We start from the raw sequence: 57,671 nt of genomic DNA, 5'->3' as shown, positions 1-57,671 counted from the left end.
ATTCCGCCTCCTTCCGCCGAGGTCGCGTTGCTAATCCTGGGAGAGGACCCGGCTGCCCCGGCACCGTCCAGCCGAGAGTTTGTTAACTCCTGCAGGTCCCTGCCTGTAGTCCTGGCAACTGCGCGCAGCATCATCGAGGCGCAGGGCGTCGCTCGCGACGTGTTCTATGCCGAAGTGCTGGAAATGCCGGATGTGCTTAGCGGTGATGACGGCTACTCGATTCTTCGACGCATCCTGGACCGCCTGTCGGAGGCACCCCGCGCCGCGCTTGAGAAGATTGCCAACACCGGCCTGACGATGCATGACGCAGGATTTCTCACCCATCTTGTCGGGAACCTCCCGAAGCTGGAGCTTCAGAAACTCGCGATCCTGTCTCCTGCCGGCGTTCCGGGGGTTTTGCTAGTACATGAGCTGGTCGCCCGGGCGGCGCTCACGGCCAATGACGGCGGGGGTCTAGCACTAGAGGTGGAGAGCTACGTCGAGAAACTCGGCGGTGAAATGATCCCTTCCACCCTGCGTCAAATCCACTTGGCGCGCAGTGCTCTGGTCGCTGAACATGACCGGCGCGGTTTGCGGGACCCGGATTGGCTACTCTACGCACTGTTGCAGCTCGAGGGCGTCAAGGAGGCTGTATTTGGGATGTGCGCTCGCCGCCAGATCAATGCGGACGACACTCTTGCGGCACTGTTGTGTGGCATCGATGCCCGGGAGCAGTACGCCTATAGTCTGACTTGGCAGGACCGGCCCGCGTATTACGCAGCCTGCGCCGACGAGTACCGGGCGGCACTGGAACGGGCCCACGGAAGAAGCAGGTCTGAGCTCCTACATCACTTGGGAAAAGCGTACCGGCGATGTGGCGCCACAGATCAGGCCCTGGCAACGTTCAACGAGTTACTCGAGGTCGAGCCCGGATGGCACGCGACGCTTGGTCAGATTGCCCATCTCGGCGCGCAGAAGAGCGCCACCGAAGAGGCGAAGCGCGCAGGCGAGGAGGCACTTCGGAAGCTTGTAGATCTAGTCATTGCCAACGATGCGAGCGTGCCGCTGCGCGTCGCGATGGCCGCGTTGGCCAATCTTCGCCGCTATACCGGTGTGGTGGCGGAGCTCAACCAAGACGAGTCGAGGGTCAATGCACTTGGACGGGTCCTCAGTCAGGCCGCTCTCGAAGGACTCGACCAGTTCTACGACGCCTTCTACGCATTTACGTCCAAGTTCGGCTACAACCATCCTGATTTGATGTTTCGCCTGGTGAATGCGTCCGGCGACATGTTCCAGGTTTCGCCTGCCGCCATTGGCAAAGAACACTTGGGAAGCGCGGGTGAAGCGCTGGCAAACGTGGCGGCTAACGCGAAGCGGTCGGGCAACGAGGTTTTAGCGCGGCGGCTTTCAGGATCAAGCCTCGTGTATGCCGAGGCACTACTGGCCCACGGTATCCCAGATAGTTATGCCGCCCGCGGTATCGCCAAGCTCTTCACAATCGCCGGCCAGCCGGCACGAGCCCTTGAAGTCATCGGGATGGTGCCAGTAGACAGGGTGGATCACTGGCTGCGTTATCGCCGGGCCGAGGCCGAGTTGGCGCTGGGCATGCCCCAAGCGCTAGGGTCGGCCCAGAGCGCCCTTGCGGAACTGCAGGCCGATCCCAGTGCGCGGCACGTACTCGCAGCGTACTTCGACCTCGTTGCCCGATGCCTTGTTGCCGCCGGAGACATCCAGGGCGCCATTGAGCAGAGCCAGCGAGCCCTCGCTCACTGTGATGAAGGGCGTTTCGAGCGCGAGCTGACCGCACGCCTTGCCGAACTGGAAGCAGCCGCCACGACCTAACCGCCAGAGCACCGCGCGTGGGACATCCTCGGCCGATGGCGGTCTTATCTTGAGTAGGTAGCGGTTCAATCGAGTTTTTGGAGTGGCTACGTTTCGACCAGTAGCGGTCGCTTGGGAAGCTTCTCTTTGCGTTACAGGGCCGGAGGCTTCAGAGCTGTCCATTGCGCGCCCGATAGACTGCTGGCCGCCTGCAGATGAGGAGGGGCGCCCGGCATCGGTGTTCGATCCCAGGCGATTGTTGCGTACGGCTGCAAGTAACGAGGGACAAGAATGAAGATCAGAAGGCTGAAGATCCGTAACTTTAGGGGGGTAAACCAGCTGGAGTGGAATCTCCCCGACGAGAACATTTTTTGCTTGATAGGAAAGGGCGATTCGACAAAAACGACAGTACTCGAAGCGGTTCGTTGCGCATTCAGCCCGCAATGGAATCACTCCTTCAACGACTCCGACTTCAATCAGTGCAAGACCGACAGCCCTATTGAGATCGAGGTTGTTATCGGCGAGCTGTCGAAAGAGTTCTGCTCCGAGCAAAAGTACGGTGCTCACCTCCGCGGCTGGAACAGAGACCAAGTCGAGTTGAACGACGAGCCAGAAGACGGTGACGAGCCGGTTCTAACCGTTAGCCTAGTTGTCGCAAAAGACTTGGAGCCCAAGTGGAAGGTTGTCACTGACCGGAATCCGGAGGGCGTCGATTTCCGGTCATCGGACCGCGCCAGGGTCGGCGTCGGCCTGATCGGCGCCTACAGCGAAAAACAACTCACTTGGGCGGCAGGGACTGCACTTGCCAAAATTACCGAATCCGACAATCTGAACGAATCCCTCGTCGAAGCAGCGCGGGCCGCACGGAGTTCTCTTGATGGCCATCGGGCGGAGGCGCTGAAGAATTTTGATGCGGCTGCGGCTAAATCGGAATTGGTGGCAAAGGGTCTCGGCGTTCCTGTTGGCCGCGAGTACAAAGCCCATCTCGACCTAAACGCGATCAGCATAAGGATCGGCGGCCTAACGTTGCACGATGGGGACATTCCGGTTCGACAACTCGGACTCGGCTCGAAGCGCATGCTGTTGTGCGGAATCCAGCAGGAAAGTCTTGAAGCCCAACACGTCACCTTGTTTGACGAGGTTGAGTACGGATTGGAACCACATCGGATAGCGAGACTGATCAGGCATATCCGGCAGGACAAGAAAGGCCAATATTTTCTCACGACGCATTCGCCTACGGTGCTGCGCGAACTGACGGTGGGTCAGCTGTACATCCTGCACAAGGAAGTAGGCGAAGTTCGCGTGGTGTCGGCTGCGGGCAAGGATCTGGAGGGACTGAACATTCAGGGCCAGATACGTTCCAGCGCAGAAGCCTTCTTGTCTAGGAAAGTCGTTATATGCGAGGGCGCGACTGAGGTGGGATTCCTGCGTGGAATGGACAATCTTTGGTCAGCCACGGAACGGCTTCCATTCTCCTATTTGGGTGTTGTACTGCTTGATGCGCACGGTGCAAGCAAGATAAAGGGCCTTTCCACGGGGTTCAATGCCCTGCACTACGACGTCATGGTCCTCGCCGATGGCGATGCGCAAGACAGCTTTTCCGACCAGGATGCCTTCGATCTGAACGCGAAGGATGTGGCTGTCTTGATGTGGGCCGACAAGCTGTCGATCGAGCAACGGGCGATGATCGACTTGCCTTGGGCGCAGGTGTTGGCGAGCGCCATTCTGGCCAAGGCGCTTGGATTTCCGGTGCACGACAACGTCAGGTCGAAGTTGGAGGTCAAACTCGACGAGGACATCGGCATGTGGGAGGACTTCGCCGATCTTCGCAGAGCCATCGGCGATGCGGCGAAGTCATCGGGCTGGTTCAAGAACATCGCAGATGGCGAGCGATGGGCGCAGGCTGTCTTCCCGGCTTTCGCTGACGCCACCTTCCAGCAGAAGGAATTCGCTACCAAGCTCGGCCAGTTCCGCGCATGGGTGGACAATGGATGAGGATCTGCCAAGAAAGCTCGCTGACTTCGACAGCAAGGGCTACGTAATCGCGCCCGCCGGTTACGGTAAGACCCACCTGATCGCCAAGGCGGTCCAGGCAGCTTCCAGGCGTCAGTTGGTGCTGACCCATACCTATGCCGGCGTAAACGCGATTAGGAAAAAGCTGCGACTGCTGAGAATCCCATCTTCCCAATATCAAATCGACACAATCGCGAGCTGGGCGCTTCGTACCTGCCTCTACTTTCCAAAGACATCGAAATGGAAGATGGAGCATCCCACGGCAAAGGATTGGGCAAATCTGTACACGACATGTGCGGCCATGCTTGACAGACCGTTCGTGCAGCATGTCATCAAGTGTTCCTATGGCGGGGTCTTCGTCGACGAATATCAGGACTGTTCCGGCGAACAGCATGGATTGGTGGAATCGCTGGCCAGACTAATCCCCTGTCGACTTCTCGGCGATCCTATGCAGGCCATTTTTGGCTTTGGTGAGCAGCCAGTCGATTGGGAAAGGGACGTCTATCCCAACTACAAGTTGCTAGGCGAACTGAAGGAGCCGTGGAGATGGAAACTCGCTGGAGCGGAGGATCTCGGGCAATGGCTGAATCAGGCCAGAGCGCTTCTCGCTGAGAACGAAAGGGTCGCGCTTTCCGGACAACTTCCGAAGGGAGTACGGCGATGCGCGGTCGATCTCAACGACTTTACGAACAAGAAGCGGTTGAATGTGTTCTTCGAGTTTCTCAACACCGGTGATTCGGTGATGGCGATCCATTCGGGTGACGCAAAGTCCAAGAATAAAACTCATAAGCTGGCACAAAGCTTGTCCGGAAGGTTCTCAAGCCTAGAGGAAGTCGAAGGAAAAGATCTACACCGATTCATCAAGAAGGTCGACGGAGCCAGGTCGCCGGGCGAACGGTTGCGGCTCGTGATCGGCTTCATGAAAAGTTGTTGCAACGCCGTGGACGGTGTTCTTGCCGCGCAGACCAAACGGGGGGAAGAGGGTAAGGCAACCAAGACAACCAGGTGTCCAGAAATACTGAAAGTGGCAAACCGCTACTTGGCGACGGAATCCTGTGAGGATATGGCTGCATTGCTTGGCGTGATTCGGGATCATCCGGAGGTGACGACCTATCGTCGCGACCTTTTGAACCGGATGATGGGCGTGCTCCGCACCCACGAAGAGAATCCTGGCCTCACGCTCATGGAGTCCGCCTCTTGGTACCAACGCGAATTTCGCCGTTCCGGCAGGCCGTTACGCCACAACAAGTTGATCGCAACGACCTTGCTGGTTAAGGGACTTGAGTATGACCATGTCATCGTATTGGAAGCAGAGACAATGACGTCAAAGGACCTTTACGTAGCCATGACTCGTCGCGCGAAGTCAGTCACTTTTGTAACGTTAGCTAACGACGCCCCAACCTAGCGCGGCTTTAGCCGTTTCGAAGCGTTGACCAATGTCCGCTTCTTGCCGGAAGCAGCCGCTCCGTTTGGCCTCTGAAAGGCCTGTATGTAAGCGGCGGCCCCAACCATTTGGCCCCGCCGATGCCCAACCTGAGTTCAGTGATTAAGAGCGAAATCACCCGATTGGCCCGCAAGGAGATCAAGATCGCGGTGGAGCCGATTCGTAAGGCGAACTCGGAGCGCCGCCGCCAGATCGTCGAGCTCAAGCGGTAAATCGCGTCCCTATAGCGTGGCTCCGGACCTCACCCAGACAATTGAAGCGCGGCGCCGAGGTTGCTGAGGAGCCGAAGATAAACACGCGCTTCGTACCCAAGGGGTTGAAGTCCTTACGAGGACGACTTGGCCTGTCGGCCTCCGACTTTGGATTACTGGTCGGCGCCAGCGGTCAGTCTGTATACAACTGGGAGGCAGGCAAGAGCGTGCCTCGCGAAGCTCAGCAGGCGGCCCTGGCTGCAGTCCGGGGGCTAGGCAAGCGAGAGGCGGCCAAGCGCTTGGAAGAATTGGCCTGACTGCTGGGTAGCCACACTCGAAGACGTCCGGTCGGGCGTGAGGGGTGCTCTCGACCCAAAAGCCGCCGCTTGTCGCGAATAAGCACCCTCAAGAAAAAGGGAGCACTCTCAGCGACAACTTACTTGAGAGACCGATTGAGCGACGAAGCATTGCAAAACAACTCTAGGCCAGGTCTCAATTCCGTATGCAGAAGCTCGGCGGTTCAATTCTACTCAGCGCATCCGATCTGGTTGGACATCTAAACTGTGGGCACCTGACCGGTCTCGACATCGCCGTTGCCGTTGGCACGCTGAAAAAGCCGAAGACTTGGGCCCCGCTCCTCGAAATCCTCTGGGAGCGTGGTGCGAGGCATGAACAAGGCTTCGCTGAGCACCTGAAATCGCAAGGGTTTACGGTTACGTCGATCAACGGCGTTGGCGTCGATGACGAGGCGGTGACGCGCACGCGGGATGCGATGCGCGCCGGAGATGAAATCATCGTACAGGGCGCGTTTCGCGCCAACGGCTGGGTGGGCCGTACGGATATCCTCCGGCGCGTCAATATCGCGAGCGATCTCGGTTCGTGGTCCTATGAGGTAATAGACACCAAGCTCGCCCGTGAAACGAAGGGCGGGACCGTTTTGCAGCTGTGCCTTTATGCCGCCTTGGTCGCCACTGTCCAAGGCCTCAGGCCGACATATAGCTATGTCGTCGCTCCTTGGTCCGACTACGAGCCACAGCGGTATCGAATGGATGATTACGCGGCTTACTATCGCCGCGTCAAGAATGCCCTTGAGTCCGCCGTGGACCAACACGCCGCCGGCGAGATCTATCCCGAGCCGAAGGAGCATTGCGACATCTGTCGTTGGCACGATCGCTGCGATCAGCGGCGCCGGGCGGACGACCACCTGTCACTGGTGGCTGGCATTACCAAGGTGCATATCGACGAACTCAAGCGGCACGGTATACACACCCTCGGCAGCCTGGCTGCGTTGCCGGTGCCGCTGGTATGGAAGCCCGCGCGCGGGGGGGTGCATTCCTACGAGCGTGTGCGCGAGCAGGCGCGACTTCAGTCCGCGGGCCGCGAGGCCGGTGCCGTGCTTCACGAGCTGTTGCCGGTGAATCCGGGATTGGGATTGGCGAGCCTGCCCGCGCCATCCACCGGAGACATCTTCTTCGATCTGGAGGGCGACCCGTTCGCCGGCGACGGCGGCCTGGAATACTTGTTTGGCTATACCTTCACCGGTGGCGACGGCAACCCCGCGTACACGGCGGATTGGGCATTTTCCCGCGAAGCGGAAAAGCAGGTTTTCGAGCGCTTTATCGACTTCGTCATGCTCCGACTGCAGACCCATCCTGACCTGCACATCTATCATTTCGCGCCCTATGAGCCGGCAGCCTTGAAGCGCCTGATGGGCCGCTATGCGAGCCGGGAAGATGAGGTCGACGCGCTACTGCGCTCCAAGCGCTTGGTCGACCTGTATGGCGTGGTCCGACATGGCCTCCGCGCGAGCGTGGAGAGCTACTCGATCAAGAAACTCGAGCCGTTGTACGGCTTCACTCGGGACACCGCGCTCTCGGTGGCCAACAAGGCGCTCGCCAAGGTGCAGGCCTGTCTTGAGCTCGGTGACCTGGAATTCATCGATGAAACCACCCGCAACATTGTCGCCGGCTACAACCGCGATGACTGCGACTCGACATGGCGGTTACGGGACTGGTTGGAGACACGACGCACTGACCTGATCACCGCCGGTACTCCCGTTCCTCGACCGGAAGCACCCGAGAGCGCCCCGAGCGAAGCGCTAGGTGACTGGCAACTCAAAATTGCTGCGCTCATCGAGCGCCTGACAGCCGATGTTCCCGTGGATGTCGCGATGCGTACAGACGACCAGCAGGCGCGCTGGCTGCTCGCGCACACGCTGGATTGGCACAGGCGGGAACAGAAGGCGCTGTGGTGGGAGTTCTTCCGCCTCTCTGATCTAACTGCCGAGGACTTGCTAGACGAGCGCGCCGGCCTCGCGGGTCTCAACTTTGCTGGAGCCTACGGCGGGACGGCGAAAGCCCCCATCCACCGCTACACCATTCCGCCTCAGGAAACTGAGATGCGTGGCGCCGAAGACCTGCGCAATCTTGGCGGCGCGAACCTCGGGAAAGTTCATGCGATCTCGCTGGATGAACGGTGGGTCGACATCAAGAAGCGTGTGGACAGCGTCGATGTTCATCCGGAGGCAATCTTCTCCCACACCGTGATCGGGACCGGTGTTCTCGCTGATGCTCTCGTTCGGATCGGCGAGTATGTCGCCGAGCACGGAATGCGCGGCAACGGCTCCTTTCTCGCAGCCCGCGATCTGCTGATGCGCCTGCCTCCGCGCATCGGTGGTCAGGCGATCCAGCAGGACGGTGAACTCGCCCTGGATGCCGCGTGCCGGGTCGCGCTTGGTATTGAAGGCGGAATTTTTCCCATCCAAGGTCCGCCTGGCTCCGGCAAGACGTATACCGGTGCCCGCATGATTTGTGCGCTCGTCCAGGCTGGAAAGACCGTGGGCGTATGTGCCAACAGCCACAAAGTCATCCGTCACCTCCTCGATGAAGTCGTGAAGGCTGGCGAAGATCTAGATATCGAGGTGCGATGTATTCAAAAGGCGGCGGAAGTTGAGCCCGATCAGGCGCGCTTGCGGTTTGCAAAAAATGGCGTGGATTTGCTCGATGCGATCGGCAACGGCTCGCAAGTGGCGGGGGGCACCGCTTGGTTGTGGGCGTCGCCCGCCGCGGCGCAGGCCGTCGATGTGCTGTTCGTTGATGAGGCGGCACAAATGGCGCTTGCCAATGTGCTTGCGGTATCACAAGCCGCCACCAGCATTGTGCTGCTCGGCGACCCGCAGCAACTGGATCAACCGACGCAGGGCAGCCACCCCGAAGGAACCGATGTGTCGGCGCTGCATCATGTTCTCGGCGAAGCGCAGACCATTTCCGCTGATCTCGGCCTCTTCCTGGCGGAGACGTGGCGCCTGCACCCCGACATCTGCGCCTATACGTCCGAAGTTTTTTATGCCGGCCGCTTGCATCCGCGCCCCGGACTGGAGATTCAAGCCATTCGCTCTCGCGGCCGTGCCACGGGGACAGGCTTGCGCTACATGACCGTCCCCACCGCAGGTAATCAGAGTTCATCGCCGGAAGAGGCCGATGCCGTCCGGGATCTGGTGAACGAAATTCTCGCAACAGGGACGACCTGGATCGATAGGCATGGGATCGAGCGCCCTATAACGCTTCAGGACATCCTGATCATCGCGCCCTACAACGCGCAAGTATTCGAACTCAAGGATCGGATTTCCGGGGCGCGCATCGGGACCGTTGACAAGTTCCAAGGGCAGGAAGCACCTATCGTCATCTATTCGATGACAACATCAAGCTATGCCGATGCTCCACGCGGGATGGAGTTTCTCTACAGCCTAAACCGGTTGAACGTCGCGACGTCGCGCGCGAAATGCGTCTGCATCCTTGTCGCGTCGCCTTCTGTGTTCGAAGCACAGTGCCGAACGCCTCGACAGATGCAGCTCGCGAATGCCTTCTGCCGCTATCTTGAACTTGCGACGGAGATCTAGCAGATCGGTACCTAGCCGGGCGTGTCGCGAGGCTCGCACGAGGATGTGACATTTCTGCTCCGACCGTTTGCAGCGTTCAAGAACTCCTTTGTACGGTGAGGTGAGGGACCGCTTCTGGCCGAAGGGCGAAGTCATCAACTAGTCATTCCAAATAGCGCGGCTGTTTGGCACTAGGGCTGACCCGCAGCTTATAGCAGTGCTCCTGGTGGAAGTTCGCTCGGCTCATGCACTGCCAGAATGAAGTCTGGTGGGAGCTGCCTGCTGGTATCGATCGCCGCCCGGTACGCTTGGACAAGGTACTTCGACACGGGAAGGCGGACTTCGAAGGCCCGGGCAACAGTGCCCGCCATGTACTCATCGCGAACCAGTTGGACTTGGGCAGCATTCAGGCGTGGGTGCGGGATCAAACGAAGCGTTATCTGCGTGTCCCACGCTTGGTCTTCTCTTGCTTCTGCGAGCAGCGACTGTGCTGGATCATCTACTCGGCTTATCCGACCGAGGTTGAAGTCACGAAACTCCTTGGCTCGGTCGCAGTACGCGCGAACGTGCCAACGCGGTCCGGCTTGGATGAAAGCGTGGGGCCGGATCGTGCGCTCGTGTGCATCTGGATTGGTGAGAGATCGATACTCGATCTGGATCTGCTTGCACTCGCGAATCGCGGCATGGATTCGAGAGAACGGCCCGTGCTGGATCTGCGTGGCGTGCTGTTGGGCCGAGACAAGCTCGACGCCGGCACGTAGTCCCCGTAGGGCTAGGGTGCCGACTAGGGCTTCGTACTCACTGAAATGCCCATTCGTGAGTTGCGGGCGCGCGTATGGCGTTACGACGTAGGCTCGGGCGCCGGTGTCGTACTGGCAGATGTCGGGCACTAGGTCGGCGTAGGCGGCCATGTCGCGACTGAGGACGGTGCCGTGGACGTCGAAGATCTCGGCCAGGCGTGGTCGGGAGACTCGGCCCTCCCACAGCAGCAGAATCTCGACGGCTTTGAGGCGTTCTTGGTGGCCGCGGGGGGTTTTTGCCATGGCACGGGGATGGGCTGGACTTGCGATAGCATAAAAGCACCGGACGTTTTATGCTACCGGTGCCGTGACCGGGGAACCCGAGGCTTCAAATTGGACCAAGAAGCAGTCGCACCGCTGTTCGATCGACTGCCGGACAGCATCTTCCGGCCCTTGGGCGTGGCCAACAGCCGCCACTACTGGGACGTCCTGTCGAGGGTGCTGTCAACTCTCTGGGGCGAGGATGGCCGCGCCCCGGGCGAGGAGGTTTCCAAGACCGTGGTAGTCCGGGTGATCGAGTCGTGCATCGTGGCCGATGATCCTTGGGACGGCGAGCTCCAGACGCCGGTGGGCGGGCTCAGCCACAGCATCTTCAAGACGCTCTCCGACGCCGGTTGGTTCTCGGTACGGCGCCGCGGCCTGGTAGACATGGTCACCGTGAAGCCGCGCATCGGCATGCTGTTCACGATGCTCAACGAGTTCGCGCGGCAGGAACCGGAGTACATCGGCGGCCAGGTGCGATCGATCCTGCTCAATCTGCGTTCGGTTACCGAGGACAGCACCGATCCCAACGCCTGCAGCGCCTACCAGACCGCTGCCAAGCAGGCCCGGCAGTGCATGGCGCACATCGTCAACACCGGATGTCGAGTGCAGGACCTGATGGACAGCCTGGTGGAGTTGGAGTCCGCACGCGACTTCGTCCATGGCTTCTTCACCGACTTCGTCGAGCGCGTGTACATCGCCGACTACAGCGAGCTACGGACCCGCAACCATCCCCTGCAGTACCGCGGCCAGATCATCGAGAAGACTTACGCGCTGCAGGATGACGAGGTCTCGCGAGAGCGACTAGTCAGCTGGTACGTCGAGCACATCGGAAAGGGCGATCGGGAGCGTGGGGAAGCCGCCTACCGGCGCGACACCCACCAGCTGCTGCGCCTGAACAACATTGAGGACCACCTCGCCCGGCTGGACGAGGAGATCAGCATCGCCAACCAGCGGGCGCTGGCGCTAATCGAGTACAAGTTGCGCGCCCCGAAGCATCTGGACAAGCTGATCGGTCGGGCGTGTAACGCATTGGCGGGAATGGTTGAAGATCACCCTGCGCTTCCCGGCGACGCCGGCGGGGTGCACTGGTCGGCACACGCACTGGCCAAGCCTCGCAAGTCGCCCAGGGAGCAGTTGGCCACAGCAGTCGAGGCGATCGAGCTGTCGGATGAGGAGCTGGCGATGGAGTGGCTGCGCCGGCGGATGGTCGAGAACCGCAAGGTCACAGCGGTGCAACTGGCCAACTACATCGCGCGGATGCTTGACGGCAAGCAGCGCGTGGATTCGGACGCGCTCGAGGTCGAGTCGATCAACGACCTGTGCTGCTACCAGCGCCTGCTGTTGATCGCCTCGCGCGACGAAGCGCCTGTGCAGTTACGTAGGCACGACCCCGTCATGCAGATGCTGCGCGGTATCCGGGTGCGATTCGAAGACGAGCGCACGACGAACAACAATCACATGACCCATCGACGCTTTGTCGTCGAACGTGAGGGAGCGTGATGGCCAACTGGGAAAGACTGGCGGCACAGAGCAACGGGCTCTACGAGGAGCAGGATTACCAGCAGGCGGCCTATCGCCTGATGATGGAGCAGGTGATCTACGCCGGCGACCGCGGCGGACGTGTGCCCTATGAACTCGTGACCCGCCACCTGGGGGCTTTCCGCGATGTGTTCGAGCAGTTCGGGATAACGATCACCCATAATCCGCACCACGGCTACGTCGTCGCCATCCCGCGCCACGCCTTCGGTGCCCGCATGCGGCTGGAGGAGACGCGGCTGGCGCTGCTGCTGCGACGGGTCTACGACGACCGGATCAACGCAGTCGACATCGTGGACGGGGAGGCCTTCGTCACCCTGGAGGAGCTGGAGCAGCTCTACAAGGACCTGCTGGGCAGGCAGTTGCCAGATCGCGGTGAGATGCGCGAATTGGTGCGATCGCTGAAGCGCAACGGCATGGCCCGCGAGATCGATGCGGCGGATGACCAGCCGTTCCAGATCGCGATTCGCCCGGCGATCACCGACATCCTGGGCCAGACCGCGCTGCTGCAGCTGGCGGCCTACGGCGTCGACCCCGAAGTTATGGAAGAAGAGGCTGACGATGAAGCAGCTTAAATCGATCGGCTTGGTCCAGTACTTCCTCTACACGCGGCAGGATCTCGATGTGGGCTGGAACACGGCCTTCCTTGGGCCAAATGGCACCGGGAAGACGGCGCTGCTCGATGCGCTGCAGATAGTGTTGCTGGGCGCCGATCGCAACCGGATCCACTTCAACGCCTCGAGCGAAGGCAAGCGCCGGGCCCGCAGCCTTCGCGACTACTGCCTCGGCGTGTATGGGCAACGGCCCAGCGACGTGTGCCGGGACTCGGCCAACACTTACATCAACTTGGTGTTCCGAGATCCCGGTACTGGTCTGGCGGTGACCGCCGGCGCCGCCCTGTCGGCGACCATGGACAGCCAGGATCACACCTTCCACAGCCTCTACATCCTCCCCGGCGTCGCGCTGCGCACCGAGCAGATGATCGAGGTGCAGGGCGGAAAGGAGATGGTGTTGCCCTGGCGGCGGATGCAGCACGAACTGGCCGATCGCTGCAGAGCAGTTGGCACGACGCCGGTGTTCACCATCAACGGCGAGGAGTTCTCCCGCCAGTTGTTCGGCGCGCATCTGGCCGAGCGCGGCGAGTCGCCGAACTATCGGGCGATTCGCACTGCGTTTGCTCGATCGCTCAAGCTCAACCGCGACGTCGACGATCTCAACGAGACCTTGCGTAGCCACCTGATCGAGGCGCGGCCGACCAACGTCACCCAGTTCCGGGCCAGGCTGGATCAGTTCCGGGAGATCCAGCGCACCATCCGGGAACTGGCCGAGCGTCTGGCCGAGGCAGAAGCCGTCGAGAAGCAGTACCGCACAGTCAGGCAGCACTTCGTCAAGGCGGCCAACTACGGATATCTGAAGGCCGTGTACCTGTCGGAACGGCTCGGCGAGCAGGTAGGCGAGGCCAATGACAGCATCGAGGATCTTGAAGGCAGGCAGGCCGCGGCAGATGCGGCGCTGAGCAAGGCAACGGTTGATGCCGCCGAAGCACACAAGCGGTTGGTCACAGCGCAGGTAGCGCTAAACCAGGATTCCGAGTATCTGCGCCAGCTCGGCAGCCGGACGGAGCTGGCCAAGGGCCGTGAGGGACTGGACACGCTTCGGGAGGGGTTCGTAGACGATATGAGTCGGCTGGGCGCCGCCGTGCGGCGTCTGGTGGGCAACAAGGATTTGGCGGCCGTGCAGGGAGAAGGTGCGAACGCACTTGAGCACCTGTCCGCACTCGCCCAGCTCGCGCGGCGGGAAGAGGAGATCCAGCCAGAGGACACTCTGGTACTGGCCAAGGCCATCGGCACGCTGCACAAGGCGGTCGACGGCGTGCGGATGGATTTGGCCCAACAGTCGGTCGAGTCGAACCGAGCGTTGACTTTGGCCAAGGGCGACGTGGCCAGGGCCGGCTCGGGTCGGGCGCCGCTCCGGCGCGAAGTGGCAGGTCTACAGGCGCTGCTCGAGGATGCCGGCATTCGGACCACGCCCGTGTGCGACCTGGTCGAGGTCAAGGGCCCGGAATGGCAGCCTGCGATCGAGGCCTACCTTGGGCGGAACGTCGACGCCTTGCTGGTCCATGACCCGGCGCAGGAGACGGCCGCGATCGATCTCTACCGCCGGAACCGCCGTGAGATCTACGGCGCCAAGCTCGCGCTGGGCACGCGCTGCCGTCCGTGGCAGGCCCCTGGTGGCGGCACATATGCCGCTCAGCTGATCGTCGGCGACGACAAGGGGGCTGTGCGCTTCCTGCAGGGCGAGCTGGGCAAGGTGGCACTGGTGGACAGCAGCGAGCAGTTGCGTGTGGGTCACAAGGCACTCTCGCGAGACGGCATGATCAGTTCCGGCGGTGGCATCGACCGCCGAAGCCTGTCGACAGGAGCGGGCCTGCGCATCGGCGGGGTGAGCAACGATGAGCAGCTGCGCGCAGCCCGCGAGATGCTGAGGAAGGCCGATGAGCACCATGAGGCGGTCAAGCACCGGCTGGAGCTGGTGACAGGCATTGGCCAGACGCTGGCGTCGACTGGCGACAGCGACACCATCCAAAAGCGTCTTCAGTCGACCGTCGGCCAGATCGTAAACCAGCAGGCGGCGATCAACCAGGCGGAGACGATCGTCGAGGCAAGCAGCTCCGGCGGGGTGGTTGCGCTGGAGGCCGCTGCCACGACGGCGGCCAATGCGCATACCGCAAACGACAAGGCCAAGACCGCAGCCTCCAACGAGGTGACGAGGATCGGCTCGGTGTTGGGAGGCATGCGGGAGCAGCTCGAGCGCCTCACGCGCGAGCAAGCCGAAGCTCGCGAGTCGGAGTCCGCCGCACGCCAGAACCCGCTGTGCGATTTAAACGCGGCTGAGGAGCTCCGGCAGGCAGTTGACGCCAGAACCCAGGAGGACGCGGCCGCCGCGATCACCGAGTGCACCAAGCAGCACGAGGACAGCAACCGCCACGGCAACACCGCGAACATCAAGGCGTGGGGCCTCATGACCACGTACCTGGCCAATTACCAGCTCGAGAACCACGAGATCCGCGATCAAGACTGGCAGCAAGCTCAGTCCATGATCCAGGGCGAGATGAAGCGGATGTCCGAATTGGAACTGGTCGAGAAGAAGGATGAGGCCGACCGTGCGTATGCGGCCGCGGTCGACGTCTTCCGGTCGGACGTGGCGCACACATTGCTCAATGGCTTCGACGCGATTGAGGAGCAGATCAAGGGACTCAACCGGATCCTGGACAAGGCGCCCGAGTTCACCAACGGCGAGCGGTACCAGTTCAAGGCCATCAAGGTCGACCAGCACCGGAAGCTCTACGAGTTCCTGCAGCGCGTTCGGGAGATGGGGGAGAGCGAGGCCACGCTGTTTGGCGGCTCCGGTCCCATTCCGGAGGAATTCCGGCTGCTAGTGGAAGGCGACGGCAAGGGATCGCCGCTGCAGCTCGAGAACAGCCCGCTTAACGATCATCGGTTGTTCTTCAGCTACGACGTAGACATCTATGCCGGCGGCGAGTTGAAAGGAAAGCTCAGCAAGCGGTTCGGGCCGGGTTCCGGCGGAGAACATCGCACGCCGCTCTACGTCATCTTCGGTGCCGCGCTGGCCGCTGCCTTCGGCAAGCCGCCTGGCACGCCTGGGTGCGGTGGGTTGATCATGTTGGACGAAGCGTTCGAGAAGATGGACGCCCAAAACGTGCGTGCTACTGCCGAGTACCTCAATGCCCTCGGACTACAGATGATCATTGCCGGCCCGGAATCCGACCAGGCAAAGTTGTCGTCGTTCCTCGACGTGTATTGGGACATGGCGCGGTTCGGATCGAAGCGGATCCAGTTGTTCCGCAACGAAGTAAAGCCGGCTGCCCGGGAGTTGCTGGCCAGCGACATCGTTGCATTGCATCCGGAACTGATGGACGAGGCCTTGGCCGAGGTTACGGAGCCCGCAGGTGGCTGAGGGGCGCCGGCCGGTGCTGTGTGTGTGGGTGGAGGCCGTCCTGCGCGAGCAGTTGCAGCGCGGCGAACGGAAGCGAGTAACCGGATCCACGGCTGCGCCGCAGAAATCAAACCTTACGGCCACCAACTCGATCTATTGGCGACAGGGCTTTGACGAGCGCATGCGCGGCCACGAGCAGATCCAGAGTGCGGTCAGGCGGGGCGCGGTATTGGCGGGGTGGGGCGACCAAGGTGGCGAGGACCGACCGCTGGAGTGGGTGCGCGTGCGCGACGTGGATGTGCTTGCCGACCTGCTTGGCGTGAGCACGAACGTGGATCAGCTGCAGGCTGCCACGGAGGGCCTGACTTCTTGGCTGGAGCGCTACCCGCCTCTGAGCGACGTGCTGCATGCGTGGGCGGCGCTGCGTCGTGCGCGCGCCTTAGGCCCCGACTCTTGGCGCTCATGGCGGGATGCCCTGCACGTGCTCGATGCGTTGGCGACCAAGCCCGGAGAGGATCAGGTCATCCGTGTGCTTAGCGGACACCTGTTCTCGGACACGAAGCGGATCGAGAAACTACTACCGCAGCTCGACGTTCTCTCGGGGGAAGGGCTCGCAAGCCGACCACGTGGGAAGTGGGAAGTGCTCAAGACGCTCGGCTTGGTCAAGCAGCCGTTGCCGCTGATGGTCGCCGGGGTGGGCACCATCCTGATGCAGGATGGGCCCGACTGCACAATCGTGCGGCCTTACGTTGGGGTGGCACCGCGGAACGTGTGTGGCTTGGCTGCTACACCGGCCTGGGTGCTGACGATCGAGAACCTGACGACGTTCCATCTAGTCGCGGAAGCAATGACGGGCAGAACGGATGGACTGGCAGTATTCACCGGTGGCATGCCATCGCCGGCATGGGTCGCTGGTTTCCGTCGCCTAACCGAGAAGCTTTCGCAGTCAGCGACGTTCTACCACTGGGGAGATATCGATGTCGGTGGTTTTCGGATTGCGGCTCGATTGCGGGAGGTTGCAGTGCCGGCAGACGTGTTGCTGCAACCATGGCTCATGGACGCAACAACCCAGGGCGGTGGAAAAGTTGCGTCTGATTCGACACGTGATGCCATGACAGCGGCGGCGCTCCGCGCTGGATGGACAATGCTCCAAGAAATGCCAGCACTGACGTTGGAGCAAGAGCAGATCGATGTGAAGTTGCCCGATCATCACGATCTGGCGAGGCAGGAATATCCGGCGATGGTATCGGCAACAACGCAAGGGAAGTCACCTGATGGCGAGTAATTTCACTTGGATCCCTGTGTTCAAGGCGGTGGCTGATTGGCTGGTCGACTACGAGGGTCGACAGCCAGAACTGGTGGGAATTCTCAAAGAAGTTGGCATTGATGCCGGACTCGACGACAAAGACGAGGCCGGGAATGCGACCTCTTTGCAGGAGATCGATCCGTTCACTTTCTTCTGCATGTTTACGAAGTATGGGGTCGAGAAGCGGAAGCAGCTGTTCGCGAAGCTAATACAGGTGGCCGAACTGAATGTGCCGCCACCATCCGACTTTGATGGCGTCCCGACCGCCAATGCGATGAAGGTGTGGATGTTCCCGTTCAAGGCAAACCGCCAGGACTGGATGATCCCCACACTTTGGAAGCTTTTCGGGCAAAGCAAGGCAGAGCTCGACCCGGATACATTTGCACGCGCGCTACAGGTCCCAGGTACCGGATTCGCGAAGCTGACCGAGGCGTTGTTCTACGTGGACCCTGATCGCTACTTCCCGATCGACGGGCAGACCCGTCCTTGGCTTGAGGAAGCGGGTGTTCCTATTCCAAAAGGGACCCTGTCTGCATACAGGAGCGCCCTCGATGAAGTGCGCAAGCGCTCAAATAAGCCCTTCGCACAGTTGTCCCATGACGCGTGGGAGAAAAACCAGGACGCACCTTTTGACGCTCAGGCAGCAACAGACTACCTGCGCAGCCGCTTCCCCGGCACCTACAGTGGCACTTCGCACGTCGCCGCCTACCGCACGCCGACGGGGCGGCAACTGGCCTTCGATCCAGGCGCAAGTCCCGCCAAGAAATCCACGCTGCAGGTCTTCCTCGATGCGCGTCCACCACAAGTTCCGGACGATCGAGTGGGCGAGTATCCGCCGGAGAAAAGCCGCAACCACCATTTGGGTAGTCATGCGCCGCGTTTGGCCGCCGGCCAGCAGGCCTACACCGTTCGTGTGTCTTCATTGCCGGAGCTGCTCGAACTCTGCGACTGGTACGAGTCCAAGCCTGGCGAGCAGTCCACTCCTTCGTTGAAACCATTGCCTCTCATGACAAATCAGCCGCTCAACCAGATCCTGTACGGCCCGCCAGGCACAGGCAAGACATTCGCCACCATCAACAAAGCGCTGGCCATACTCGTCCCTGATTTCGCCGGGAAGCACGCTGACGACCGTGCCGCACTGAAATCACGGTATGACGAGCTTGTTGCCGAGCACCGCGTTCGCTTCGTCACCTTCCATCAAAGCTTCAGCTACGAAGATTTTGTAGAAGGCCTGCGCGCCGACAGCGAAGGTGGCATCTTGCAGTACCGGGTGGAGCCAGGCGTCTTTCGAAGCATCTGCGATGACGCGCGCGGATCGGCCCAGGTCGCATCCGATATCGGTGTTCGAGAGGATGCGCGTATCTGGAAGATCTCCATCGATGGCACGGTAGTCCCGAGTCAGACGCGCAACTACTGCTTCGCCAATGGCGAGGCAAGAATCGGCTGGAGCGCAGTGGGCGACCTGAAGAGCGAGCACCTGGTCGAGGTACCTGCTTATGCCAGTCTTGGCACCAACGACCGTAGCTCTCTGAGGGATTTCTCGCAGGAGATCGAGCCTGGCGACGTCCTGCTTTGCATTGGTTCGGAAGACCAGTTCCAGGCCGTCGGTGTCGTCCAGGGCGGCTATGAGTACCAGGCGACGCCACCTGCTGGCGTGCGCCCCGATTTCGTCAACGTGTTGCCGATTCGCTGGCTAGCCAAGGACCTCTCGCTGGACATTCGTCCCCTAAATGGCGGGCGCAAGTTTACGGCGAAGACCGTGTATGAGCTGGGGCGCTTTGGCTGGCCAGAACTTGCGGATTACTTGGAGGCTTCGTCCATCAAACTGGACGGCATCGTGCCAGCCCAGAAGTCCAAGGGACTGCCGCACGTGCTCATCATCGACGAGATCAACCGCGGCAACATTTCGCGCGTGTTTGGTGAGCTCATTACCTTGATCGAGCCTTCCAAGCGGAAGGGCACGGACGAAGCGCTGGAAGTCATTCTTCCGTACTCCAAGAAGAAGTTCAGCGTTCCGAACAACGTCTACCTCGTCGGCACCATGAACACCGCCGACAGGTCCCTGGCTGGCCTGGACATCGCCTTGCGCCGTCGTTTTAAGTTTGAGGAAATGCCGCCACGACCTGATGCATTGGCAGGCAAAAACGTTGACGGTATCGATCTGCAGCAGCTGCTGGTCACCATGAATCGTCGTATCGAGGTTCTGCTGGGGCGTGACTATCTATTGGGACATGCCTACTTTCTTGAGATCGATAGCCTCGCCGGGTTGGCTGACGTGTTCCGCCGGCAGGTACTGCCTCTGCTGCAGGAATACTTCTTCGAGGACTGGCAGCGCATCGCCTGGGTTATGAACGACCAGGCCAAACCGGACGACGCCCACAAATTCCTGATCAAGGAAGTCGCAAGCCTAGGTGATGTCTTCGGTGCGGGAGTGGATCTTCCGCAAGGCAACGACTTGTGGCGCATCAATGACAAGGCTTTCGACAAGCCCGAAAGCTACGCCGGCATCCTCAAGGTCGGCTGACGGCCTAGATGCACACGGTCACCGTTCGCGAGTATGCCCGGATCACGACCGGTCCCATGGCCGTCGCCAATGGGCTGGATCAGGCGACTGTGTCCGACGTGGCCTTTGACTGGCTATGTAAGGAGAGCGAACGCCTGCGCAAAGCCGGCGCCGGACTCGTGCAATTGGAGGGGCGACGCTGGTTGCGCCTGGACAATTACGTTGGCGTGATTGAGGCGCCTGACGGGACCCGTATCGAGATCCTGCCAAAGACCTTCGACGAAGGGGATGACGCCACCCAGGCTCGACGCCTTCTGCAAAAAATGCTTCAGCGCTGCCTGCATCTAGACCCGCGTATCAGCGCGCCGACGGGTCTGTTGGTCTTTGACGGTCCTCTGACCGAATGGGTGATTCAGCAGTTCCTGACGGCCTTGGAGACATTGGTCAAGCGTGGCCTGCGCTTTGAGTATCACGCTGTTGAGGAGGAGCGCCGGTTTCTCCGAGGCCGCCTGCTAGTCGGCCGACAGCTGCGCCAACCGCCCGGCCGCGCCCACTACTTTCAGGTGGAGCACGAAGTCTTCGATGCCGATCGGCCGGAGAATCGCCTTCTCCGCTCGGCACTGGATAAGGTGTGCAGGCATGCCAAGGAGGCAGGCAACAGGCGGCTCGCTTACGAACTGGCGCACCAGTTACACGAGATCCCGCCGAGCCGGGATTTCGCGAAGGATTTCGACCAGTGGCGAAGCGATCGATTGACGGCGCACTACCGATCTGTTCGCCCGTGGTGCTCGCTCATCCTCAACGAGCAGAATCCGCTGACGGTCCTCGGTGACTGGACCGGCCACAGCTTGCTGTTTCCGATGGAACAGGTGTTCGAGTCCTATGTCGAGGGTTGCATCCGTCGTGCACTGCGTCCAGGTCAAACGCTCAAGGCGCAGGCGGCGAGCCAGTATCTGGCGACGCATGATGAACATCCATGGTTCCAACTCAGGCCCGACTTCCTGTTATTCGATGACGGCGCTACAACGGTTCTTGACGCCAAGTGGAAACGCCTTGATGCCAGCAAGGGCGATTCGGTGAACAAGTACGGGCTGTCACAGGCAGATTTCTACCAGCTTTACGCTTACGGGCAGAAGTATCTCGGTGGCCGCGGTCAGCTTGTGCTGCTCTATCCACAGACCGCAACGTTTCGCGAGTCGTTGTTGCCGTTCTTCTTCAATGATCAGCTGCGGTTGGACGTTATGCCCTTTGACTTGACCTCAGAGCACGCAGTCGGTTGGCCTAGCTCTAGCTAGTGGCCCAGGTTTGCCATCTTCTGTCCGCCAGTTAATGCTCACAGCAATCAATTTGGATTGAAAGGAATTTCAGATCTATATCACTCACTTGAAGCCGGATGAGTACCGCTTCGCGCATAGACGCTCCGCTCGATGCGTCCTAAACCGGGTGATCTGATGTGATGAGAGGCAACTTCGACGCGATCTACTGCGTTCTGGTCGTGGCGGCCGCTGTTCTGGTCGGCATTGTTAAATGCACGACATGCGGTCCCCGCGACCCCTGATTCCAAATCCAATTCTGGTATCCCACACAAGGCTCGGCATTGCGCCCGGGCCTTGTGCGTTTATGCCCCAACAATGAGGAAGCGATATGCACTTGGTCGAAACGATGGCCTATGCCGGGGAGCGGCCGTGGCATGGACTCGGAAACAAGCTGGCGCCGCAGCAGTCGATCGACGTCTGGAAGCGGGAGGCTGGCATGGACTGGTCGATTGAGGAGTCCGAAGTCCGCTACGTGGTCGGCAAGAACGGGATCGGCGCCATCAACGCCTTCCCCGAACAAAAGGTCCTGTACCGGTCCGACACACACTCACCTTTGTCGGTCGTGTCGAAGCGGTACAAGGTGGTCCAGCCGGGCGAGATCCTGGAGTTCTACCGCGACCTGACCGAAGTCGGTGGCTTCCAGTTGGAGACAGCTGGGGTCCTGCGAGAGGGCCGAAAGTTCTGGGCACTGGCCAGGACGGGGCAGAGCACGGTGCTGAAGCGCAAGGATCGCGTGGATGGCTACCTGCTGCTGGCCACGGCCTGCGACGGGACGCTGGCCACCACGGCCCAGTTCACCTCGGTGCGGGTGGTGTGCAACAACACCCTGGCCATTGCGCTGGGCAGCAACGCGGGAGCCGTCAAGGTGCCGCATCGCAGCCAGTTTGATGCCGACGTGGTGAAGCGCCAGCTCGGGATCACGGTGTCGACCTGGGATTCGTTCGTCGCCCGGATGAAAGCGCTGGTCGAGTGCCCGGTGGATCCCGACTCAGTGGACGGGCTGCTGCGCCGGGTGCTGACCTACCCGAGCCCGAACGGGGCCGGGGTGGCGGTCAACGAGCAGGCGTTTACGGTGGCCCGGGCCCTGTACGACGGAGCAGGCAAGGGTTCGGATCTGGCGAGCGCCCGTGGAACAGCCTGGGGCGTCCTGAGCAGTGTCACCGAGTTCGTCGATCACCATCGACGGGCCCGCAGCGACGACCATCGCAGGGATGCCGCATGGTTCGGGGCGGGTGCCCAGCTCAAGCAGCGGGCCTGGGACGAAGCCATGAAGCTGGTGGCATGAGCGATGGACGTCGATCAACTCGACGTGGCCTACATCGCGATAGGCGCCAAGCGGGTCCTGGATCGGAGCGCGCTGGGCTACTCGAAGATGCCGTTCCAAGGGGAGTGGGCGTATGTCCAAGCCTGCATTGATCAGGCTGAGCGGCTGGGCCGGGAATGGCAAGCGTGCAGCAAAGTCTTCCCCGGCCGGTGGTGCTATGAGGTGGCTGAGCCGTTTGGCATGGCCTTTGGCCGGCACCTGCTGGCCGGCGGTTCCCTTGATCAAGCCGCATGCATTCTTGACCGGATCATCGCGACCGCCATGAAGACGACGTCGGCCTAGAGACCCCGTACCCGCACCGAACCTCCGACAGCAAGCCCATAAGGCCCGGCCCCCGCAAGGAGTGCCGGGCCTTTTCATTTAGGAGAAACGTCATGAACAAATCACGGGCCTTGCGCCTGGTCGATACGCGTGCGTTGGCACGCGAGGAATGGTTGGAAGTCCGAAAGCGCGGCATCGGCAGCTCCGACGCCGCCGCCGCGGTGGGGCTATGCCCGTACAAGAGCCAACTCGAGCTGTGGATGGAAAAGACCGGGCGTGCTGTTCATGACGAGGAACCGGGCCAAGACTCCCCGATGTACTGGGGCACCCTGTTGGAGCCCTTCGTGGCCTCGGCCTATGCCGAGAGGACCGAGCGGAAGGTGCGCCGCGTCAATGCGGTGCTTCAGCATCCGACCTACAGCTTCATGCTGGCCAACATCGACCGCGAGGTGGTCGGCGTGCCGGATGTCCAGATCCTGGAGTGCAAGACGGCGGGGGAGTTCGGCTCACGGCTCTGGCGGGACGGTGTGCCTGAGTACGTCCAGCTCCAGGTCCAGCACCAGCTGGCGGTGACCGGCAAGCAGGCGGCGGACGTGGCCGTGTTGCTGTGCGGCGAAAAGTTTGAGGTTCACCGGATCGAGCGGGACGAGGCGGTGATCTCCCGCCTGATCGTGTTGGAGGCGAGGTTCTGGGAGCACGTGACCCAGGACACCCCGCCGCCGGCCGATGGGAGCGAGTCATCCGCTCGGGCATTGCGCAGCCTGTACACCGGCAACGACACCAGTATCGACTTCAGCGAGGACATCGAGCTGTCGGCCACCTTCGATAGCCTGGTGCTGCTGCGCGAGGAGATCGCCCAGATGGACAGGCGCGCGGAGCAGATGCGCCAGCAGCTGGAGTGGTCCATGGGAGATGCCTCACGGGCGATCTTCCCGACCGGGGAGATCACCTACCGACGCTCCAAGGACGGCACCAGTGTCGATCTCAAAGGACTGACCGAGGCCCATCCGGCCCTCGCGGTCGAGTTCACCGTCGCGCGCCCAGGATCCAGGCGGTTCCGGATCGTCCCCAATCAGAACAAAGGAGCATGACCATGCTGAAAGGCTTGGCGATCACCCCGCCTGTGGTCGGGCGGATCTCAATCGGCCGCGTGGTCGAGCGGAACGGCAAGCGCCTGCCGGAGAAGGATGATCAATTCACTCTGACCAGTCAGGTCCAGAACCGTGACGGTTGGGTGCTGCACCCGTTGGATGAGGCACTGCGCAAGGAGACCGGCGGAAAGCTGCGATCTATCCCGGTGCGGCTGCTGTTTAACGACCCGGCACTGAACCTGCGGGCCGACTATTCGCTGTTCGACCGTACAACCGGTCGCCCCGTGTGCGTCGGCAATGGCGAGACGTGCCGCCGGATGGGCAAGGAAGGCATTACACAGGAGTCCTGCCCGGGACCGGATGGCTGTGTCTTCGCCATGGGCGAGTGCAAGGCGTATGCCCGCTTGAACGTTAGGGTGGGAGACGACGACGAGCTGGGAAGCTTCGTGCTCCGCACCACGTCCTACAACACAATCCGGACGCTGGCTGCCCGGTTGGCGTACTTCGACGCCGTCTCGGGCGGACGCCTGGCATGCATGCCGTTGGAGCTGAAGCTCCGGGGCAAGTCCACGACGATGAGCTTCAGGTCGGCGATCTATTACGTCGACCTGGTGACCAGAAACCGCCTGCCACTGGCGGAGACGATCCAAGAGGCGCGGGCGCTTGACCAGGCCCGCAGAGATGCGGGGTTCGATCAGGAGGCACTGGACGAAGCAGCGAGGTCCGGATTCGCCAACGGCGCCTTCGAGGACCTGGCGGAGGACGTGCCGGCCGTGGTGGAGGAGTTTTACCCAGAGGGGGGGGCTGATCTTGCAGCCGATGGGAAAGGAGGCCGGGCTGCGCAATCCAACCTGCGGGAACGTCTGCAGGGGAAGGTCGCTCTGGTGAGTGGTCAATAACCAATAGAGAGGTGGACAGAATGGTGCTTCGAGTGATCGGCGGTCTGGTAGTAGGCGGATTCGCCACGTATGGCGTGGTCAAGCTCGCGGAAGCCACAGGAATCTTCGGCGGTTTGGATTTTGCCCGTGGAGAGGTCGGATACGAGCCGCTGGAGTCAACGGGTCTGGGTGAGTCGGGTACGGAGGAGGGGCAGCAGGCTGTTCGGTATCCCGTTCCCCTGATGTAGAAAATCAGAAAGCCTTCGGTCAGACGGCAGGGGTGCGACTGCGCCCCTGCCGTCTCTTTGTGCGATCAGAAATGCTAGACAGGAGTTGATGATGGATGTTGACGAAGGACATGAGCCCCGACTGTACGTTCGAAGCTCAACCAAGCGCTACAAGGTCGCCACACCTGACGAAGTCCTGGAGGCGGCCCGGACAGTGGTGGGGCATCGGATGCAACGCGGCACGTCCTTCGCAAACCCCAAGACATCGAAGGACTTCTTCAGGGGCAAGCTGGCGGGTCTCCAGCAGGAAGTGTTCGCGGCGGCGTTCCTGGACGCTCGGCACCGCCTGATCGAGTACGTCGAGCTCTTCCATGGAACGATTGACGGGGCTGAGGTCCATCCGCGGGAAGTGGTCCGCCAAGCCATCCGCACCAACTCTGCCGCCGTCATCGTGTCGCACAACCACCCGTCCGGCTCGGCGATGCCGTCGGCAGCGGATCGGGCAGTTACCGCTCGGCTCAAACAGGCGCTCGCCCTCGTCGATGTTCGGTTGATCGACCATGTCGTCGTCGGAGGCCTGGAAACGGTGGCTCTTGCTGAGCGAGGGATGATCTATAGGGACGCCAGGCAGGGACGCATCGCGTCCCTGCCTGGGTCAAGCAAGACTATTTTTTTTGCCCTACTGGGAAACGTAGACTCTACTCTGTTGACATCAGTGCTACGATTACATAGCCTGCTTCCAATGGGAATGGGAGGAGCAGAGTGATAGTGAACGCGACATGGCATTTCTCTCAGCGGATGTCTCAGCGTGGTGTGAGCCGGGACATGGTGCGGCTAGTTCGTGAATACGGGGTCCTCGAAGGAAAGAAGGTCGTACTTGGTCGGCGTGCTACTGGAAAGCTGATCGACGACCTCATGGCAGAGCTGCGTGTGCTCAAGAAGATCCAGGACAAAGGCGGCCTGATCGTCATCGAGGACGGCGATTCGCTGATCACAACCTACAACTATTCCGGACGCGAGAAGCGACCGGCGACGAGGCGCGCATGAGCTCGAGAATTCTGCGGCAGGTGACTGACGCCCTTCAGGGTTCGCCCATGCCAAAGCATGACATCCTCACTCTGGCTGTTCAGCTTCTGGTCTGGGCGAGACTTGGGAAGAAGGAGTGGGTCACCCACTCCGTCCCCAGCTTGGCGCAGGCGATTGAGCAGGGTGGGACGTTGCTACAGGCCGGGTTGTTTCAGCTGGAGAACTCAAGCGGTACCTTGCATGAGGCATTCGCGGGCGTCCGTCGCAGGGCAGAGCTGGCGGGTCCGGCCTTGCATCCGACTGCGGCGGCTTGTCACCGGGTTGAGCGTGACGGGCTGCTGGACGGAATACAGATCTACGAATTGTTCTCGAGCTTGGGCCCCGAGTTCGGGCCTGAGTTGACTCTGTACCACTCCTCACTGACCGAGCTCATGGTGCGGTTGGCCGGACCTACTGCAGGAACCACGACCTACTGTCCTTGGGATCAGGTGGCTCAGGTCTCATCGGGCGTCCTCCGGGTCGGAGGGGAGCCAGCAGTTGAGAATCCCCTGATCACGCCGTTTCCCGCTCTGGCGGCGGTCGCATCGGGGAACAGCTGCCGAACTGCCTACAGCGATCCCATTCGCTCGCCGTCATTCATTGAGGGCGGCAAGCTGGAGTCTTTCGATCAGGCAGTAGCCCTCCCCCCGCTCGGCGTGAAGGTTGACCGAGAACTGGCGGATCGTGACTTGTTTGGCCGATTCAACATCTCGAATGCGACGTGGACTGTCCTTTGCATACAGCACTTGATGGCCTGTTCCCGACGCCGGGTCGTGGTGGTTGTGCCATATAGCCTGCTCTTTGGCATGGGTGCCGACCGAAAGCTTCGCGAACAGCTTGTACGCGCCGGGCAAGTGCGAACGGTGATCTCGTTGTTCCCTGGCCTCGCGTCAGGCACGGCAATCCAGCTGGCCCTGCTTGTACTAGACCCACGAGGCGGCATGAAGCAAGTCCGGTTCGTGAACGCAGGTGGCGAGCAGTTCAAGGCCCAGTTCGGTCGTGCCAAGGTCGCTCTCGATAAGCTGGACGACCTGGTTCGAGAAATCGGTTCGGGTGGAGCCTCTGAAATCGGTCGTTCGGTGGATCCAGCTGAGATTCAAAAGAACGATTTCTCGCTTCAGGTTGAGCGCTATGTCGTACATCAAGATCGGCTCGCCCTGCAGCAGCGGCTTGCACATCTGAAAACCGCGTGCCTTGGTGACCTGGTTTCGACCGTGCGGTCGCCATCTGTCTCGAAATCCGATTCGGACAGTATTCCCGCGCTCGAAGTCGGGGCGTCGGACATTCCCCGCACGGGATTTACGCGACCGAGCCGAGAGGTGATGGTTACTGAAGCGACCGGTCAGGGGGCTGATCACTTCCTTCGAGAAGGCGATATCGTGGTGACGATTCGGGGGAGCGTCGGGAAAGTGGGGATCATTCCAGGTGACGTCGCCAAAGCCGGCCCGGGTGGCTGGACGGCAGGCTCTTCATTGGCCGTGCTGAGAACTCGGTCCGACGCACTAGTCCACCCAGCAGTGCTCATGCTGCTACTTAGGTCGCCTATGGGCCAAGAGCTACTTTCTGGCATCTCTTCTGGCGTCGCAATCCCGATGATCACGCTGCGCGACTTGCTTCGACTGGAAATACCTGTGCCGCTGCCCAAGGCATTCAAGAAAGCGGAAGAAATTCTTGATCAGGAGGAGGGGCTGCGTAAGCAGATCGCTGAGATTATCGAGCGCCAAGACAACGTGGCCGGGTCCGACTCGGCCTATGGACTGCTAGGCGAGTCCGAAGAAGACGAGACGAGTTAATGAATACATCCGATCTTAAGCTTGCTCAACTCGAAGGCCACCTCTGGGAGTCGGCAAACATTCTCCGTGGTCCAGTCGATGCGGCGGACTTCAAGACGTACATTTTTCCCCTACTCTTCTTCAAGCGCATCTGCGACGTCTGGGACGAGGAGTACCAGGAGATCGTCGATGAGACTGGCGATGAGCAACTGGCCTGGTTTCCCGAGTCGCACCGCTTCCAGATCCCGGAAGACTGCCACTGGAACGACGTTCGCACCAAGGCCAGCAATGTCGGGACCGCCCTTCAGCACGCGATGCGCGAGATTGAGAAAGCCAACCCCCACACCCTGTACGGCGTGTTCGGCGATGCCCAGTGGTCGAACAAGGATCGGCTGTCTGATGCCTTGCTCAAGGACCTGATCGAGCACTTCTCCAAGCTGCCGTTTGGCAACAACAACGTCAATTCGGACCTGCTTGGCGACGCCTACGAATACCTGATCAAGAGATTCGCCGACGCCACCAACAAGAAGGCCGGCGAGTTCTACACCCCGCGCAGCGTCGTGCGGCTGATGATCGACATGCTCGATCCCAAGGAAGCCGAGACCATCTACGACCCGGCCTGTGGCACTGGCGGCATGTTGCTGGCCGCCGTGCAGCACGTGAAGGAACAGCATGGCGACGTGAAGCGGCTGTGGGGCAAGCTGTACGGGCAAGAGAAGAACCTCACCACCTCGTCCATCGCGCGGATGAACCTGTTCCTCCACGGCATCGAGGACTTCCAGGTGGTGCGCGGCGACACGCTGCGCAACCCGGCCTTCTTCGAGGGCGACCGACTGGCCACCTTCGACTGCGTGATCGCCAATCCGCCGTTTTCGTTGGAAAAGTGGGGCGAAGACCTCTGGCTGAACGATCCCTTCGGCCGCAACTTTGCTGGCCTACCGCCCTCATCCAGCGGTGACTTCGCGTGGGTGCAGCACATGGTCAAGTCCATGGCCGACGTGAGCGGCCGGATGGCCGTGGTGCTGCCCCAGGGGACGCTGTTTCGCGACAAAGGTGTGGAGGGCAGCATTCGCCAGAAGCTGCTGGAGATGGACCTGATCGAGGCCGTGATCGGCTTGGCGCCCAACCTATTTTACGGCACCGGACTCGCCGCGTGCATCCTGGTGCTGCGCAAGCGCAAACCGGCCAAACGCAAGAAGAAGGTGCTGATCGCCGATGCGTCTCGCCTGTTCCGCCGGGGGCGTGCGCAAAACTATCTGGAGCCCGAGCACGCCGCCGAGATCCTCGGCTGGTATCGCGGCTTTGCCGATGTGCAGGACGCGGCCCGGGTGGTCAGCCTCGACGAGATCAAAGCCGAGGACTGGACGCTGAACATTTCGCGCTATGTGCTGCCGCCATTGCAGGAAGACATCCCACCGCTGCCCGATGCTATTGCGGCATTCAAGGACGCGCTGACCCGCTGCCGCGAGGCCGAAGAGCGGCTCGCGCAGGTCATGATCGAAGGGGGGTGGCTGCAATGATTCACCCCACCAAACGCATCACCCAGCAGGAGCTGGAGAGCTATCTGTGGGGCGCCGCCGTGCTGTTGCGCGGCCTGATCGACGCGGGCGACTACAAGCAGTTCATCTTCCCGCTGTTGTTCTACAAGCGCGTCTCGGATGTCTGGGACGAGGAATACCAAGCGGCGCTGGGCAACTCGAAGGGCGATCTCTCCTATGCCCAGTTCGCCGAGAACCACCGCTTCCAGATCCCCCAAGGCGCTCACTGGACCGATGTGCGTCAGACGCCGAAGAACGTGGGCGCAGCCATCCAGAAAGCCATGCGCGCCATCGAAACGGCCAACCCGGATCTGCTCGACGGCATCTTCGGCGATGCGGCCTGGACCAACCGCGAGCGCCTGCCCGATGAAACGCTGAAGAACCTGATCGAGCACTTTTCCAGCCAGACGCTGTCGGTGGCCAACGTGCCCGAAGACGAGTTGGGCAATGCCTACGAGTACCTGATCAAGAAGTTTGCGGACGACTCCGGCCACACGGCGGCCGAGTTCTACACCAACCGCACTGTTGTCCACCTGATGACGCAGCTCCTGGCGCCGCAGGCCGGGGAGTCGATCTACGACCCCACTTGCGGCACTGGCGGCATGCTGATCTCGGCGCTGGACGAAGTGAAGCGGTCGGGCGGCGAGTACCGCACGCTTAAGCTCTACGGGCAGGAGCGCAACCTCATCACGTCGTCCATCGCCCGCATGAACCTGTTTCTGCACGGTGTAGAGGACTTCGAGATCATCCGCGGCGACACCCTAGCCGACCCCAAGCACATCGAGGGCGACCGTCTGCGCCAGTTCGACGTCATCCTGGCCAACCCGCCGTACTCCATCAAGCAGTGGAACCGCGAGGCCTGGAGCAGCGACAAGTGGGGGCGCAATTCTTTGGGCACGCCGCCGCAGGGCCGCGCCGACTACGCGTTCCAGCAGCACATCCTGACCAGCCTCACCGCCAAGGGGCGCTGCGCGGTGCTGTGGCCGCATGGCGTGCTGTTCCGCAACGAGGAACAGGCCATGCGCGCCAAGATGGTCGAGCAAGACTGGGTGGAGGCCGTAATCGGCCTGGGGCCCAACCTGTTCTACAACTCCCCGATGGAGTCGTGCATCGTCATCTGCAACCGCAAGAAGGGCGCCGCTCGCAAGGGCAAGGTGATCTTCATCGGCGCGGTGAACGAGGTCACCCGGGAACGGGCGCAGAGCTTCCTGAAGCCCGAACACCAGCAGCGCATCCTGACGGCCTACAAGACCTTTGCCGATGTGCCCGGTTTTGCCAAGGTCGCCACCCGGGCCGAAATCGGCGCCAATGCGGGCAACCTCTCGATCCCGCTGTACGTGAAGCGCATTGCCGCCGCCATCGCCACCAACAGCAATGGTGAGGCGGTATCGCTGCGCTCGACCTGGGACCAATGGCAAACCGATGGCCGCGCGTTCTGGCAACAGATGGACGCGCTGGTGGAAACGCTGGATGGACTGATGACGGAGGACATCGAGCGTGTCTGACAAGAACAATATAACCCTGACGCCCGGCTGGCGTCGGGTGAAATTCGGCGACGTGGTGAGCCTCTCGAAAGCCCGCAGCCAAGATCCGCTGGCCGATGGCATTGAACGCTACGTCGGTCTGGAACATCTCGAACCAGGTGACTTGCGCATCCGCCGTTGGGGCAACGTTGCTGACGGCGTGACCTTCACCAGCGTCTTCAAACCCGGACAAGTACTGTTCGGCAAGCGCCGCGCTTACCAGCGCAAGGTGGCCGTGCCCGATTTTTCTGGCGTGTGCTCCGGCGACATCTATGTGCTGGAGACCAAGGATGCCAGGGCCTTGTTGCCGGAGTTGCTGCCATTCATTTGCCAAACTGACGCATTCTTCGATCATGCAGTCGGAACGTCGGCCGGCAGCCTTAGCCCCCGAACCACATGGTCCAGTCTCGAGAGCTTCGAGTTTTCCCTGCCTCCCGCGCAGCAACAAGCATCTCTTCTGGCCGCTCTTGATGCGCTTCAGAAACTCGCCGAGACGAGCGAAGAGGTTGCGTTACGTGCTCGCGACACAGAGCAGAGTTGGTTGCGCACAAGATTCGATGCAGGATTGAACAAGTGGCGACTCATGGAAATGCAGGAAGCCGGGGACCTGCAGCTGGGGCTGAAGAAGGAACGGGATTACGACCTCTGCACGGACCCGAAGCCGTTTCTTCGAGTTGCCAACGTGGGCGATGGCGAGCTTTATCTCGATGACGTTCGGCAGATGGATTTTCCTGGGCATCGCTACGAACGACATCGTCTACTTCCAGGCGACGTCCTGCTCACTGAGGGTGACATTGTGAGTCCTTGGAACGTGGGTAGAGCGGCCATCTTTAGAGGTGAGATCGAGAACTGCTGCATTCAAAACACGCTCATGCGCTTCCGACCTAATGCGAGCGTCGACTCCGAGTATGCACTTGCCGCTTTTAGATACATGCGCTCCAAGGGGGTCTTTGTGCAGGCAGCGGTTACGACAACAGTCAGTCATCTTGTGGATCGTCGTGTCCGACGGGTCAAGATGCCTGTTCCCCCCTTAGATGTTCAAGCTGGTATCGGGTATGAACATTCGTCTTTGGTGACTGCGCGAAAGGCCTGCGAGATTCGAGCCACTGAAGCAAGGAAGCTATTGACAACGACTCTCAATGGAATTCTTGCGCCATGACCTTCACCGAGTCGAACACTGTCGAAGCCTATGTCCGCGATCTGCTCGCCGGCCAGATCAAGGCTGTCCCGGCCAACACCGCCCAGGAACCTCAAGCCAGTTACGGGCCCAACCCCAAAGGCATCGGTTGGCGCTACGCCGCCCCGGCTGAGGTGCCGCGCCAGATTCAGGAAGTGCTGGTTGAACCCTGGGTGCGTGAGGCGCTGATTCGCCTGAACCCGGAGATTGCCGCTCAGCCCGATCGTGCCGACGAGGTGCTCTACAAGCTGCGCGCCATCTTGCTCTCGGTGCGCTCGGATGGGCTGATTCGTGCCAACGAGGAAATGACCGCGTGGATGCGTGGTGAACGCTCGATGCCCTTCGGCCACAACAACGAGCACGTGCCGGTTCGGTTGATCGACCTGGATGACGTGGCGCAGAACCAATACGTTGTTACCCAGCAGTACACCTACCGTGCTGGCCCGACCGAGCGCCGCCCCGATCTGGTGATGCTGGTCAACGGCCTGCCGTTGGTGCTGATCGAGGCCAAGACACCGGTCAAGAAGTGCATCAGCTGGGTCGACGCTGCGCTGCAGGTGCACGACGACTACGAGAAGTTCGTGCCGGAGCTGTTCGTGTGCAACGTGTTTTCGGTGGCCACCGAGGGCAAAGCCTACCACTATGGTTCCATCGGCCTGCCGGTCAAGGACTGGGGGCCTTGGCATCTGGATGGCAACGGGGAGGATGGTCAGCACCACCCGCTGAAGTCGCTCAAGCGGTCGGCCGAGAGCATGCTGCGGCCGCATGTGGTGCTGGACATCCTCGGCACCTTCACCCTGTTCGCTACCAACAAGAAAAAGCAGCGCATCAAGATCATTTGCCGATACCAGCAGTTTGAAGCGGCCAACAAGATTGTCGAGCGCGTGCTGGCCGGTTACCCAAGGAAAGGGCTGATCTGGCACTTCCAGGGCTCGGGCAAGTCACTGCTGATGGTGTTTGCCGCGCAGAAGCTGCGCATGCATGCGGGCTTGAAGAACCCCACGGTGCTGATCGTGGTGGACCGGATCGATCTCGACAGCCAGATCACCGGTACTTTCACCGGGGCGGACATTCCCAATCTGGAAAAGGCGGACAGCCGCGAGAAGCTGCAGCAGCTGCTGGCGCAGGACGTGCGCAAGATCATCATCACCACGATCTTCAAGTTCGGCGAGGCCACGGGCAGTCTAAACGACCGCAGCAACATCATCGCGCTGGTGGACGAAGCCCACCGCACGCAGGAAGGCGACCTCGGTCGCAAGATGCGTGAGGCCCTGCCCAATGCGTTTCTGTTCGGCCTGAGCGGCACGCCGATCAACCGCGCCGACCGCAACACCTTCTACGCCTTCGGCGCCGACGAAGACGAGAAGGGCTACATGAGCCGGTACGGCTTCGAGGAGTCGATCCGTGACGGCGCCACGCTGAAACTGCACTTTGAACCGCGCCTGATCGACCTGCATATCGACAAGGCGGCGCTGGATGCCGCCTACAAAGACCTGACCGGCGGCCTGTCGGACCTCGACAAGGACAATCTCGCCAAGACCGCTGCCAAGATGGCCGTGCTGGTGAAAACGCCTGAGCGCATCCGCAAGGTCTGCGAGGATATCGTCGAGCACTTCCTGTCCAAGGTGGAGCCCAACGGTTTCAAGGGGCAGATCGTCACTTTCGACCGGGAATCCTGCCTGCTGTTCAAGGCCGAGCTGGACAAGCTGCTGCCGCCCGAAGCCACAGACATCGTCATGTCGGTGCAGGCGTCTGACAAGAAAGAGCACCCAGAGTACGCAAGCTACGACCGTTCTCGCGATGAGGAGGAGCGGCTGCTCGATCGCTTCCGCGACCCGGCCGACCCGCTGAAGCTGATCATTGTCACGGCCAAGCTGCTGACCGGCTTCGATGCGCCGATCTTGCAGGCGATGTACCTGGACAAGCCGCTGCGCGACCACACGCTGCTGCAGGCCATCTGCCGGGTAAACCGCACCTACTCCGAGCAGAAGACCCACGGCCTGATCGTCGACTACCTGGGCATCTTCGATGACGTGGCGGCGGCGCTCGACTTCGACGACCAGAGTGTCAGGCAGGTTGTAAGCAACATCCAGGAGCTCAAGGACAAGCTGCCGGAGACCATGCAGAAGTGCCTTGCGTTCTTCACGGGGTGCGACCGTAGTCTGCAGGGCTACGAGGGCCTCATTGCAGCCCAGCAGTGCCTGCCCAACAACGAGGTGCGAGACAACTTCGCTGCGGAGTACAGCGTCCTCAGCAGGATCTGGGAGGCGCTGTCGCCCGACACGGTGCTTGGCCCTCACGAAAAGGACTACAAGTGGCTGTCGCAGGTGTACCAGTCGGTTCAACCATCCAGCGGCCACGGCAAGCTGATCTGGCATTCGCTGGGTGCCAAGACCATTGAGCTGATCCACCAAAACGTGCACGTCGATGCTGTGCGGGATGACCTGGACACCTTGGTGCTGGACGCCGATCTGCTGGAGGCGGTGCTCTCGAATCCGGACCCAAAGAAGGCTAAGGAGATCGAGATCAAGCTCAAGCGTCGGCTCCGCGGCCACGCTGGCAATCCGAAGTTCAAGCAGCTGTCAGAGCGCCTCGACGCGCTCAAGGATCGGTTCGAGACGGGACAGATCAACAGCGTTGAGTTCCTGAAACAACTGCTGGAAATCGCTAAAGACACACTCCAGGCCGAGAAGGAGGTCCCGCCTGAAGAAGACGAGGACCGCGGCAAGGCGGCCCTCACCGAGCTGCTGAACGAAATCAAGACGGCGGATACGCCAATCATCGTCGAGCGTGTTGTTGTAGATATCGATGAGATCGTCCGGCTTGTGAGATTCCCAGGTTGGCAGGGAACACAGGCCGGTGAGCGTGAAGTCAAGAAGGCGCTACGGAAGGCGCTCTTCAAGTACAAGCTGCACGCAGATGATGAGTTGTTCGAGAAGGCGTACGGGTATATCCGTCAGCACTACTGACTCCGGCCTGGGTCGAAGAACGTCCAGCATGTTCCCGACTTCTGAAGAAGATGGTAAATAATTACCCGCGTAGTACTACCTTATGAGCGAAGACGAATTGGTGATTGAGTGGTGGCGGTGCTGGACGTAGATAGCCCTCACAGATATAGGGGGGGAGATGCCTACGCGCACTTACCGTTTTCTCGAACAACCAGCTCGAATCGCATCAACGCAGGCCAGCGAGGGCGACTTCGCTGGCTTTTTTCATTCTTTGAAAGCATAGAAAGGGTAGTGCAGCGATGGCAACATTCCATTTTCAGATCAAGAGTGGCCGCAAGGGAACCGCGAGTGATCATGCGAGCTACATCGCTCGTAAGGGATTTCACAGTAAGCGGGGCGATCTGGTCTACGCGAGTCATGGGAATCTTCCAGACTGGACGGGAGACGATCCCGATGTGCTGTGGCGGGCAGTGGACAGGTACGATCGAAAGAACGCGGCAGCCTATCGTGAAGCGATAGTTGCCTTGCCTGGCGAACTGACGCCCAAACAAAACGAGGCGCTCGCGGTTGAAGTGGTGGAGAAACTCACGCCGGGCAAGCCGTATCAGGTGGCAATCCACGCACCCTTGTCCTCACTCGAAGGCGTGTCGAATCGACATCTTCACCTGATGACGTGCGATCGGATGGATGACGGAATTGAGCGCCCTGCGGAGCGCTTCTTCTCCCGGCACAACGCCACACGACCCGAACAGGGCGGACGCCGGAAGTCGGGTGGGGGGCGCAATCGAATGCAGCTCAGGGACGAGCTCATTGCGGTACGGAAGGAGGTTGCGGACACGATCAACCGCCATCTTGAGTTGCATGGTCATGCCGTACGAGTCGACCACCGTACTCTCAAGGCGCAAGGCGTGGCCAGGACGGCTGAGCGTCACCTCGGGCAAGCCCGGATCAGGGGTATGTCGGCTGAGGGCAGGGAGCAGTTCGTCTCGCTGCGCCATAAGCGCAAGTCGGATGCCGAATGATGCGAAATGCGTGTGCATTGGCGCTTTGGGCTCCGGCAGCGCTCCAGGCAGTGGTGGCGCCGTAAAGGACGGATCTCGCTTTCGTCGGACACGGCATCCTCCCCTCTTGGGCGGATGAACATACCAGCCGTCTTTGCAAGTCGGCCGATTGATTTGAGCGCTTCAACGGATGGCATTCCGAGAGCTGGTCAACGCTCACTCTAGCAAACTGACATTGGGCGAGTGGGGCCACTTGGCGGCGCGGATGGCGGCGGAGAAGGTCTGGCACAAGCCGTAAAAGTACGCGGTGCACGCGCCAACATCATTCTTGGAGGGGCAGACCAACCCCAACGCTTACCTTATTGACCCGGAAAGCCTGCCGGATGGGATCGAGCGACCAGCGACGAATGTTTGCGCGCTGCAACCCGAACGATCCTGCGAGGCGAGGATGCAGGAAGGGCAATTCGGGCAGAACTCGAGCGGAACTCCGAGGCGACTTGGTGTGAAAGCGCAAGGCGCTCGCAGGTGTCCAGAACGAGCTCTCGGCGATGAAGCGGTGCGCAGCCAGAGCCGATCACCGAACATTAAGGGAGACAGGGCCGAAACGCCAAGATGCGCGTCATCTGGGCCGGGCGATGATCAGCCGACTATCGGCGAGGGGAAAGTCTTGGCACGTCGACAGACGAAGGGCCGGCAGGTCCTAATTTTGCAGCTGCTCCGGCCTGGGACGATGCGCGCAGGCCGTCCTGCATCACGTGGTCGTCGCCGGTACAGCGTCAACGAGGCCGCGTACGCTTCAGGCGCCTTGCTATTCCTGCTAGCAATAGCAGGAATAGCAGGGTGCCCTGAGGTCAGACAAAGAAAAGCCGACCGGCGGAGCCGGTCGGCGGGGTTGCAACCATACCGCTGTCAGTCGGACTGCTGGCTGTAGTAGATCAGTCTCGGTCCCGGGCACAAGTACGTCGTCTTGTTAATGGTTTGCAAATGAAATCTGCCTTGCTGCTCCAGAATGGCGAGTGCGGGTTCCAGTGCCGCCTTCTTTCTGAGGCTCGAGAAGCAGCGCTGCTGGAGAGAAGTCTTCTTCCATCCGGGTTCGCCGTAGTGTGGCGGATGTTGTTCCAGCCAATGAGCAAGTTGGTCTGCCAGGAACTGCGCAGATGGCAGGTAATTGAACAGGTACTGGAAGTCCTCGGTTTCGTCATTGTAGAAGGACCTTGCCGCCATGAGCGTGTCCATGGAGATTCCCCCTTCGAAGTCTTCGAACACGTGGGCAGCAGCAGCAAAGCGCCCCACTTTGTCTGCCAGACGGTTGGCGTAATCCCGCGCGTACTGAAACCTCCCATTGGGATTCATTTCGCGCTCGACCCAGTTTGCGTACGCCAGGTACTCTCGTGTTGCATCGGGGCCGAACTTGACCCTGCGACGTTTACAGTTCGGCTCGCCTGCCGCACGCCTCGACGCCATCAGGAGTTCGCGAACGCGTTCATTGAAGCGCTGCCTATGGTTGGTCGGGATATCAATGGTGTCGTAGGTGCGACAACCTTGGGTTGATCGCATCAAGCAAACGGTCATTCGCGCAGCCAGGCCGGAGTCGCGAAAATCATCTCCCATGGCCGCAAGGAACTCGAAGGTGCGTTTGGGTTGAGAATGTGCAGACACGCAGAGACGCTTGTCCTTCAGCGAGATACTGTTGTTCCCGCGGTCGTAGAAGTAGTCCTCGCCGCTGTAGAGGTTGCAGAGGAGAGTCTGATCCTTGAACAGCGCACCTTTAAGGAGACTCATGCCCTCGGTGGAGTGCACGCATGCTGATGGGAAGCCTGCCAAGCCGAGTTTCAGCGCGACGAGCGACGTGTCCTGGTACAAGAATCGAGTGCGGTAGGGTCGCTGTGGTCGCTGTGTTTCGTGTTCTTTGAGCGTGTTCGTCAAGCGATCCTGGTCCAGGCCGCCCCCAATGAGCGACGCGCGCAAGCGCTTCTCGATGATCTTCCCTTTAATTTCCCAGACCTTCATGCCAACAGCGTGTTCGATCCTAGCGCTGGCGTTTGCTTCCGACTAATTGTCGCGGAAGGCGAAGAGCTCACTAAAGAAACAGGAATCGACAGCTGACTTGCGTTCACCCGTTTCGCCAATGATGAGCGAGATGTTCGTGAGCGGAGAGGTTCCGCCATCCGGCCTTTCAAAGTCAGCCAGACCTTGCACTGCGGAGAACATAGCGTTGACCGCACAATGGGTCACCATCTTGATGGGCGCTTGCGTGGCGAGCTCTGTCTCGTTCACGGCTCCTCTGAGAATGGGCAACGGGAGATTTGCCCATTGAGTCGCGACGTGGAAGGGGATGTGGAAGATGGACATGTCAGTCGTCCTCCGCTTCTGTGGGGCCAGTTTCGGGGAATTCCCCGACCTCGGCGGGTGTGTGCGCTACCTCTTCCATCGGGTTCGCAATAGCCTGCTTGCAGTGCGGGCAGGTGCTCTCACTTTCCTCTACAGTCATCGCGGCCAACAGTTTGTCGAATAGCGCGGGGTACAGCTTCAGGCCGCCTTCGGAAAGGATCTTGATGATCTGCTTGTTCTTCATCCCGTTGTGCTTAGCCGTGACGACAGCAGGATAGAAGGCCTGGAACTCATCCAACTTCTGGTTGAACGGACTGCCCCCCTGGGTGGTCAGCAGTCGAATCGCTTTCTCGGCGCGCGTTTCCCTGGCCTCGCCGCCCTTAGCGGCGAAGTTGATGTCAGTCTTCATGGTCTTGTCCCTTAAGAGTTCTTGGCCGCTGCTTCGCAGTGGCGCAGCCAGGCGATTACGGCGCCCAGCTTCCAGCGCTTGTGGCCAGTGCCGTTGGAAGAGGACGGTATGGGCTTCGGGAACAGAGGGTCGTAGCTAGCGTCGTCTACGTCCATGCGAGCGTAGAACTTGCTCTTGCCCTCATCGAGGAATTCCCACACGCGCTGGGGCCGCATGCGGCGTTCCATTTCGGGATGGCTAAGGTCTACAGCTTCGAGCACCAGCTCGGAGCGGCTCGGGCGCTCAGCGCTCGGTGGAAGGTGGGTGTAAGTGGTTGTCTTCGTCCGCCGGGCCTTGGTCGCCTTGGCGAGACGGTTCGTCTCGGAATGCATCTTCAGTCTCCAGGTTTGATTTGGCGTTGCAGGGCCCTTGCAACGGCGTCGATCCTGGAGTGTTCGGAGAGTGTCTGAAATCCTTAGCGCGCTGACCCTTTACGGCGTCGCATAATTGTGGTTAGCCAGTCCGGTTGGGCATCAGGCGAGCGCACTCCCTCCGGTCTGATGAGGGTTCGGCCCGAGGCCGCGGTGTTTCCGGTCTGCAAACCCATGAATCGCAAGAAGCTCAGAATGGCTTCTTGATCTGGGTACGTGTCCCGTGTCTGCCCTAGTGCACAGTGCGCTGACCAGTAGAGCTTTGAGGCAGTCAGTAGCGCCAGCATGGCTGGCGTTACCGAAGTTGATAGGAGTCGTTTCGAGTGGGGCAGCGCAGTAGGATCACAAGCGTCGATTGCAAACGCGAGAAGCGAGTTAGGCTTGGACGTCTTTCCGCAGAGATCTAAGAAGTCCTCTTGCAGATAGTTGCTAGCACCAGCTCTACGCCGTGCTTTCTCGGAGACGTCGGGTTCATTAGCATTCCGCCAGAAAATCCTGTTCGCATCGACCAGCTCCGTCAGCTTGCCTGAGACGTAAGATGGCAACTCGTCCACTATGCGTTCGTTGTCTAGGAAGAGATCGTCAATGAAGGCGTATGTCCTCAGGCCGACAATGAAGGTGTCTACGTCTACGTCACGAGCGTAGACGTTAACCGGGGCAACCTTTACCGAAATGGGGTCGTGCGCGCTCCAGTCGCCTTCGTCTGCGGAGGTGATCTTTTTGTAAGCCGAGATGTGCCATCCATCCGGCCGGAGGCTGCTGCCGAATCGCCCCCGAGTCGGCGATAACAGCTCTCCTCCGATCATCTGCTTGTAAATGACGGCTTTGAAGAAGGCCTGCTCCACCCCTAGGCCAGCCGCGAGCTTGGCACAGTCGTCGGCTGCCAGAACCAGACCCATTACGCCCGATTCCGGCATAGAGATGGGTTGAGCTTCGTACGGCAGTGGGACAGCCCGGTTGCCGATGAAATCCTCGTGGACAGAGTAGAAGTGCGCTTCACGAGGTGGCAAGGTGAACAGTCGGAGAGCACCCGAGGCCCCGTGATGGAGTAGCGTCCTCGCGGGTATGGCGAGCCGTCTTGCCCACTCTGCCAAGGGCTGAAAATCTTGTTCGCTGGGACTCAGGATGATGTCGTGGAGTGACACTGTTGCTAGCGCGCTGTGGCTGGATCCGACAGTCTACGTGGGCATGCTGGGCCGGGCGCCTGGCTACCGCTGGAATTCCGATTCAGGCCGGACTGATCCGTTCCTAGCCGCGCCAAAAGTGAGTCAGGTTGTGAGTCGCGCCAGATCATGAAATAGCGAAATGTATTGATGATCAACAGGTTGTGCGATTAATTCGATTGATGGTGGGCCACCACTCGCAAGCCCGCAGGTGATGCCATGTGCTATTCAGCCCAGGTCCGCGCCGAGCACAGGAAGTTCCTGCGCCAGACCGGCGCCACGATGGAGCTCAAGGATTACGTGCGCCTGTACTGGACGGACAAGGGCGACGCCGGCGCGAAGCGGCCGAAAGTGGCGCGCGCGCTGGAGATCGGCTTCCTGCGCGACGGCCCGCCTGAAGTCGCGGACCTCATCCGCCAATGGGATGCGCGCGAGATGTCCGCGCTGGAACAGGAACTGTTCAAGCAGCGCAAGCGCGTGGCCGATGGCGAGCGCAGCCTGCAGGCCAAGGTGACGAAGAAGGCACAGGAAGACATGCGCATCGGCATGGCCAAGGTCGAACAGATCAGGGGCCGCATCGACGCGCTGAAACGCAGCGAGCCGAAGCCCGATGACGCGCGCATCTACCCCGGCCACTACACGCATGTGCTGGTCAGCGAGGGTGGCAAGCGGGTGATGCGCCCGATGCGCTACCAGTGCCGGCCCGCGGGAAAGCCGGCCTTCTACGACCGCAAGTTCCCGGGCACGTACAACGCGCGCCGCGACAGCTTGGAGGGCTTCTGGAAACCGCAGTTCGGCCGCCACCACGCGCTGATGGTGGCCGACGTGTTCTACGAGAACGTCGCAGCGCCCGACGGCCGCAACCAGGTGCTGGCCTTCACCCCGCGCACCGGCGAGCCGATGCTGATCGCCTGCCTGTGGTCGCACTGGACCGATCCCGCCGGCGTCGAGCCGGACCTTGATTCATTCGCCGCGATCACCGATGACCCGGAGCCCGAAGTGGTCGCCGCGGGCCACGACCGCACCGTCATCAACATCAGGCCCGAGCACATCGATGCGTGGTTGAACCCGGATCCGGCCAACCTGCAGGCGCTGTATGCGATCTTCGATGATCGCCAGCATCCGTTCTACGAGCATCGGGAGGCTGCGTAATGCGACACGAACTGAGCCGGGCGTTGGCCGGACTCGATCGCGGACTACGCCACGAGCACTGGCACGGGAAGACGTTCGCCGCGTTCTGGGACTGGTTCAACGCCAGTTCGATGGAGATCGAGGCACAGGCAGCCGAAGCCGAGCTTGGACCGGTGCGCGCTGCCTTGCGCGACCTGCGGGCCAGCGCCGATGACGCCGGCTATGCGGTGCCTGCCGAGCGCCTTGGGGAAATCATCGAACCGCCCATGTGAGCCGCGAGCACGGCCGCGCGCCCGGCTGGCGCAGGTCCGGCGCACGGCGAATTGTCGCCGCGCCCATTTGGGCGCAAGCTCGCCCGGCCATCAACGGGGAGAGCGGGAATGCGCATCGAGTCGAAGCGGGCGGCGCTGGCCGTCGCACTGGCTGTCATCGTTGCAAGCAACATGGGGCACGCAGCAGACGGAGCCACGTCCGGGCCCGCAACCACGCCCGCAGCCGGCGCAGAGGCCTCGTCCGAGTCGCCCTCGGCCACCCCGCGTGGCACCACCTTCGTGCTGCCAGGTGGCTGGGCGCAGCGCGTGCAGGGCACCGCGGTGTTCGTGACCCCGCCGGAAGCCGATGGCTCGCGCATTGTGATCGTCGATGCCGCTGCGGACACCGCGGATGCGGCGATCGCGGAAGCCTGGGCCATCGCCGGAATGACGCCGAAGTTCCTCGTCGCCACCGATGCCGCGCCGCGCGACGGCTGGGAGCATCGCCGGTTCTACGATTACGACGTCGCCGCCAACGCCAAGCGCGTGGTCAGCGGCGCCGCCTACCGGCGCGGCGACGCATGGACCGTGGTGCTGGCGGACGTCGACCAGGCCATCGCCGAGAAGCGCGGCTCCCAGCTCGGCAAGATCTACCAGCGCCTGCAGCCGGCGGGTTACACCCGCGAGTCCTTCGCCGGCCGCACCGCGCACAAGCTCGATGCCGCCCGCCTTCGGCAGGTGGCGGACTTCGTGGAACGCATGCGCAAGGATTTCGACGTGCCTGGCGTGGCCGTCGGAATCGTGCAGGACGGCGAGGTGGTGCTGTCTCAGGGCTTTGGCGTGCGCGAGCTTGGCAAGCCGGCGCCTGTCACCGGTGACACGCGCTTCATGATCGCCTCCAACACCAAGGCGCTGACCACGCTGATGCTGGCCAAGCTTGTGGATGCCGGCAAGCTGGACTGGAATGCGAAGGCGCGCGACATCTACCCGGCGTTCCGCCTCGGCGATGACGCCACCACCGACCAGGTGCTGGTGAAGCACCTGATCTGCGCCTGCACCGGCGTGCCGCGCCAGGACTTCGAATGGCTGTTCGAAGGAGAGAAGCAGACCCCGCAAACGGTCATGACCACGCTCGGCACCATGCAGCCGACCAGCGGATTCGGCGAGCTGTTCCAGTACTCCAACCCGATGGCCGCGGCTGCGGGCTACATCGGCGGCCAGGTCGCGCATCCCGGCAGCGAGCTCGGCGCGGGCTACGACCAGGCCATGCAGGAGCTGGTGTTCGATCCGCTCGGCATGCGCAACACCACCTTCGACTACTCGGCAGCGCAGACCGGTGACTTCGCCGCGCCGCACGGCTACGACATCCGCCGCCAGGTCGAGGTGATGGGCATGGGCCTCAACGAGACCGTGCGCGCATCGCGCCCGGCGGGCGCCGCGTGGGGCACGGTCAACGACCTGCTGAAGTACGTGCAGATGGAAATCGACCACGGCACCTTGCCCGACGGCAGCCGCTACATCGGCGAGGCCGCGCTGCTCGAGCGCCGCGAACCGCAGATCGCCACCGGCGTGGACCGCCATTACGCCATGGCGCTGGCGGTGGACCGCAGCGACGGCGTGACCGTGGTCGACCACGGCGGCGACATGGGCGGCTTCCACTCCAACATGATGTGGTGGCCCGAGCAGAAGGTGGGCGCGGTGATCCTCACCAACGCCGACGAGGGCGTGCACCTGCGCGGCCCGCTCAAGCGCCGCCTGATGGAGCTGATGTTCGACGGCGAACCGCAGGCCGAAGCCGTCGCCGAGGCCAACGCCAAGGCCAGCCGAGAAGGCTTCGCGGCGTTCGTCAAGCTGCTGCAGGTGCCGGCGGACGCGGACGCGCTCGCCGCACTGGCACCGCGCTATCGCAATGCCGCGCTGGGTGACCTCGTTGTCACGCGCAAGGACGGCAAGGCCTGGTTCGACGTGGGTGCGTTCCAGTCGGAAGTGACGACGATGCCGCAGCCCGATGGCAGCCTGGCATTCATGACGATCGATCCCGTGGCGATCGGGTTCCTGTTCACGCGCGCGGACGCGGATGGGGTGCGCAAGCTGGTGGTGCGCGATGGACAGCATGAGTACGTATTTGAGGGGGTGGAGTGAGCGAGGGGCACTCCTGGCCGCCGCGTGGAAAGCTGTGCCGGTGCGCTCGCGCCGAGAAATCCCCTAATGGATCGGGACGTCGAGAAACACCCCGAGGTCATCCCGCCCCCGCAACCCGCGCCACCATCGCCGGGGTATGCCCGCAAACCCATACCGCGCGCCCGCCACGCCACCCGCGATCGCCGCGGTGGTATCGGTGTCATTGCCGAACGCCACCGCCCGGCGCACGCAGCTTTCAAAATCATCCGTCCCGATGACCGCCGCCCTCGCCGACCACAACGAATCAACGACGTAGCCCGTGCCGTTGCACCGCGTGCCATGCACTGGATCGAGCACGAGCTCGACTTCTGGCGGCGGCATCGCGAGTAACGCCGCCAACCCGCGAAGCGTGGCCACCGCCTCGTCCCACGCATCATCCAAATCGGCAAGCGTGCGCCGCACCCACAGGCAGTACAGCGCACACGCGATCTGCGAGCGGGCGTGTCCATGGGTCGGCAGCGACTGCCGCATCGCAAGGCGGCACAACTCGTCGTCCGGTCCTGTGTGCCAGAGCGCGATCGGCAACACCCGCATCAGCGAGCCATTGCCGTTGTCACGCTCGCCGGCAGGTCCTGCCGACTCGGGCGGCACGCCTGCGCCAAGCCGATCGAGCGCACGGCTGGTCTGGATGCCGATGTCGAAGACATCGCCATCGACAGCGCAGTAACCCTCGTCGCGCCAGCGCAGCAGGCCTTCCGCGAAATGGTCGAGGTCCAGCCCGCCGCATTCGAACAGGCTGTAGGCAAGCACCAGCGCCTGCGCGCCATCGTCGCTCCAGCTACCGGGTGCGATGCGTGCGTGTGCACGACGGAATCCCACGGGCGGATCGAACTCGATCAGCTCCACCGGCGGCAATGCCTGAGGCGGATGAAACTCGTAGGGCACGCCCAGCGCATCGCCAACGAGCAGGCCGACAAGACTCCCGGCGATGCGATCCCGGCGGCGCTGCTTCAGCCCCGTCGTCTCCTGTGATACCTGCATTCGCTCCCCCCGGGCGAGTGTGTGCAGCTAGTCTCGCAGCGCCCGATACGCATGCCAACTCGCATGCCCCAGCACCGGGTAGATCACCACCAGGCCGAGCAATGCGGTTGCGATGCCGATCGCGGTGAGCACCACGATCAGCAGCGCCCATGCGGCGCTCGCCACCGGGTGCCGCGCCACCGCATGCAGGCTGCCGCGCATCGCGTCACCGGCGCTCAGGTGCCTGTCGAGCATCAGCGGCACGGCGATCACCGAGATGGCGAAGCTCAGCACCGCCAGCACGCCGCCCATCACGGCCCAGGCGAACCATTGGCCGGACGACATCATCTGCAGGGTGTTGTCCCACAGCGTCTGTTCGACGGCGGGAGCCACCGGGCCCATGGTCGCGGTCAGCAGCCAGGTGGAGACCAGCAGCCAGACGGCCGCAATCGCCAGCAGGGTGATGGCGAAGTGCTCCAGCGCGGAGCGGTTGCGGCTCAGTGCGCGCAGCGAGGTGTCGAAGGTGGGCCTGTCGCCGGCCTCCATGGCGCGCGAGGCTTCGATCAATCCCGCGCCCACGATCGGCCCGAGCAGGAGGAAGCCGGACACTGCCGCGGCAATGAAATAAGGGTGGTTGCCCAGTGCGAACACCAGCCAACCCATCACCGCCACCATCAGTCCGTAGGCGATGCCCAGGGCAGGTGCGCGCCGGAAATCACGGAAGCCGCGCGCAAGCCAGCGCAGGGGTTCGGCAAGCGGGAGGTGTTGGGCAGCGTGGCCCGGATGCGAGGGCAGGGTGCCGGAATGCAGCGTCGCCATGGCGTACTCCTGGAAGGAAGGTACAGGCCTTGTCGACCGCGATTTTACCACCGCGGCCCGGCACCGGCGCACCGCCTGGCGCGGCCGCGCTCGCCTCTCGGGGCTATTCAGCGCGCAGGATCCACTTCGCCGTAACGATTCATCCCCGAGCCGCCATTCGAGCCCGCGTCGTACACGAAGCCATACACCTGACGTCCGTCGGCGTTGCGGACCGGTCGGCCGCGCACCCACTGCGCGTTGACGTCGCCGACCTGCAGTCCGGCCGGCTGCCACTGGCCAGCAGCGGTACTCGCGGCATGGAAGATGCTGCCCGTTCCCTGCTCGATGAAGAGCACTTGGACCTTGCCGTCCAGCGCGATCGCGTCCGCGCCGGTCTGGTCGGAATCGACCGCGTTCTGCACCACGCGCCGTTCGCTGACGCGCGTGGCCTTGCCGATGCGCGCGCGGGCGTCGATGCGCCGTTCCCAGAGGTGGCCGCTCGCCGTGCGGTACAGCACCGCAACGCTGTCGGTGTCCGGCAAGTACACCAGCGGCAGGATCGATCCCACGTCGCCCTCGCCCGTGTCCAGGTTGTCGGCGAGCTGTTGCCGCGGGCTGAGTTGACCATCCGCGGCGATGCGGCGGTACCAGGCGGTGCCGTCGTTGCCGGTGTAGGCCAGGTGCACCACGTCGTGCTTGCCGGTGGCCAGCATCGGCCCGGACAGGCCGCGCGCCGTGTCGGCATCGATGACCGTTTCCGCGCCCCACTGGCCGTCGCGCGTGCGGATCCGGTAGTGGATCCGCTGCGGTCCGCCATACACCCCCACCAGGCTGCCATCGGACCGGCTGGCCAGCGCGGCGACCTGGGTGGGTGGCTTGCCAGGCGCGGCCACCGGTTCGTCGCGGACGGCCCAGGTATCGGGATGCGTGGGGTGGTCGGAGGTGCGGAACGCGTGGTGCCAGACCTGCGCGGTCTGGTGGAGCATGTGCACGGTGTCGGCGGCGAACGCGGTGGCGAAGCCTTCGAGGTCGTCGGTGGCCGGCCGGTGCGCGCCGTCCACCTCGCGCCAGCTGCGGCCGCCGTCGCTGGACTTCACCATCATCAGCACGTTGGTGGTTTCGGCGGGTTCGATGACGAAGTACAGGTCGCCGTTGAACGCCTGCCACGGGCCGATGGGACCAGGCGTCTCCACGAACGTGCCGCCGAGGTGGAACGCCGGCACCTGCAGGGTGACCGCGGGTGCCACGTCGGCCTCGCATGCGCCACGGGTGTCGACCATGCGGAACTGGAAGCGGTCGCCGGTGTCGTTGCTCGCCGCGCCGTCGGCGTAGCGGCGGATCACCAGCGGCCATTCCCATTCGGACTGCACGCCGGCGCCGGTGAAGGGTGGCGTCGTGGCCTCGTGCACCACGCCGGCACCGCCACCGAAGGCGGCGCGCGAGCCGGGCAGGAGGTCTTCGCTGCGATCGCCGTGCGCGTACTCCTCGTTGACCACCACGCTCACCGGCGGGGTCAGCAACGGGTAGGGCACATCGGCGGCCTCGATGTCGGTCCACGCGCCGTCGTTGCGCCGGTACTGCAGCCAGAACCTGCGGGCCAGGTCCGATCCGGTTTCCAGCTCGATGCGCAGACGGAACGGCTGGTCGGCGGTGACGGTTGCGCGTTCGTCGAGCGCGCCGGCCCAGCCCGTGTCGGCGTTGAGTGCGGCCTCGAAATCGGCGCGCACGCGGAACGCACGGTGGTGGCAGCTGGCGGCACTGTCCGTGGTCGAGGGCGCGTGCCCGACGATGTTTGCCGATGGCCCCGGCCCGGGTTGCGCGCTGGCATTCAACGCGGCCGACATGGCCAGCATCAGGGTGGTCAGGGCAACGCGGCGGCGGCTCGGCATGGCATGGACCTGCAGGACATCGTGATTCAAGCCGACACGGTAGCGGCCGGACATGTCATTGCGATGGCGGCGCGGACAGTGGCCCGCGCTGCCGCGCCGCGCTAGGCTCGGCGCCATGGAGCCCCGGGTCCATGAAGTGCTCAAGGCGTATGTCTCGGCGCAGCTCGAGCGCGCCATCGACTGCCTCGCCTGGTCCGGGCGGCGCCGGCACCGCGGCGTGCACCAGGCACGCAAGTCCCTGCGGCGCGTGCGCGCCACGCTGGCCCTGGCCGGCGACGCGCTCGGCCCGGACCTGGCCCTGGTAGATGCAGCGATCCGTGAAGTCAACGTGTCCCTGTCAGCGCTGCGCGACGCGCAGGCGCTGGTGGAAGTGCTCGAGCGCCTGGCACGGCACGAGGATGGGGCGAAAACTTTGGCCTTGCTGGCATCGGTGCGTCGTGCCGCGGTCGCGCGGCGGGTGACGGTGCTGCGCGGCCACCTGCGCACGGACCCCGAACTGCGCGGCCGTAGCGAGCGACTGGTCGCGCTCGGGCAGCGCATCGACGCACTGGACTGGGCCAGCCTGACCGCCCGCCAGGTCGAGGACGGACTGGAATACTCCACGCAACGTGCGGCCAAGGCGGGCCGCAGCGCGATCAAGGGTGGCGGTGATGAACGCTGGCACCGGTGGCGACGTCGCGTGCGGCGGCTGGGGCAGCAGCTGCACGCCTTGGGCAGCGCCAGCCAGCCGATCGATCGGCACTCGAAAAAACTCGCCCGGCTGCTCGGCAATGCGCAGGACCTGACGCTGCTGGCGATGCATTGCGGCCGCGACTCGCCGTTCGCCGCGGACGACCGGCGCGCACTGGCCCGGTTCGCGCGCAAGCAGGGCAAGCGCGCGCGCAACGACATCCATGCGCATGTCACGCGCCATGGTCGGCGGATGCTGGCCACGGGCGAGGCCGGCCCGGGTGGCGGGCGCCACCAGGACCGGCCAGGGGACGATCCGATCAGAAGTTGAGGCGTACGCCGACCATGTAACGCGCACCGAACTGCTCGAACTCGGTGGTGCGCTGGCGGTCGCCCTGGTAGCGGATGCCCGCTTCGTCAAGCAGGTTGTTGGCGTCGAAGTACATCTCGACGTTGTCGTTGAACGCGTAGCGCAGCGAGAAGTCGAGGCGGCTGACCTCGTCCCAGTACGCATCGCCCAGGATGTCGCCGCTGCCGATGCTGTCCACCCACGCGTCGCGGTACTGCCAGCTCAGGCGCGCCGACAGGCCGTTGGCTTCGTAGTACAGCGAGGTGTTGTAGATCAGGTCGGACGCGCCCGGCAGCGACACGTCGCGGCCATCCGGCGTGGTCGCTTCGCTGTCGTTGAAGGTCACGTTGGCGCTGATGCCGAAGTCACCGACCCACAGCGGCAGGTCGAAGCGCTCGGCCAGCGGGCCGAACTTCTGCGAGTACGCCAGTTCCAGGCCGCGGATGTAGCCGTCGCCGCCATTGGCCAGTGTGAAGTAGGTGTACTCGGAGCGGTCGAAGCCCGGGCGGTCCAGCACGTTCTGGCCGAAGCGCGGGATCTCAACGTCGAACAGCACGTCGCGCAGGTTCTTGTAGTACACGCCGGCCGAGAAGAAGCCCTGCGGCCGCATGTACCACTCGAAGTAGGCATCCACGCCGACCGACTTCTCGGTGTCGGCATACGGATTGCCGCCGTCGATCTCGCCCTCCTCGTCGTTGATGGCGAAGTTCGGCCGCAGGTCGGTGTAGTCCGGGCGTGCGGCGCCGGTGTTGGCCGAGAAGCGCAGCTTCATCTCGTCGTTGAGGTCCCAGTTGATGTGCACGCTGGGGAAGAACTCCACGCCGCTCTCGCTGACGGTGATCCGCTCGTAGCCGTTGTCGTCTCCAGCGTACGCCGAGGAGGCGTTGCGGGTGTACTCGCCGCGCACGCCGGCGACCATGTTGCCCCAGTCGAAGCGCGTGGTGGCCATGCCGTAGACCGCGCCGATCTTCTCCGAGACTTCGTACCATTCGTCGAACGCCACGCTGCCCACCATCCCGCCGGCACCCTGCGCGCGCAGCCCGTCGAGCAGGCCCCAGGCCTTGCCTTCGTCGTGGTAGCGGAAGCTGTAGCCCAGCGGCAACGCGCCCTGGTAGGGCTTGTCGGAGGCGAAGTCGGCCATGGTCGGCTGGGCGATGCCCATCGCGGCCAGCTGCGCGGCGGTGACTTCGAAGCGCGCCTGGTTGTTCTCCTTGCTGCGGTCGTCGTACTGCATGCCGAACTGCAGCTCGGTCGGGCGCCCGAACAGCGTGGTGTCACGGAACAGGTCCATGCGGGCGCTGTAGGCGTCGGTTACCGCCAGGCCGGTGTTGCTACGCAGGTTGACGAAGTTGTAGTCGTGCGAGTCCAGCGAACGCTTCAGGTCGCCCTTGGAGAACGAACCGTCCGCGTTGCGGATGGTCTCCCACAGGGTCACGCGGTGCAGTTCGCGGTTTGTGAAGTCGTAGTCCACGGTCGGGCGCAGGGTGCGCTCGGACGGGCTGACCCAGGTGGAGTTGAACGATGGACCCGATTCCTGCTCGGCCTCCGTGTAATTCAGGCGCCAGCTGGCACGCCAGGCGTCGAAGTCCTGGTCGCCGCCGAGGGTGGTGGTGAAGATGCTCTGCACGGTGTTGCCAATGTTGAGCGTGCTGTCCATCTCCACGCCGTGCACGGTGCCGAGCCACGGCGTGTTGCCGGTGCGCACGTCGGCATAGCCGGTGCGCTGCGCCTCGGACTGCGGGCGCGTGTCGCTGGTGCGCACCGCGTTCGCATCGAGGTCGAACTCCATGGCGTTGCGCAGTTCGTGGTCGCTGAACTCGGTGTAGATCGAGCTCAGGAAGAAGCGGTGGTCGTCGCTGGGGCGGAACTCCAGGCGGCCGCTGACCGATTCGTTCTCGCGGGTCAGGCGGTACAGCTTGTTCTGGTGGGCGTCGAACCAGACGCGCTCGCTGCCGCCAGGCTCGCGGTCCTCGCTGGCGACCTCGGGGTCGGACTCGAAGTTGTCGGTGACCATGTCGCGCGAATACTTCGAAACCGACAGCAACGCGCCCCAGCGGTCGTCGGCGAACTTGTTGGAGATGAAGGCGCCCCAGTTCTGCTGCTTGCCGCCGCCCAGGTCGTTGTAGCCGATGCCGGCATCGGCGCCGAACTTCAGCCCTTCGTAGTCGAAGGGGCTGCGGGTGATGATGTCGATGTTGCCGGCCAGGGTTTCGCTGGGCATGGCCGCGGTGATCGCCTTGCGCGCCACGACCTGCGACGCGATCGCCGAGGGAATGGTGTCCAGGCGCGCGGTGCGGCCGCCCGGGCTGATCACGTTGACGCCGTCGAACGCGATGGTGGTCCAGCGCGCCGGCGCGCCGCGCAGGTTCACGTAGCGCTCCTGGCCCTGGTCGCGCTCGACCGCGATGCCGGGCAGGCGGCTGAGCGAGGCCGCCACGTTCTGGTCGGGGAAGCGGCCGATCGAGTCGGCGGCGATCACGTTGACCAGCGACACCGAGGCGCGCTGCGCCTGCAGGGCGGCGTACTCGGATTCGGCGATCGGCGCGGCGCGCACCACGATCTCGTCCAGCGTGGTCGCGTCGTTGCCCATGCCGACGGCCACGGCGGCCTGGGTCGTCTGCCCGCCGGTGACGTCGACGGCCTGCTGGCGGTCCGGGCGACCGATGTAGCTGACGGTGAGTTCGTGGCGACCGGCGGGGACGCGGTGCAGGGTGAAGCTGCCGTCGGACGCGCTCACCGCCACCACGTTGAGGCCGCTGATGCGCACTTCGGCGCCGGCGAGGTAACCGCCGCGGCCGGCGTCGGACACCACGCCGCTGATGGTGCCGGTGTCGGGGCGTGCAGCAGCGCCCTGGTCGGCCGCGGGCGTGGCGGCCGTCTGGGCATGGGCCTGGGCCTGCATGGTGAGGGCGAGCGCAAGCGCCGTGGCAAGCGTGGAGATCCTGGACATCGTGGTTTTCCCTGGAGTGAAGATGTGCGCAGCCCTGCCGGTCGAGGCGACCGGCGCGGCATGCACGGATGTGCGGAGGTGGTGGGGTGGCGGCGCGTGGCGCGGCCGGTGCGGCTCAGTGGACTTCGATGAACACCGGGTTGCTGTAGAACCACAGGTCGGTCCACGGGTCTTCGCCCCGTGGATCTGCGGACGGCTCGAGTTCGCCGGTGCCGGTGCCGCGCACGCGCAGGTAGCTGGAGGTGGCGACGTCGCGCAGGGTGTGGGTCATCGTCAGGTACTCGCCGTCACGCTTCCAGTCGGCGGCAGCGAAGCGACGCTCGACGCGGGTGGTGGGGTTGGCGTCACTGGTGCGGTCGGAGACCGCCCCGCTGACCGCACCGACGATCAGGTCGATGCGCGCGACTTCCGGCGAATGGCCGCCGTGGTTGCTGCCGGCCGGGTCGCGCACGCGGATGGCGACGCGGACGTCGCTGCCGGCATGCGCATGCAGCCTGCCGCCGATGCGCGCGAGCGCGCTGCTGTCGTCGCCGGCTTGCACGACCACGTCCAGCTCCGATATGAGGTCGCCGGTGGTGACGAACACGCGGCCATTGCGGATGCCGTCGAGAATGTCGTCGTGGCGGTGCTCGGCCAGCACGTAGGTCTTGGAGTATTCGCCGGGCCAGAAGTCGCTGCCGCCCTCGCGCCAGTGGCGATGCGCGTCCGACGTGGAGGTGACCCACCAGCGCCGGCCTTCGCCGAGCATGGAGTCCCAGAAACCGCCGAGGCGCGCGGTCATCTGGTCGAAGCCGCCCATCGTGGGTGCGTTCTTGTAGCCGCCGCGGGCGCCGGCCGGATCGTTGCCGCCGTCGGGGTTGATGTGGCCGCCTGGTGCCCCGGCGCGCCTTCCATGCCGACCGCGACGTGCGGCGCGGTGTCGTTCCAGTCGCGGAACTCCGCCGGTGCGTACTTGCCGTACACGCCCACCGCGGTCGCCGAACGCGATGGATGGTTGGCGATGAGCACCGGCGGCGCGTCGAGTTGGCCCATGTGCCGCAGTGCTTCGAGTATCTTCGGCTCGGCATCGCGCGCGGGATCGCGTGGCCACGCATCGCGCTGCGACCAGCGCGACTCGATCACATGCAGGTGCGCACGCTCGTCGTGGGTGTGCGGCATGATCAGGCTGCTGTGGTCGCCGCCGGGTGTGTCGAATTCCATGCCGAAGAACTGCACCACCTCGGGCACCTCGCGACGCGCCTGCTGCAGCGCCGGCCAGGCGTGGTCGTGATTGATCTTGGCGTGCTGCGGGCCACCGTGGTCGGTCGACACCATCCAGCCCAGGCCGTGTTCGCGCGCCTTGAGTGCATTGGTGGTGATGGAATAGCGGCCGTCGGCACCGAACACCGGGGTCGGCGCCACGCCGGGCTCGGTGCCCTCGACGTAGTCGGCGCTGAATTCACTGTGGATGTGATGGTCGCCGGCCAGCCAGCGCCGGTCGCCGTTGTCGAACAGCGCGGCCGGATCCGCCGGCAGCGACGCGCAGCCGGCGGTGGCGGCCAGCAGGATGCAGGCCGAAAGGTACTTGGTACTGTTGTGCATGACTTCCCCGAGGCCGCGCCCGTCCCTGGACGTGATCCGATTGCGAGACGGTTGTGGTGGGCGCGGCGCTGACGCCACGCATGCTGCCGATCACGTGTGATCGCTCACAGCATGTCCCACCCCGGTGACGCGTCGGGGACGGTGAAGCAACGGTTTTGTTACATCGCCGCATCCACGTCGTACGAACCAAACACCTCGCGCGCCGCGCGGGTTTCCGGAAGGATGTAGACCACGCCGTTGCTGTGGCTGAAAGCGGGACTCACCACGCCTTCGTAGAAGGCCACCGCCACGTTGATGCAGCCGTAGGAGATGCGGTTGTCATCGGGACTTTCGCTCCGCAGCCGCTCGGCGCGTCGCTCCGCTGGCGTGCCCTTTGCGACACGGTGCAGCGCGAGCGCGGAGTCGTAGTCGATCCACAGGATCTCCTGGCCCTTCAGGTCCGGCGCCAGTGAGGCGACGAAACGGCCCGCAGGTGTCGTGCGCTCCTGCGGCGTGACGGCCGAGAGCTTGCGCTCGCCCAGGCCGGCGGCGGTGCCGTCGCCGCGCTCCATGCCAAGCAGGGCCGGTCCATGGCCCTGCAGTTGGCCCTCGCGATCGAACACGAACACCCGGGCCGCGGCCTTGTCGACCACCATGTACGGCATGCCGGCGTTGTCGCCGGAATGCAGGGCCCAGTGCGCGACATGCCGGGTTTCCGCCGACGCGCTCGCGTCCTTGAAATTGGCAACCCGCGGCGCGCTGCCGCTCGCCCAGGCAGCGCCCGGCAACGCCACCAGCAGCATGCAGGCGCCCGCCAGGCGGGCCCCTGCATGCATCGCGATGCGCGTCGCCGTTGGCACGCGCGGACGTTCCGGATCCGCCATGGCTAGTTGCGGTACGGCTTGGGCACGCGCACCGGCGCCACGTACACGGGCACCTCGACCGGCGGCGTCTCCACCAGGGTCTGCGTGGGCTGTTCGTCGGTGACGCCCGGCGTCGGGTTGTCCGGCGGCGCCAGCGGCAGGCGCGGGCGCGGGGTGGGCGCAAAGATCGGCTCACGCGTCGGCGGCGGCACCAGCGGGGTGCCCGGTGGCGGAACCGTCGGCGGTGGCGTGGTCGGGGGCGGCGCCGTCGGCGGCGGCGTGGTGGGCGGTGGCGTGGTCGGCGGCGGAGTGGTGGGTGGCGGCGTGGTCGGCGGCGGCGTGGTGGGCGCGGGCGTGATGGTGCCCGTGGTGTGCGCCGCCACCGTGCCGCAGCAGTTCACGGCCAGCGCGTACGCGCCGGCATTCGGGCCGCCGAGCGTGTAGCCGCTATAGGTGATGCCGCCGGTGCCTTCTTCCGGGCTGTCGAAGTCTGCGGCGGCGTCCGGGCCGGCCACCAGGATCACGCCATCGGGATTGCCTTTCAGGCCTGTGAGCGTGGTGGCCGTGGTGCCGTCGTAGGGCCGGTCGCCGCCGGTGGCGAACACCAGCATGTACTGCCGCAGCGCGGCGCCTTCGGTGAGGGTGAACCTGGTGGAGTAGTCGGTGGGCGCGGTGTAGGACACCGGGTTGTAGTAGATCGCAACCGGGGCGGCGGTCACCGTGGCCGGCGGCGCCAGCGAATCGAACACCACCGTGCCGCCCTCGATGCCGGGGCCGGTGCCGTCGGTGTCGGCGCTGAGCGTGAGGCCGCGCGCCAGGCCGAGGCTGCGCGTGGGGTCGTCCGTGCCGCGGGTGAGGGTGATCGCACCCGCCACGTTGACGTCGTTGGCCGCGCACATCATCAGGTTGCCGTCGGTCACGGTGATGTCGGCGAACTGGTTGACGTCGCGCCCGGCGGCCAGCAGCACGCTGCCGTTGGTGGTGGTGATGGCGGCATTGACGTTGACGTCCTGGCCGCAGCACACGGCGAGGTTGCCGTTGGTGGCAGTGATGGCCGCATTGATGTCGACGTTGCGGTTGGCGGTGAGGGTGAGCGTTGTGGGTGCGCCGCTCGCCGTCCAGCTGACCGCGTCGTTGACGAAGATGTCACCGTTGCCCGTGCCGCCGCCGACGGTGCTGATTTCGACGTTGGTGGTCACCAGCTGGGCCGACAGCGTGGAGCCGGCGATGTTGTCGCCGGGCGCGCTGCCGATGGTGAAGTCCTGCGGATCGATCAGCCAGCGGCCGGTCTGGCCGAGCGGGGCGGCGGTGGTCACGCGCACGCCGCCGTCGACGTTGACGGTCGCGGCCGAAGTCTCGATGAAGCCACCGTTGCCGCCGCCGGGCGCGCTGGCGTCCAGCGTGCCGCCGAGGTTCACCGTGCCGGACTGCATGTCGCCGAGCAGCACGATGGTGCCGCCGCGGTTGCCGATGGACTGCGCCTGGATGATGCCGGTGTTGTTGACCGTGGTGTGCAGCAGGTTGCCTGCGGCCTGCGCCGTCATCAGCACGCGGCCGCCGTCGGCACGGATCATGCCGCCGTTCTCGGCGAGCGCGTTGACCGCGCCGGTCGACACCGCGACGTTCAACAGCCCGTCACCGGCGACGTCCAGGGTGACGGCCTCGCCCGCGGCCAGTGCCACCGTGCCGAGCCGGGCGACGATCACGCCGTCGTTGCTGACCCGCTGGCCCATCAGCGCCACATGCCCGCCGTCGTGCGCGGTGATGCTGCCCTGGTTGACCACCGCGCCGGCGCCGGCATTGCTGAAGGCGTGGTTGCCGGCCTGGAAGTCGGCATCGCTGAGGCGCATGGTGGTGGCCACCAGGCCGCCGACGTTCACCGACGCGCCCTGGCCGAACAGGATGCCGTTCGGGTTGAGCAGGAACACCCGGCCGTTGGACGACAGGTTGCCGAGGATCACCGAGGGATCGGAGCCCAGCACGCGGTTGAGCGCGATGGAGTCGACGCCCGGTTGCACGAACTGCACCGACTCACCCGCGGCGATGCCGAAGTCCTGCCAGTTGATGGAGACGTTGCGGGTGGTCTGGGTGATGACCATGTTGCCGCCCTGCTGGTCGATGTTGGCCGCGCCGGTGGTCACCACGCCACCGGACGGAGGCGCCGCATGGGCCGACGCGGCGAGCGCCAGCAGCACCGCACCCGAGAGTGCGTGCAGGCTCATGGCACCGAGGCCGCGGCCGGTGACGGGACGACGGGCGCGGGCGGGTGTGGCGCGCCGGGCCTGGATGGAAGCGTGGGCAAGATGCATGGCTGATCCTTCAAATTTTGGGTGGGCAGGCGGCGGACGGGCGGCGGCTCAGAAGTACTTGATGGCCTGGATCCAGAAGCGCCCGGACCTGTCGGGGGCGGAGATCGCGTCTTCGCCGCCGAGCTTGCGGGCGTAGTAGCTGCGGACCGCGAAATTGCCCGGGTCGTCCCAGGTGGCACCGATGCCGGCACCGCCCAGGCTGCGCGTGTTGTCGCCGGCAAACCACGGGTCCTTGTCGACGGTGATGCGGCCGCCGTCGACGAAGCCGAGCAGGTGCACCTGGCCGGGCACGTGCCCGCTCAGGCCCGGCAGCAGGCGACGCACTTCGAGGTTGGCGAGCAGGCCTTCGTCACCGAAGCCTTCGCCCTGCGGGTAGGCGCGCACGCCATCCATCCCGCCCAGCACGAGCTTCTCGGAGGCGTCGAGGTTGCCCGAGGCGACCTGGCCGCCGAGCGCGCCGTACAGCGACCAGAGGTCGGTGAGGCGCTGCAGGCGCGAGACATTGAACGCAAGCCTGGTGTAGCCGCCGTGGGCGCGTGCCGTGACGTCGTCGACCGCGCGCGCCGACGGCGTCTGGATGTCCAGGTCGCCCGAGGACAGGGCGAGATGGAAAGCGTTGGCACCGCCGCCGCCGAAGCCGTCGTAGTGGTTGCCGTACAGGCTGGCCGTGGCCACGCGTGCGCGCTTGTCGGTGACCACGTCGAACAGGTCGATGCGGTCCTCGAAGCGCCGGTGATCGTATTGCAGGCCGGCATACAGATTGGTCCCGCGCGAGCGGATCAGCGGGATGGAGCCGAACACGCTGGCGATGTCGGCGGTGCCGTGCGCACCGAGGCCGTCGTACTGCTCGCCGAGTTCGTACTCCAGGCGGCTGTAGGCCACGCCGGCGGTCGCGCGGCCGAACAGCATCTGGTACGCGCCGCGGCCATACGTCAGGCCCGAGCCCGAGGTCAGCAGCCGCAGCGAGGCGACGTCGCCGCGTCCCAGCGGGTTGTTGAGGTTGACCGTGGCGCCGAGGCGGTATTCACCGGTGTACGGGTTGCCGGCGTTGTCGGCATCGACGCTGCCGGTGACGCGGCGGCCGGGGGTGATGTCCACCACCAGGTCGGAACTGCCCGGCGCCTGGCCCGGCACCATCGTCGATTGCACGACCACGCCGGGGATGTCGGAAAGCAGCAGCAGGCGCTGTTCGATCGGGTCGATGGTCAGCGCATCGCCGGGCGCGAGGCCCGCGAGGCGGCTGTGCGCCACGTCGTCGGCCAGGTTGCTCTGGTTGCGCAGGGTGACCTGGCCCAGCACGCCCTCGCTGACCGCGATGGTCACCGTGTTCGATGTGATGTCCTGCGCCGGCAGCCAGGCACGCGCGACGAAATAGCCGTTGTCGCGGTAGTGGCGGGTGATGCGCGCGGCCATCGCCTGCAGCTGCGCAAGCGTGAGCCTGCTGCCCGGCGCGAACCCGGCGATCGCGACCAGTTCCGATGCGGGCCAGGCGCTGGCGCCGGTGACCTGCAGGCGCTCGACCAGCACGGTGGGCGCGTCGGCGGCTGCCGCGGCGGGCGCGATCCCATCCTCGATGCGGATCTGCGGTTGTGCCGCTTGCGCGGGCGGTGGCGTGGGCAGCTGGCGGAGCTGGCTG

At 63.4% G+C, this 57,671-nt stretch carries 39 protein-coding genes and 2 pseudogenes (2 of these 41 cut by a window edge); 27 read left to right on the top strand and 14 right to left on the bottom strand.

Annotated features, from left to right (window positions below):
* The 5 genes from IDM46_RS12375 to IDM46_RS12360 form a co-directional block, all read left to right on the top strand.
* A protein-coding gene (locus tag IDM46_RS12375; RefSeq protein WP_185115921.1) for a tetratricopeptide repeat protein crosses the window boundary here: on the top strand, positions 1-1,821 show its 3' portion. 1,005 nt of this gene lie to the left of the window's left edge; 1,821 of the gene's 2,826 nt are visible here — the last part of the coding sequence; its start codon lies beyond the left edge, outside the window; it ends in the stop codon at positions 1,819-1,821.
* A 270-nt stretch (positions 1,822-2,091) separates the two neighbouring features.
* Complete coding sequence (locus IDM46_RS12370; RefSeq protein ID WP_185115920.1) at positions 2,092-3,795, top strand: AAA family ATPase; 1,704 nt, start codon at positions 2,092-2,094, stop codon at positions 3,793-3,795.
* Positions 3,788-5,218, top strand: coding sequence for a UvrD-helicase domain-containing protein (locus IDM46_RS12365; RefSeq protein ID WP_185115919.1), 1,431 nt, complete (start codon positions 3,788-3,790; stop codon positions 5,216-5,218). The genes IDM46_RS12370 and IDM46_RS12365 overlap by 8 nt, the downstream gene beginning before the upstream one ends.
* A gap of 119 nt (positions 5,219-5,337) precedes the next feature.
* Positions 5,338-5,469, top strand: a complete 132-nt coding sequence (locus IDM46_RS13635; protein ID WP_255492291.1) for a hypothetical protein — start codon at positions 5,338-5,340, stop codon at positions 5,467-5,469.
* 481 nt (positions 5,470-5,950) lie between these two features.
* Positions 5,951-9,346 (top strand): TM0106 family RecB-like putative nuclease, encoded by a 3,396-nt coding sequence (locus IDM46_RS12360; protein ID WP_185115918.1) that lies wholly within the window; start codon positions 5,951-5,953, stop codon positions 9,344-9,346.
* A 188-nt stretch (positions 9,347-9,534) separates the two neighbouring features.
* Here IDM46_RS12360 and IDM46_RS12355 read toward each other — a convergent pair whose 3' ends face one another.
* On the bottom strand, positions 9,535-10,368 hold the full coding sequence (locus IDM46_RS12355) for a WYL domain-containing protein (protein WP_185115917.1): 834 nt from the start codon (positions 10,366-10,368) through the stop codon (positions 9,535-9,537).
* A 90-nt stretch (positions 10,369-10,458) separates the two neighbouring features.
* On the opposite strand from IDM46_RS12355, the gene IDM46_RS12350 reads away from it, so the two are divergent.
* From IDM46_RS12350 to IDM46_RS12265, 18 genes and pseudogenes are all read left to right on the top strand, one after another.
* Positions 10,459-11,889 (top strand): Wadjet anti-phage system protein JetA family protein, encoded by a 1,431-nt coding sequence (locus tag IDM46_RS12350; RefSeq protein WP_185115916.1) that lies wholly within the window; start codon positions 10,459-10,461, stop codon positions 11,887-11,889.
* Positions 11,889-12,500, top strand: a complete 612-nt coding sequence (locus IDM46_RS12345; RefSeq protein WP_185115915.1) for a DUF4194 domain-containing protein — start codon at positions 11,889-11,891, stop codon at positions 12,498-12,500. The genes IDM46_RS12350 and IDM46_RS12345 overlap by 1 nt, the downstream gene beginning before the upstream one ends.
* The gene (locus tag IDM46_RS12340) at positions 12,487-15,903 is read left to right on the top strand and encodes an SbcC/MukB-like Walker B domain-containing protein (RefSeq protein ID WP_185115914.1); all 3,417 of its coding nucleotides are present in this window, start codon (positions 12,487-12,489) and stop codon (positions 15,901-15,903) included. Before IDM46_RS12345 ends, IDM46_RS12340 begins: the two co-directional genes overlap by 14 nt.
* On the top strand, positions 15,896-17,167 hold the full coding sequence (locus IDM46_RS12335; RefSeq protein ID WP_185115912.1) for a Wadjet anti-phage system protein JetD domain-containing protein: 1,272 nt from the start codon (positions 15,896-15,898) through the stop codon (positions 17,165-17,167). The genes IDM46_RS12340 and IDM46_RS12335 overlap by 8 nt, the downstream gene beginning before the upstream one ends.
* Entirely contained in the window at positions 17,157-19,712 is a 2,556-nt protein-coding gene (locus tag IDM46_RS13610; protein WP_221441890.1) for an AAA family ATPase, read from the top strand. Before IDM46_RS12335 ends, IDM46_RS13610 begins: the two co-directional genes overlap by 11 nt.
* 8 nt (positions 19,713-19,720) lie before the next feature.
* On the top strand, positions 19,721-20,986 hold the full coding sequence (locus tag IDM46_RS12325) for an McrC family protein (RefSeq protein WP_185115911.1): 1,266 nt from the start codon (positions 19,721-19,723) through the stop codon (positions 20,984-20,986).
* A gap of 349 nt (positions 20,987-21,335) precedes the next feature.
* On the top strand, positions 21,336-22,292 hold the full coding sequence (locus IDM46_RS12320; RefSeq protein ID WP_185115910.1) for a DUF932 domain-containing protein: 957 nt from the start codon (positions 21,336-21,338) through the stop codon (positions 22,290-22,292).
* 3 nt (positions 22,293-22,295) lie between these two features.
* Entirely contained in the window at positions 22,296-22,613 is a 318-nt protein-coding gene (locus tag IDM46_RS12315; protein ID WP_185115908.1) for a hypothetical protein, read from the top strand.
* Positions 22,614-22,705: 92 nt separating this feature from the next.
* Complete coding sequence (locus tag IDM46_RS12310) at positions 22,706-23,683, top strand: lambda-exonuclease family protein (RefSeq protein WP_185115906.1); 978 nt, start codon at positions 22,706-22,708, stop codon at positions 23,681-23,683.
* Positions 23,680-24,582: a hydrolase or metal-binding protein gene (locus IDM46_RS12305; RefSeq protein WP_223877975.1), complete on the top strand. Its 903-nt coding sequence runs from the start codon at positions 23,680-23,682 to the stop codon at positions 24,580-24,582. Before IDM46_RS12310 ends, IDM46_RS12305 begins: the two co-directional genes overlap by 4 nt.
* A 315-nt stretch (positions 24,583-24,897) precedes the next feature.
* Positions 24,898-25,401: pseudogene (locus IDM46_RS12300) on the top strand (JAB domain-containing protein); the annotation flags it as partial.
* 155 nt (positions 25,402-25,556) lie between these two features.
* Positions 25,557-25,835 carry a DUF4258 domain-containing protein gene (locus IDM46_RS12295; RefSeq protein ID WP_185115903.1) on the top strand — a complete coding sequence of 93 codons (279 nt, stop codon included), beginning with the start codon at positions 25,557-25,559 and terminating at the stop codon, positions 25,833-25,835.
* 47 nt (positions 25,836-25,882) lie between these two features.
* Positions 25,883-27,646 carry an N-6 DNA methylase gene (locus tag IDM46_RS12290; RefSeq protein ID WP_185115901.1) on the top strand — a complete coding sequence of 588 codons (1,764 nt, stop codon included), beginning with the start codon at positions 25,883-25,885 and terminating at the stop codon, positions 27,644-27,646.
* The gene (locus tag IDM46_RS12285) at positions 27,646-29,145 is read left to right on the top strand and encodes a class I SAM-dependent DNA methyltransferase (RefSeq protein WP_185115900.1); all 1,500 of its coding nucleotides are present in this window, start codon (positions 27,646-27,648) and stop codon (positions 29,143-29,145) included. The genes IDM46_RS12290 and IDM46_RS12285 overlap by 1 nt, the downstream gene beginning before the upstream one ends.
* Positions 29,142-30,668 (top strand): class I SAM-dependent DNA methyltransferase, encoded by a 1,527-nt coding sequence (locus IDM46_RS12280; protein ID WP_185115898.1) that lies wholly within the window; start codon positions 29,142-29,144, stop codon positions 30,666-30,668. Before IDM46_RS12285 ends, IDM46_RS12280 begins: the two co-directional genes overlap by 4 nt.
* The gene (locus IDM46_RS12275) at positions 30,661-31,845 is read left to right on the top strand and encodes a restriction endonuclease subunit S (RefSeq protein ID WP_185115896.1); all 1,185 of its coding nucleotides are present in this window, start codon (positions 30,661-30,663) and stop codon (positions 31,843-31,845) included. Before IDM46_RS12280 ends, IDM46_RS12275 begins: the two co-directional genes overlap by 8 nt.
* Positions 31,842-34,832 (top strand): HsdR family type I site-specific deoxyribonuclease, encoded by a 2,991-nt coding sequence (locus tag IDM46_RS12270; protein WP_185115894.1) that lies wholly within the window; start codon positions 31,842-31,844, stop codon positions 34,830-34,832. The genes IDM46_RS12275 and IDM46_RS12270 overlap by 4 nt, the downstream gene beginning before the upstream one ends.
* 278 nt (positions 34,833-35,110) lie before the next feature.
* Positions 35,111-35,833 (top strand): MobA/MobL family protein, encoded by a 723-nt coding sequence (locus tag IDM46_RS12265; RefSeq protein ID WP_185115893.1) that lies wholly within the window; start codon positions 35,111-35,113, stop codon positions 35,831-35,833.
* A gap of 888 nt (positions 35,834-36,721) precedes the next feature.
* Here IDM46_RS12265 and IDM46_RS12260 read toward each other — a convergent pair.
* From IDM46_RS12260 to IDM46_RS12240, 4 genes and pseudogenes are all read right to left on the bottom strand, one after another.
* Positions 36,722-38,164, bottom strand: a pseudogene (locus IDM46_RS12260) (DUF3987 domain-containing protein).
* Position 38,165: 1 nt separating this feature from the next.
* Positions 38,166-38,552 (bottom strand): hypothetical protein, encoded by a 387-nt coding sequence (locus IDM46_RS12250; protein ID WP_185115888.1) that lies wholly within the window; start codon positions 38,550-38,552, stop codon positions 38,166-38,168.
* An 11-nt stretch (positions 38,553-38,563) separates the two neighbouring features.
* Positions 38,564-38,923, bottom strand: a complete 360-nt coding sequence (locus IDM46_RS12245; RefSeq protein WP_185115886.1) for a hypothetical protein — start codon at positions 38,921-38,923, stop codon at positions 38,564-38,566.
* Between the two features lie 83 nt (positions 38,924-39,006).
* A complete protein-coding gene (locus tag IDM46_RS12240; RefSeq protein WP_185115885.1) occupies positions 39,007-39,861 on the bottom strand; it encodes a hypothetical protein in 855 nt (284 codons plus the stop codon).
* Between the two features lie 483 nt (positions 39,862-40,344).
* Here IDM46_RS12240 and IDM46_RS12235 point away from each other — a divergent pair, with 483 nt between their 5' ends.
* The 3 genes from IDM46_RS12235 to IDM46_RS12225 all read left to right on the top strand — a co-directional run bounded on the left by IDM46_RS12235 (position 40,345) and on the right by IDM46_RS12225 (position 43,649).
* Positions 40,345-41,277 carry an SOS response-associated peptidase family protein gene (locus IDM46_RS12235; RefSeq protein WP_185115884.1) on the top strand — a complete coding sequence of 311 codons (933 nt, stop codon included), beginning with the start codon at positions 40,345-40,347 and terminating at the stop codon, positions 41,275-41,277.
* Positions 41,277-41,528, top strand: a complete 252-nt coding sequence (locus IDM46_RS12230) for a hypothetical protein (RefSeq protein WP_185115882.1) — start codon at positions 41,277-41,279, stop codon at positions 41,526-41,528. The genes IDM46_RS12235 and IDM46_RS12230 overlap by 1 nt, the downstream gene beginning before the upstream one ends.
* Positions 41,529-41,636: 108 nt before the next feature.
* The gene (locus IDM46_RS12225; protein ID WP_223877974.1) at positions 41,637-43,649 is read left to right on the top strand and encodes a serine hydrolase domain-containing protein; all 2,013 of its coding nucleotides are present in this window, start codon (positions 41,637-41,639) and stop codon (positions 43,647-43,649) included.
* A 63-nt stretch (positions 43,650-43,712) separates the two neighbouring features.
* On the opposite strand, the gene IDM46_RS12220 is transcribed toward IDM46_RS12225, so the two are convergent.
* The 3 genes from IDM46_RS12220 to IDM46_RS12210 all read right to left on the bottom strand — a co-directional run bounded on the left by IDM46_RS12220 (position 43,713) and on the right by IDM46_RS12210 (position 47,365).
* Positions 43,713-44,669 (bottom strand): ADP-ribosylglycohydrolase family protein, encoded by a 957-nt coding sequence (locus IDM46_RS12220; RefSeq protein ID WP_185115880.1) that lies wholly within the window; start codon positions 44,667-44,669, stop codon positions 43,713-43,715.
* Positions 44,670-44,696: 27 nt separating this feature from the next.
* Positions 44,697-45,467 carry a DUF2189 domain-containing protein gene (locus IDM46_RS12215; RefSeq protein WP_185115879.1) on the bottom strand — a complete coding sequence of 257 codons (771 nt, stop codon included), beginning with the start codon at positions 45,465-45,467 and terminating at the stop codon, positions 44,697-44,699.
* Positions 45,468-45,574: 107 nt separating this feature from the next.
* Complete coding sequence (locus IDM46_RS12210; RefSeq protein ID WP_221441889.1) at positions 45,575-47,365, bottom strand: hypothetical protein; 1,791 nt, start codon at positions 47,363-47,365, stop codon at positions 45,575-45,577.
* An 85-nt stretch (positions 47,366-47,450) separates the two neighbouring features.
* On the opposite strand from IDM46_RS12210, the gene IDM46_RS12205 reads away from it, so the two are divergent.
* Positions 47,451-48,335: a CHAD domain-containing protein gene (locus IDM46_RS12205; RefSeq protein WP_182824423.1), complete on the top strand. Its 885-nt coding sequence runs from the start codon at positions 47,451-47,453 to the stop codon at positions 48,333-48,335.
* Here the strand turns inward: IDM46_RS12205 and IDM46_RS12200 are convergent.
* From IDM46_RS12200 to IDM46_RS12175, 6 genes are all read right to left on the bottom strand, one after another.
* Complete coding sequence (locus IDM46_RS12200) at positions 48,325-51,303, bottom strand: TonB-dependent receptor (RefSeq protein ID WP_185115876.1); 2,979 nt, start codon at positions 51,301-51,303, stop codon at positions 48,325-48,327. The two genes, IDM46_RS12205 and IDM46_RS12200, sit on opposite strands and share 11 nt — an antisense overlap.
* Positions 51,304-51,418: 115 nt before the next feature.
* On the bottom strand, positions 51,419-52,102 hold the full coding sequence (locus IDM46_RS12195; protein WP_185115874.1) for a hypothetical protein: 684 nt from the start codon (positions 52,100-52,102) through the stop codon (positions 51,419-51,421).
* A complete protein-coding gene (locus IDM46_RS12190) occupies positions 52,081-52,884 on the bottom strand; it encodes a hypothetical protein (RefSeq protein WP_185115873.1) in 804 nt (267 codons plus the stop codon). Before IDM46_RS12190 ends, IDM46_RS12195 begins: the two co-directional genes overlap by 22 nt.
* A gap of 158 nt (positions 52,885-53,042) precedes the next feature.
* The gene (locus IDM46_RS12185; protein WP_223877973.1) at positions 53,043-53,699 is read right to left on the bottom strand and encodes a L,D-transpeptidase; all 657 of its coding nucleotides are present in this window, start codon (positions 53,697-53,699) and stop codon (positions 53,043-53,045) included.
* 50 nt (positions 53,700-53,749) lie between these two features.
* Complete coding sequence (locus tag IDM46_RS12180; protein WP_223877972.1) at positions 53,750-55,948, bottom strand: filamentous hemagglutinin N-terminal domain-containing protein; 2,199 nt, start codon at positions 55,946-55,948, stop codon at positions 53,750-53,752.
* A 135-nt stretch (positions 55,949-56,083) separates the two neighbouring features.
* Positions 56,084-57,671, bottom strand: partial view of a ShlB/FhaC/HecB family hemolysin secretion/activation protein gene (locus IDM46_RS12175; protein ID WP_221441888.1) — the 3' portion only. It continues 71 nt past the right edge of the window; 1,588 of the gene's 1,659 nt are visible here — the last part of the coding sequence; its start codon lies off the right edge, out of view; its stop codon occupies positions 56,084-56,086.

Origin of the sequence: Luteimonas sp. MC1825 (assembly GCF_014764385.1) — a bacterium.
In the GTDB taxonomy this organism is placed as follows: Bacteria; Pseudomonadota; Gammaproteobacteria; order Xanthomonadales; family Xanthomonadaceae; genus Luteimonas.
This window is presented reverse-complemented; position numbering and strand designations above follow the sequence as displayed.

Bases quoted from the DNA above. Each gene is read 5' to 3' on its own strand.
- IDM46_RS12180 (WP_223877972.1), bottom strand. From the start codon at position 55,948: ATGAGCCTGCACGCACTCTCGGGTGCGGTGCTGCTGGCGCTCGCCGCG.
- IDM46_RS12265 (WP_185115893.1), top strand. From the start codon at position 35,111: ATGGCAACATTCCATTTTCAGATCAAGAGTGGCCGCAAGGGAACCGCG.
- IDM46_RS12310 (WP_185115906.1), top strand. From the start codon at position 22,706: ATGAACAAATCACGGGCCTTGCGCCTGGTCGATACGCGTGCGTTGGCA.
- IDM46_RS12355 (WP_185115917.1), bottom strand. From the start codon at position 10,368: ATGGCAAAAACCCCCCGCGGCCACCAAGAACGCCTCAAAGCCGTCGAG.
- IDM46_RS12220 (WP_185115880.1), bottom strand. From the start codon at position 44,669: ATGCAGGTATCACAGGAGACGACGGGGCTGAAGCAGCGCCGCCGGGAT.
- IDM46_RS12185 (WP_223877973.1), bottom strand. From the start codon at position 53,699: ATGCATGCAGGGGCCCGCCTGGCGGGCGCCTGCATGCTGCTGGTGGCG.
- IDM46_RS12225 (WP_223877974.1), top strand. From the start codon at position 41,637: ATGCGCATCGAGTCGAAGCGGGCGGCGCTGGCCGTCGCACTGGCTGTC.
- IDM46_RS12290 (WP_185115901.1), top strand. From the start codon at position 25,883: ATGCCAAAGCATGACATCCTCACTCTGGCTGTTCAGCTTCTGGTCTGG.
- IDM46_RS13610 (WP_221441890.1), top strand. From the start codon at position 17,157: ATGGCGAGTAATTTCACTTGGATCCCTGTGTTCAAGGCGGTGGCTGAT.
- IDM46_RS12345 (WP_185115915.1), top strand. From the start codon at position 11,889: ATGGCCAACTGGGAAAGACTGGCGGCACAGAGCAACGGGCTCTACGAG.
- IDM46_RS12285 (WP_185115900.1), top strand. From the start codon at position 27,646: ATGAATACATCCGATCTTAAGCTTGCTCAACTCGAAGGCCACCTCTGG.
- IDM46_RS12200 (WP_185115876.1), bottom strand. From the start codon at position 51,303: ATGTCCAGGATCTCCACGCTTGCCACGGCGCTTGCGCTCGCCCTCACC.
- IDM46_RS12240 (WP_185115885.1), bottom strand. From the start codon at position 39,861: ATGGGTCTGGTTCTGGCAGCCGACGACTGTGCCAAGCTCGCGGCTGGC.
- IDM46_RS12325 (WP_185115911.1), top strand. From the start codon at position 19,721: ATGCACACGGTCACCGTTCGCGAGTATGCCCGGATCACGACCGGTCCC.
- IDM46_RS12205 (WP_182824423.1), top strand. From the start codon at position 47,451: ATGGAGCCCCGGGTCCATGAAGTGCTCAAGGCGTATGTCTCGGCGCAG.
- IDM46_RS12370 (WP_185115920.1), top strand. From the start codon at position 2,092: ATGAAGATCAGAAGGCTGAAGATCCGTAACTTTAGGGGGGTAAACCAG.
- IDM46_RS12340 (WP_185115914.1), top strand. From the start codon at position 12,487: ATGAAGCAGCTTAAATCGATCGGCTTGGTCCAGTACTTCCTCTACACG.
- IDM46_RS12320 (WP_185115910.1), top strand. From the start codon at position 21,336: ATGCACTTGGTCGAAACGATGGCCTATGCCGGGGAGCGGCCGTGGCAT.
- IDM46_RS13635 (WP_255492291.1), top strand. From the start codon at position 5,338: ATGCCCAACCTGAGTTCAGTGATTAAGAGCGAAATCACCCGATTGGCC.
- IDM46_RS12190 (WP_185115873.1), bottom strand. From the start codon at position 52,884: ATGCACAACAGTACCAAGTACCTTTCGGCCTGCATCCTGCTGGCCGCC.
- IDM46_RS12360 (WP_185115918.1), top strand. From the start codon at position 5,951: ATGCAGAAGCTCGGCGGTTCAATTCTACTCAGCGCATCCGATCTGGTT.
- IDM46_RS12230 (WP_185115882.1), top strand. From the start codon at position 41,277: ATGCGACACGAACTGAGCCGGGCGTTGGCCGGACTCGATCGCGGACTA.
- IDM46_RS12245 (WP_185115886.1), bottom strand. From the start codon at position 38,923: ATGCATTCCGAGACGAACCGTCTCGCCAAGGCGACCAAGGCCCGGCGG.
- IDM46_RS12270 (WP_185115894.1), top strand. From the start codon at position 31,842: ATGACCTTCACCGAGTCGAACACTGTCGAAGCCTATGTCCGCGATCTG.
- IDM46_RS12215 (WP_185115879.1), bottom strand. From the start codon at position 45,467: ATGGCGACGCTGCATTCCGGCACCCTGCCCTCGCATCCGGGCCACGCT.
- IDM46_RS12235 (WP_185115884.1), top strand. From the start codon at position 40,345: ATGTGCTATTCAGCCCAGGTCCGCGCCGAGCACAGGAAGTTCCTGCGC.
- IDM46_RS12365 (WP_185115919.1), top strand. From the start codon at position 3,788: ATGGATGAGGATCTGCCAAGAAAGCTCGCTGACTTCGACAGCAAGGGC.
- IDM46_RS12305 (WP_223877975.1), top strand. From the start codon at position 23,680: ATGACCATGCTGAAAGGCTTGGCGATCACCCCGCCTGTGGTCGGGCGG.
- IDM46_RS12250 (WP_185115888.1), bottom strand. From the start codon at position 38,552: ATGAAGACTGACATCAACTTCGCCGCTAAGGGCGGCGAGGCCAGGGAA.
- IDM46_RS12195 (WP_185115874.1), bottom strand. From the start codon at position 52,102: ATGGGCGGCTTCGACCAGATGACCGCGCGCCTCGGCGGTTTCTGGGAC.
- IDM46_RS12280 (WP_185115898.1), top strand. From the start codon at position 29,142: ATGATTCACCCCACCAAACGCATCACCCAGCAGGAGCTGGAGAGCTAT.
- IDM46_RS12315 (WP_185115908.1), top strand. From the start codon at position 22,296: ATGGACGTCGATCAACTCGACGTGGCCTACATCGCGATAGGCGCCAAG.